The sequence below is a fragment of the Vibrio intestinalis genome (assembly GCF_025195085.2).
Classification (GTDB): domain Bacteria; phylum Pseudomonadota; class Gammaproteobacteria; order Enterobacterales; family Vibrionaceae; genus Vibrio; species Vibrio intestinalis.
In genome coordinates this window covers 807,402-865,072 of sequence record NZ_JANAVY020000001.1, presented here as the reverse complement: position 1 = coordinate 865,072, position 57,671 = coordinate 807,402, and the positions used below count along the sequence as shown (strand labels likewise).

Here is a 57,671-nt window from a genome sequence, read left to right as displayed (position 1 = left end):
AGGCAATTCATCTTCTTGAATAATACTCTTAAGTAACTGCTGAACTTGATCACCTTGCGGAGAACGGATTGGTAAAGCACTAATCAAACTCAGGTGGTCGAGCTTGTGTAGCACTTTATCGCAGTAATACTTTATTCTGAGGTGACCATTTGGCTGGTGGCTCTCTTGGATACAAATCCTCAGTTGGGTTAGCACTTCCATGCTGTCGAGCACCTGCTGCCAGTTCATGTGGTATTCATCACTGAGATCGTGACGGCCTGATTCAATCAGCCATTCGAGCGCTAGGTCATCAATCAAAAACATGCAGTGACGAATCGCAGTACCATGGATGCGCTGATTTCGGCCGATGCTGCGTTTGGTCCACTCAGTTTGAAGCCCATTAAGCTTAAGCTGGAGTACCCGATACATGGCTTTGTTATCAAACGCGGCGAGCGAAACAAGCTGGTTAGAAACTTGAGTGAGCTTAAGTTGTTGAGCTGCGACTTTAGCCTCACATGCTCTTGTATCATCTTGATTTAATGCATGGTGAGTCATTGCCCGGTGTTGGCGACACAGCAGCAATACTTCCCTTAAGGCGATGAGAGTATTAAATCTTCGCTCTATGGAAATGGTTCGCTGTGTGGAAAGGAAATAAACCAAGCCCAACACGGCAAATGAAATTATCAATGAAATTATAACGAACATGGCAGACTCCTTTCTCACCATCACGTTTATCCGTCGTGATAGTTTTACTCAGCAGAAAGAGTGCCAATATAAAAGATCTTATATTTCAGGGTATTGTGTTTTTGTTGTCAGGAAATTGCGCCAGTTTGGTGCAATCCATCACAATGGTGGGGAGAAAAGCGCGGCCTTGTACCGCGCTTGGTAACGTTACTGTCTTATCCCGGTAAACTTAATTTCAGCATGCTTGTGTAGCAAGGTTAAGAAGCGATTGAAGTGTTCTAACTCTTGGCTAGTGATCATTTGTGCCGGGATTTTTAGCTGAGTGATGACTTTCAGTTTCCCTGTATCGGTTTTGTCTATCTGACGATTCATGCTGCCGTAGCGATGCTTAAAATCAAACGTCGAAGGCAGGTAGTCGAGTTTCCACGGGCTATTGGAGAGGTCGAACTCATACTGGCTTGTTACTTTGATGCCAGAGAAGTACTCGCTGTGCCACTCATTACGTAAATGCATAGAGTCCAACTCATGCATCAACCAAGAATCGTATTCCGTGTACTCAAGTAATTTAGCGTCAGGTTCAAGAAACGGATCATACTCTGTGTGAGATTCGATAGTCAGTGAACGGTTCATATCATCCACATGCGCAAGAGTGAAGTTTGGTTCGGCTAGCCCGCTGACTTCGTCTTGATATTCGTAGAGCAAGTGATCTTGTCGCTCTTGATTGTTGAGCGAAGCAAGCTCTTGACGGTAGTAGGCCGAATATTCGCCAAAATAGCTGCGAGTTTGATGCTCTTTTTGACCACCTTGAGCATTGAAAGCTAACCGGATATCACTATTAAAACGCCAACGATAGTCATTTGATGCAATCTGTTGAGGTTGGTGATTCTCTTTGAGTACGAGGTTGGCTTTACCTTGTATCCATGTTGGAGTGGTTTTCCAGTCGGTTAAATTATCTGTTGGATCCAGACAGTAGCGCTGTGACGACAGATCAAAACAGACGACCACATGATTGAAATGCCCCATCGCAGGTAACAACATTGAGCTGTGATTGAATCGGTCGGTATCCACTAAAACTAAATCTGATTCGATACCAGCTTTGGCTAGCAGAGCTTTAAGTAAGGTTGATTTATCTTTGCAGTCACCGTAGCGGTTACGCAGCGTTTCTTCGATAGTGTGCGGCGTTTGTGCGTGTTCTGCTTCAGACATCGAAACATAGCGAATGTCACGGGCGACAAAGTGAAGTAAGTGACCAATCTTATCTTCGATGTGCATAGCGTCGTCTGTGAGTTTCTGATAGGCCTTGTCTAAGCCTTCGGTGTTGGTTTGTGCATGGTTCATCGCTTGGCTAGCTTTATCGACCACTTGCTGCCAATTGGTGAAATCTGAAATCTCTATGCGGCCAATATGATCCTGCCAGCGGGTCGCGTTGTCATGCTTATAAGCGGCAATGCTTTTACCTTGGCAGTGAAATCCTTGGGCGAGATCGTTACACACCACATCTTTAGTTTGTGCGCGCCACTGCATCACTTCTTCATCTGACCACTGCGCCGACAGCAGATACTCTTGAATAGGGAATGAACGTTGAGTGTAGCTTTGATGTGACCAATGACGATTGTCTTTCGGGCGCTCAGTGGTCGTTTTGTAAGTGACAATCGATAGGCTCCCCTCTGTGAGTGAAGGCAGCGGGATAAGCAGTTGCTGCTCATCAGTGAAGGTATTTTCACTGTGAGTATCAAGTCGTTTGGTTAGTTTAGGGTCGACAGTTGCGATATTGCCGTCTGGGTCTAGCGTCATTGCCGCCACAATTTCAACTTGTTGCTGATGTTGGTCGAAGTAAACAGATTTAGAGCCATAATCATCAATATCAATAAAGCTTGGGTAGTAATCGATCACTGTCGTGGTTCGCACCACCGAGTCAGGATTAATTTCAAACTGTTGCTGATAGGAAAGCCGAGTTAATCCAGCATCATCTGCCAACTCTGCCTTAAGTCGATTGGCATGATTAATAAGAGCTTGCGGTGCAGCCAAGTCTTGTTGCCAAGTCACGTTGTTTGCAAAGCTTAAAGGGCTGAAAGCTAACAGTACCGTCGTTGCGATGATCAGTGTTTTCATAGTGGCTTAAACTCCTCAATCATCTGGTAGAACTCATCATTGTGTAGTTTGAACTCATATTCCGGTGCGCTGTATATGCCGATCAATTCATACACTCGTTGTTCGGTTTCAAGCAAAATCGAGATGCCCACTTCTTCTTCATTGATTGAGCGGCCTTTACAGATAAGCTCAGATTTAACGGTCATGCTATTGGGTAACAGCTTCTTATCTTGGGTACACGATGTGACGGATATATTCTCTTCCAACCATGCGCGACGTTCATGTAAATGGGCGTCGATAGACTCTAGATTGTCGTAGCTAAATAGAATTAAGTGCGTTGATAAATTTGGCCCACCAAACTCTGCATCCGCAGTGCCATCTGAGTAAGTGCCAATTTCTGCTTGGTACCAACCTTCTTCTACAAAAGTCAGTTGAACGCGCTGGTCATTCGAGATGGTATAAGTTTGGTTTGCATCGAAGCGTGTTACGTCTTTAATCTGGTAGAACTCGACCAACTCATAACCGGTGGTAAAGATGTACAACGGCACGATGGTGAGACTAAATAGCCAACGAAAAACTTTCTTTATAATGTTCTCAGGATTCCAATCTACATTATCTACGGCATGTTTTAGCGCCGCTATACGTTGTGCGAATGAAGCGAAACTGGCTGACCAAATCAGCAGAACGATAAAGTCTGTCCACAGTGGGGTTGAAAGCTTGGCTGAAACTGTCAGGTAAATATTACTGAGTATCATCACCACAATGGTGGCAATGTGCCATTTCGAAGGATGTGGAGATTGGTGCTCAGCTTCAAGTCGGTTTAAAGCCGAGTGCAACTTCGGCAAGCTGAAAATGGAAATCAGCGGCGATAAAGAAAATATCCAAAGCCAAGGAGTAAAGCGCTTGCCACCGATTTTATTCAGTTCACTGGTGGTGCGAATAAGATAAAAAATCGAATAGAAACTAAACGTCGAAAAGGTGAGTAAAAACTCCCAAGTGAACGAGCGTGTTTGGTTCAGCGTGATACGAGGGCGCTCGCTTGGCGTTGGCGCAGATGACGGCAGATTTTCTGAATTGCTAATGGTCGTGTCAGACATGAGATTAAATCCTTGTATTTCGCAGACACGCTAAAGGTTTAATTTATATATATCAATACCTTCTATAGAAACAAGTGATGTGATGCATAGCAATTCGATGAATTTGTTAGCACAACTCCCGGCATTGCACGGGTTTAAGCCTAAAAAACAAAAATCCCCGCATTAGCGGGGATTTTCAATTAGAGCGTTAAACCCAAGGTTACATTACGCGCATACCTGGTTGAGCGCCTTCGTGCGGTTCAAGAATCCATAGCTCGCTACCACCAGGGCCTGCTGCTAGGATCATGCCTTCAGACATACCAAACTTCATCTTACGAGGTTTCAGGTTAGCTACCATTACGGTTAGCTTGCCTTCTAGATCTTCAGGTTTGTACGCTGATTTGATACCAGAGAATACCTGACGAGTCTCACCACCGATGTCTAGTTGGAACTTAAGCAGTTTGTTTGCTTTTGGCACTTCTTCACAAGAGATAATACGTGCAATACGCATATCAACTGCGGCAAATGCGTCGAACTCGATCTCATCAGCGATTGGATCTTTATCAAGCTCAGTTTGGCTTGCTTTGTTCTTTTCTGCTTCCGCTTTTTCTTTCGCTGCCATTTCAGCCGCGGCATCTTCTTTTGATGCTTCGAGCATCGCTTCAACTTTCTTAGGATCAATACGGTTGAATAGTGCTTTGAACTTAGTGATCTCGTGATCAACAAGCGGAGCAGCAACGCCTTCCCAAGTCAGTTCTTGGTTCAGGAATGCTTCTGTACGTGCCGCCAGTTCTGGCATGACTGGTTTTAGGTAAGTCATTAGAACGCGGAATAGGTTGATACCGACAGAACAGATGTCTTGCAGCTCTTGGTCTTTACCTTCTTCTTTCGCCACAACCCACGGTGCTTTTTCATCAACGTATTGGTTTGCTTTGTCCGCTAGTGCTGTGATTTCACGGATAGCACGGCCAAACTCGCGAGTTTCAAATAGCTCAGCAATGCGGTCAGCTGCTGCTGCAAACTCGTTGTATAGCTCAGGTTCTGCGAAGTTAGCAGAAAGCTTGCCTTCAAATCGCTTAGAGATGAAGCCAGCGTTACGAGAAGCTAGGTTTACAATCTTGTTTACTACGTCAGCGTTTACGCGCTGAGTGAAGTCTTCAAGGTTAAGATCTAGGTCGTCGATACGGCTGTTTAGCTTCGCTGCGTAGTAGTAACGTAGACATTCTGGATCTAGGTGGTCAAGGTAAGTTGCTGCCTTGATGAAAGTACCTTTCGATTTAGACATCTTCGCGCCGTTAACCGTTACGTAGCCGTGTACGAATACGTTGTTTGGCTTACGGAAACCACTGCCTTCTAGCATTGCAGGCCAGAATAGTGAGTGGAAGTAAACGATGTCTTTACCGATGAAGTGGTAAAGCTCAGCTGTGCTGTCTTTTTTCCAGTACTCATCGAAGTCTAGGTCGTCACGCTTGTCACACAGGTTTTTGAATGAACCCATGTAACCGATAGGCGCGTCTAGCCATACGTAGAAGAACTTGTCTTTCTCGCCTGGGATTTCAAAACCGAAGTATGGCGCATCGCGTGAGATATCCCACTGTTGCAGGCCAGACTCGAACCACTCTTGCATCTTGTTCGCTGTTTCAGATTGCAGCGAGCCAGAGCGAGTCCACTCTTGTAGCATGCTTTCAAACTGAGGCAAGTCGAAGAAGAAGTGCTCAGAATCTTTCATTACTGGAGTTGCGCCAGAAACAGCAGATTTAGGGTCAATCAGTTCTGTTGGGCTGTAAGTTTCGCCACAGTTATCACAGTTGTCACCGTATTGATCGTCTGACTTACACTTAGGGCAAGTACCTTTTACGAAACGATCCGGTAGGAACATCTCTTTCTCAGGGTCAAATAGTTGAGAAATCGTGCGGCTAGAAATAAAACCATTCTTCTTAAGTTGAAGATAGATGTGAGACGCTAGCTCGCGGTTCTCTTCTGAGTGAGTGCTGTGGTAGTTATCAAAGCTGATATCAAAGCCAGCGAAGTCTTTTTGGTGCTCTTCGCTAACAGCTGCGATCATCTCTTCTGGTGTAATACCCATCTGCTGCGCTTTAAGCATGATTGGTGTGCCGTGAGCATCGTCAGCACAGATGAAGTTTACAGTGTTGCCGCGTAGGCGTTGGTAGCGAACCCAGATGTCTGCTTGAATGTGCTCAAGCATGTGACCAAGGTGAATCGAACCATTAGCGTACGGAAGGGCACAAGTTACCAGTAATTTACGTGGATCGTTTGCCATACTTAATAATCGCTTTTTGATAGGTATAAAAAAATAGACAGTAATACTACCTTATCCCTAGTGGGACTCCAAGATGTCAGCAGGGGAATACCATAGTTTTTTTAGGGTTCTGTAGCGGTTTACACGGTGTTAGCATGGAGGGGTAAGGAGGACCTATGCGTCAATTCAATTCCAAGCAAGATTTTTGTGTTTGGCTTAGTCAGTTTGAGCACTCAAATTTGGTCGAGCAATGGGCCAGTGTCGCGAACATTGTTAGTGTCGATGCACAAGGCTATTTCGCCATTTGCTTGCCTTTTGCCAGCAATCAGCTGTTGTCTGAGCTGGATCTATGGATCAAAGCCCAGCAAGAGAGTGGTGAGGTCGCGGCGTTTAATTACCAACTTTCGCAAGCGCCAAAGCCATTAGAGACCACGGTGGACGCCTCGATTAAAGGAGTCAAGAACATCATTGCTGTTACATCAGCCAAAGGCGGGGTAGGGAAATCGACAACCTCAGTTAACTTGGCATTAGCCATTGCTAACAGCGGCGCTAAAGTGGGTCTGTTAGATGCCGACATTTATGGCCCTTCTGTTCCAATGATGATTGGCCAAGTCAATGCGAAACCACAAGTTAGAGACAACAAGTGGATGCAGCCAATTGAGGCGCACGGCATTTTCACCCATTCGATAGGTTATCTCGTTGCTAAAGATGAAGCGGCAATTTGGCGCGGGCCAATGGCTTCAAAGGCATTGGCGCAGCTGCTTAATGAGACAGAATGGCCAGAGCTGGATTATTTGATCATTGATATGCCACCGGGTACGGGGGATATTCAGTTGACCTTAGCGCAGCAAATTCCGGTGACAGCGGCTGTGATCGTCACGACACCGCAAGATTTAGCGCTAGCGGATGCGCGCAAAGGGGCTGCGATGTTCGATAAAGTGGATGTGCCGGTAGTGGGCCTAGTGGAAAACATGAGTTACCACATATGCAGCCACTGCGGAGAAAAAGAGCATATCTTCGGCCAAGGTGGCGCGCTGCAGATGTCGAGCGAGTATGGTTTAGATTTATTGGCGCAAGTTCCATTGCATATTTCTGTGCGTGAAGATATCGACAATGGCAAACCTACTGTCGCGGCGCGGCCTGATTCTGAGCACACCGAGCGCTACATCGAATTGGCGGATCGCGTATGTGCCAAAATGTACTGGCAAGGCAAAACCAAACCGGAAAACATCGCTATTAAGCTAGTGTAATCACTTTGCGAGATGAATTAAGGGAGCGGATTGCTCCCTTTCTTGTCTTGGTTTCATATTTGTTTATGCCATGTAAACGATTGCTTTTGGCGTGGTTATTCCTTTTCACGCTCAAGGTGAGATTAAACTGATTCCTTACTGGTATATCAGCAGTGATCTCCCTATAATCAGGCGGTTTAATTTGGCTCTGCTAACCTTTCCATGCCAAACTTTTAGCAGGCCACCGATCACCAATAATTCATCGAGTGCAAGAAGAATGTCTGATAATAATCAATGTGTCATCGTCGGTATTGCTGGCGCTTCAGCTTCAGGAAAGAGCTTAATCGCAAGTACCATTTACAACGAACTTCGTGAAAAAGTAGGCGATCATCAAATCGGTGTGATTACCGAAGATTGTTACTACAATGACCAAACTCACCTGAGTATGGAAGAGCGTGTAAAAACCAACTACGACCACCCAAACGCACTGGATCATGATTTACTGTGTGAGCACCTAGAGCAATTGATTAAAGGTCAACCTGTAGAAGTTCCTGAGTACAGCTACTCAGAACATACACGTATGACAGAAACCACCACAATGACACCGAAAAAAGTGATCATTTTGGAAGGTATTCTTCTACTCACTGATCCACGCCTACGTAAACTGATGCACGCGACTATCTTTATGGACACTCCGCTAGATATCTGCTTGCTACGTCGTGTTAAGCGTGATGTAGAAGAGCGTGGCCGTACCATGGAATCAGTACTAAAACAGTACCAAGCAACGGTACGCCCAATGTTCATGCAATTTATCGAACCTTCTAAGCAACACGCAGACATCATCGTACCTCGCGGTGGTAAAAACCGTATCGCGATTGATGTGTTAAAAGCGCATATTGCTAAATTGCTGAAATCATAATAATTATCTCGCTAGAGAGACTTTATTTTTTGTTAGATAAGTGGCACTTTAAGTGCCACTTTCTTTTTGTGCGCAAGAAATAGATTTCCTTGTCTCACAAGGGAACGGTTTATACTTATAACAACTTCTTTCGTTGAATTGATTTCTAAAGCAAGGAAACTGCTGATGAAAAAAATCGCTTTAATCATTGCCATTCCAGTTCTTGCCATCGTCGCAGCTGTCTTAGCGTTGGTATTACTGGTCAACCCAAACCAGTTTAAGCCTCTCATTGTTGAACAAGCAAAAAACCAGACCGGTTTAGAGCTTGTGATTGAAGGTGACATTCGCTGGACATTCTTCCCATCGATTGGTTTTGAGCTAGGAAAAACCGAGCTTAAGAACCCTCAAGGCTTCAATCAGCCCAACTTATTCAAAGTTGATAAGGTTGGGGTTGATGTGTCGGTTTCTCCACTATTTAGTAAGCAGTTAGAAATTGGTACTGTGAATCTTGATGGTGCAGAGTTCTATATTGAGACACGCAAAGATGGCGTGACCAATTTAGATGCGTTAAGCCAACAAGCAAATGCTCAAGGCGACGCAGCGGCTCAAGAGGCGCCGGTTGAGTCATCCTCAACTTCAGAACAGCAAACGACTCAATCTCCTGCTTCAGAGTGGACGATTAGCCTTGCTGGCATCAGTGTGTCGAACGCGCTACTTGATATTCAAGATGCAACAACAGGCAGCCACACTAAACTGTATGATGCTTCATTAAACGTCTCTGAATTTGCAATCGATGCTTGGAGCAAAGCTGATTTTGCCGCTAAAGGTGAGATGAATGAGCAATCTTTTGCCGCTCAAGGTAGCGCGGAGTTCAAGTTGGCTAAAGGCTTTGCAGAATACGCGCTGCGTAACATAAGCCTAGACGCAAATTATAAAGATGCGGCCAACACAATTGACAGCGCGAAGATCGAACTCGAAACGTTTGAGTTTGATGTTCCAAATAAGCTGACTTATGCAGTCAAAGGTAATGCCGCAGGCTTAGCCCTAGATACCAAAGGCAGCGCGTCGGTAAAAATCGACAAAGCGATGACCAAAGCAGAGCTAAGCCGCCTTGTGCTGGATGCGACCTTTGAAGGTGCAGCACTGCCGCAATCACCAATGAAAGTGGATATGACTTCAGATATCACTTTCGATTTGACCAAAAGCCACTTAACGCTATTACTTGAAAAGCTGACACTCAATGCGCTTCAGTTTGATGGCAATGCTAACGTGACGTTAGGTGAGATACCAAAAATTGCTTTTAATCTTCACAGTCCAAATATTGATTTGGATGAGTTCTTAGGTTTAGGTGCAACCAGCACAGAAGCTCCAGCAAGTTCGGGTAGTAATACAAGTGGTGCAGCGGCTAAATCTGACAGTAGTCAGAGTGCTCCTGCGGCTAAAGCTGAGCAAGAGCCGGATCTTTCAGCCTTGAAAACACTTGATGTGACTGGTGCAATTGCGATTGATAAATTCAAAGCCAATAACGCCAAAATGCAGAACGTGAAAGCTAAGTTCACCATTAATCGCGGCTTGGTTAAATTGAGCTCGTTTACATCGAATTTGTATGGCGGCTCAATCAATGCTTCAGCGACAGTTGATGCGCGTAAATCCCCTGCTACATACAGCGCGGTGAAGAAAATCCGTGGTGTGAAAGTGCAACCAATGCTGGTGGATGTGGCGCAAAACGACAAACTGGAAGGCACGGGTAACATTGATGTGAACGTAAAAGGCGCTAGCCTAACGCCTACCGGCATCAAGAAAAACCTTGTTGGCACCATAGCGATTAACTTCGAAGATGGTGCGGTAAATGGTATCAACGTTGCTCAGTTAATTCGTGAAAATTACGCTAAGTTCAAAGGCCAAAGCCTCGAAGATCAAGAGCCAGTTAAGAAAACCGACTTCAGTAAAATGACGGCAACCTTGAAGCTAAACAAAGGCGTTGTGACAACCGATAACCTGCATGCTCAATCTCCATTGCTTCGTGTTCGTGGTAAAGGCCAAGCAAACTACCTACAAGAGACGGTTGATTTCACTATTAGCACGTCAATTGTCGGTACGTTAGAAGGGCAAGGTGGTAAAGACATCGATGAGCTAAAAGATGTCACCATTCCTGTTAACGTATCGGGTAGTTGGGCTAAACCGAAGTTTAAGTTGGTCTTTGATGATGTACTCAAGCAAAAAGCCAAGAAAGAAATCGATCGCGGTTTGAAAAAACTCGACGAGAAGCTTGGTGAAAAAATCAAAGATGAGAAGACTAAAGATGCAGTTAATAGCTTGATTAAAGGTTTGTTTAACTAGTGCTAATCACTGAGTGAAAGAAAGCCCGCTGATTGAGCGGGCTTTTTGTTATGACTTAACTGAATGATTATTTAGACAGTTTGAAGTTAAAGAACTCACTGGTTCCGTCGTCGTTATCACTGGCTAGCACACCTTCAACTTTGCTGTCACTTTGGCTAGTGAAGGCCACAGATTCTACTTTGGTGATAAGGCGTTTATCACCATCTAGTAATGGAATGAGGTCTTGTTTTAGGTCGATTTTGCCATCGTCATTGAGCTTCTTAAGCGGCACAACCCCAACGTAGCTACCAAGGATTTCACCATCATTGTAGGCATCACCTGTTGCTTCAATAGATGCGGTCACCACTAGGCTGTTAGTATCTTCCCAGTATTCGGCGCCAGAAAGGCCGGCTTCAAAACCTTCAACAACCGGTAGCTCTACATGGTAAGCATGAACATCATCTACGTGTTCTTTTTCACCGTTCAGGTATTGCTGGAACTCTTCAAGGTCAATTTCAAAAATGACGTTAGAACCACCGTTACCACGGTTGATCACAAATGCACTGTCATCTGATGTCGCAAGGCCTTCGATGTTGATCTCTTGGTCTGCTGAGTAGCCAGCCGCGACGCGTAAATCTTTGTATAAGGCTTTTAGTGAGCGTTCAATCTTAAGTGTTCTGTCGTGGCTGATGACGAAAGCCCACTCACGCACATCTAGCTTACTGCCTGAACCAAGCATCACGAAAGATGGCTTGCCGCTCACTTCAATAGTATCGAGCGCTTCAAAATCAGGTTTTACCTTTTTGATGATACGACCGTTGTCACCCACTGGATACTCTTTGATCAGCTCTTTTTCTGCGATGGTAAAATCATCGTTTAACTGATACAGCCATGGAGAATCATCACCCACTGCGTAGAGCTTGCTGCCTACGACGTTAATCCCAGATGCCGATGGCAGATCTTGGATTAGCGTTTGGTTTGAGTATTCAAGGTTCATTGCTTGAGCCGCTGCTGTACCAGCAAATAGCGCGCTAATACAAACAGTCAATACGGTACGTTTCATATTACGATATCCCTATATGTTACAAGTTGCCAATGCACGCTAGCACATATAATCGTTTTAAAGTCGAGATATAACAGGAAGTTAGAGGTAGCTTCCAAGCGTAATGTAACTGACTGATGTATATAACTTACCAATCCACTCCTTTTAACGCTTTCACGCCAGACTCAAAAGCATGTTTGATATTTTTTACCTCTGAAACGGTATCGGCCATTTCAATCAGTGTGCGGTGCGCTGCTCGGCCGGTGATCACAACGGACTGCATGTGAGGGCGGTTATTAAGCGCTTCCACCACTTCATCAAGCTCTATGTAGCCATAGCTGACCATGTAAGTGAGTTCGTCAAACAAGATCACATCAATCGAGTCATCTTGCAGCATGCGTTTACACTCTTGCCATACTTGCTGCGCTGCGTCGGTGTCTGCTTGTTTGTTTTGCGTCTCCCAAGTAAAGCCTGTTGCCATAACTTGGAACTCAACCCCAAGCTTTTCGAGTAGATTACGCTCACCGTTATCCCACGTGCCTTTGATAAATTGAGCTACAGAACATTTCAAACCATGTCCAACGGCACGAGCGACAGTGCCAAATCCAGATGTGGATTTGCCTTTACCATTACCCGTGATGATCAATAGTAAGCCTTTTTCTTCTTTGGCTGCGGCGATCTTCGCGTCTACTTTTTCCTTCACTTTTTGTTGGCGCGCCTTGTGGCGTTGTTGATTGTTGTCTTGGGAAGACATAGCCATTCCTTTTTTTATTGAATTATCGTTATGATAGAGCAAGCATGGCGATAGAAAAACCATCATTAAGTGAGGGATTAGCATGAAAAAAGTTTTGGTTGTTTGCATGGGTAACATTTGCCGCTCTCCAACAGGAGAAGCCGTCTTGCGAGCTAAGGCTGAGCAAATGGGAATCGACGTGGAAGTGGACTCAGCTGGCACGATTGGTTATCACCAAGGTAATCCGCCAGATAGCCGCTCAAAAGCGGCGGGGGAGCGCAGAGGTTATTCATTTAAAGGCATTCGCTCACGCAAAGTAGAAGATAATGACTTTTCTTACTTTGACCTAATTTTAGCCGCAGACAACGCCAACTTAGCCGATCTTAAAGCGAGATGCCCCCAAGAGCATCAGCATAAATTGAAGTTATACCTAAGCTTTGGTGAGTCTGATTACGAAGAGATTCCCGATCCATACTACGGTGGCGATCAGGGTTTTGAACTGGTACTGGATTTACTGGAAGAGTCTGCCGAGCAAGTACTCAAGCAGCTTTAATACATACACTGTATGACAACTTAAGCGGCCACCACTCGGCCGCTAAAGTAATCATTCGATACAATATATTCGGTATTACGGATCACTTCGTCCTGAATCTCCGCCCAATGAAGGCCATTTTGTTCATGGCAAGGCACAACGCCACCCACGCGAATATTAAAGGGTGTTAATTCTTTTGCCCAACTTTGGGTAAAGCCTGCAACCATCGAAGAGGCATTATCGAACCCACCTTGGTGAAGTTGGGTGTTATGCCCAATCACATTGACGATCACGCCATTTTTCTTCTCTTTACGCATCCGCTCTGCTGTTGCTTGACCAAAGCCAAAAAGGGTATTTGCCATACAGGTGAGGTGTTGGGAAAACACATCCGTGGCACTGGAATCAAAAATGTTAGGCATGGCTTGAGCAGTAAAGGTGTTGATCAGCACATCTGGTGAGCAATCAAGTACGTTTTCAATAAAGTGAAACAGCTGATTGATAGAATCGAGTGAGTGATCAGGCAGTGCGAATTGATAGACGCTATCGGATTGGCTGTGACAGCGCTGATAGGTTTCGCTTAGTAGTCGTTTGTCGGTGTCGCACAACACGACAGATGCGCCGAGAGAAGCAAAATGCGTTGCGAGGGTGCTACCGGTTTGGGAACCTGCTGACGTAACAAGAACGACGGCACTTTCGATATTCATGAACTTAACCTCCTCGCATTGGCGATTGTTAAAAGACGCTCACTAAGCATGGTAGATTAGTTGTGTCTTGTGTGTGAATAACTTCAAATAAGCTGTGTATATGTAGTACGAACTTTTCGTTTTATGCGTTCATTCACATTATGTGTAGGTGTGAAATGGTGTGTTACAAATGCGCAGGAAGTTAGGCTTGAGCTTGAATTTGGAAGGTTCTTTGAGCTTCAATTAATTGATTATAAAGATCAAATGGCATCAGCTTCTTAGGTTCTTTACTACCTAGCTGGCGTTGTTGATGAAGTGAAAGGTTATGATAAACCTCTTCTGGTAAATCGTGAGTTTGTTCAGGTAGGTAAGTGAGTACCTCGGGGTTGAGGTAGTGGCTCAGTTTGGCGCTAGAAAGTCCGGCTGCATGGAACATCTCAGCCTGACGGGCAGAAATATCGTAAGAGCTTTGATCGGATCTTAATGCTTGAGGTGGTTGCAGCTCGAAACGTTGCCTTAACGTTTGGTCAGTAATTTCTACTGTGTCTATTTGTTCAACAGGCGTGTTATCACGAACGTCATCAGAAAACATCGAAAGGATTAACGCAAAGTCAGCACGACGCCCTTCGTGAACAGCATGGTTAATACCATTGCCGAACTGAAGTTCGTTTATTGTGTTGATGTTGTTAATTGTTTCGACTTGCATATCGCTCCTCACTTGCTTCCTTATTAACGGCTAAGCTCAAGGAAACTTTAAGAAAACTTATCGCAAGCATTAAAAAAGCCCGCAGTTGCGGGCTTTTTATTCAAATCGTATCAGGGGGAACTGATATCGGCGATTATTTCGCTAGGTTTTCAGCAACGAATTCCCAGTTTACAAGCGCCCAGAAAGCAGCCATGTAGTCAGGGCGAACGTTACGGAAATCGATGTAGTATGCGTGTTCCCATAGGTCAACAGTAAGAAGTGGAGTTACACCTTCTTCTGTTAGAGGAGTTGCAGCGTTAGAAGTGTTAACGATCTCTAGTGAGCCGTCTGCGTTCTTAACTAGCCAAGTCCAAGAAGAGCCGAAGTTGTTGATTGCTGAGTCAGTGAACTTTGCTTTGAACTCATCGAAAGAACCGAAAGAAGCGTTGATTGCATCAGCAACTGCACCTGTTGGTTCACCGCCTGCGTTTGGCGCTAGACAGTGCCAGTAGAAAGTGTGGTTCCAGATTTGCGCTGCATTGTTAAAAACGCCACCAGTAGAAGTCTTGATGATTTCTTCTAGTGTTTTACCTTCAAATTCAGTACCTGGGATTAGGCCGTTAAGCTTAACAACGTAAGTGTTGTGGTGCTTGCCGTGGTGGAAATCTAAAGTTTCTGCTGAGATATGTGGTTCTAGTGCGTCTTTCGCGTAAGGAAGAGCTGGTAATTCGAATGCCATTGCTCGGTTCTCCATTGTATGTTGAAAGAGTCACCTCTTTCGATTGCTTCCAAATGTTTATTATTTTTTGTGAATAGGTTAAAACCTAATCAATGTCATTTTGACTGACTTGGCGCCTAGTTTAGCAAGTTTTTACGTGATTTAAAGCACATAGATGAAATAACTCATGCCAAAAAATTGCATACGTTAATAAAAATGTACTTATTGATAACAAGGTTTTACCGCCCAGCCTAGGTTAAGACTAGGCGAGTTGATGCCATTCTGATATAGCTTGGAGTGAAAAGGTCTAATTCCCCATAGAATCTGTGCTTTTTATTCTCGGTTAATGGTTTAGAATGTGCGGATATCTTGCAGCAACTCCATCAAGAGGAAGCAATGGAAACTATTGAAAAAATCAAACAGCAAATCGCAGAGAACTCAATTCTTCTTTACATGAAGGGTTCACCAAAACTACCTAGCTGCGGTTTCTCTTCTCAAGCTGCTCAAGCAATTATGGCTTGTGGCGAAAAATTCGCATACGTGGATATTCTGCAAAACCCTGACATTCGTGCAGAGCTTCCTGCTTACGCACAGTGGCCAACATTCCCTCAGCTTTGGATTGAAGGTGAGCTGATTGGTGGTTGTGACATCATCATGGAAATGTTCCAAAAAGGTGAGCTTCAGCCATTAGTGAAAGAAGCGGCAGCACGTGCACAAGGCGACGCTGAGTAATCTATCGCCACAATACTTGTGTTCTACATAAGTATTTTGAGTAGAAGATTACAGATACTGTTTAAATTTACAGTTTTTCTTGAATTCTAAAGACCACGCTAGATAATAGCGTGGTCTTTTTTATTGCCTCGATTATCTATGACTCGTTTATTCATCGCAGAAAAACCCAGCCTTGGCCGCGCAATCGCGGCGGCGTTACCGGGCCCACAAAAGAAAGATCAAGGTTTTATTCAGTGTGGTAATGGTGATGTTGTTACTTGGTGTATTGGCCACTTGCTTGAGCAAGTAGAGCCTGATGTTTATGACGAGCGATATAAAAAATGGAACATGGCAGATTTGCCTATCGTGCCTCAGCAATGGCAATTACGGGCGAGGAAATCCGCCAGCAAGCAGCTGACAGTAGTCCGAAAGCTATTAAAGCAAGCCGATCAAATTGTCCATGCGGGTGACCCGGATAGAGAAGGGCAACTGCTTGTAGATGAGGTGATTGATCACTGCAAAGTAAGCAAAACTAAAAAAGAGGCAATGCAGCGCTTACTTATCAGCGACCTAAACTTACCGGCAGTAAAGCGTGCATTGAATTCCATGCGCAGTAATCGTGAGTTTATTCCACTGTCGGTCTCTGCGTTGGCGCGTTCGAGGGCGGATTGGCTGTATGGCATGAATATGTCTCGCGCGTATACCTTGCTTGGTCAAAAGGCGGGTTATCAAGGAGTGCTTTCGGTTGGCCGAGTGCAAACTCCTGTACTTGGTTTAGTGGTAAGGCGTGATGAAGAGATTGAAAATTTCGTGCCTAAAGATTACTTCACGTTGCATGCATTGATCCCGTATCAATCCGACACTGCAGCGTTTGATATTCGTGCTAAATGGCTACCGAGTGACGCTTGTAAACCTTATCAAGATGAAGAAGGTCGTGTATTAAGCCGTAAACTGGTGGAAAACGTTGCCAGCCGCATCGCTAATCAACCGGCTAAAGTGATTGAGTCAGAACAAAAGCAAACCAAACAATCCGCACCATTACCTTATTCTTTATCCTCTTTGCAAATTGATGCCGCTAAGCGATTTGGTATGAGTGCTCAGCAAGTGTTGGATACGTGTCAGTCACTGTATGAAAAGCATAAGCTGATTACTTACCCGCGTTCAGACAGTCGATATTTGCCGAAAGAGCATTTTGCCCAAGCGCCTTCCGTGACTCAGGCGATAAGTAACAATGCCAAAGAGTTAACTTCAGCCGTACAAGGCGCAGATTTGTCGCTGAAATCTAAAGCGTGGAATGACAGTAAAGTTGATGCGCACCATGCGATCATTCCTACCCCTAAAAATGCGTCTGTGAATGCGTTATCAGGTAATGAAATGAAAATTTACCAGCAGATCGCGCGCCAATATCTGATGCAGTTTTATCCGCCTGCGATTTATGCCGAAGCGAAATTAGTGTTTGATATTGCCGGAGGTAAGTTTGTTGCTAAGGGGCGTCAGTTGGTTAGTGCTGGTTGGAAGTCTCTGATGGGTAAAACCGATGAGGAAGACTCTGGCGTTGATGCGGTACCACCACTTAATGAAGGAACAACACTGACTTGTCGGGAAGGCGAGATCAATCAGCGCAAAACCGAACCACCAAAACATTTCACCGAGGCTACCTTGCTGCAAGCCATGACGGGAATTGCCCGTTTTGTAGCAGACAAAGAGCTGAAAAAGATCCTACGAGATACTGATGGCCTCGGCACTGAAGCGACGCGTGCGGGTATTTTAGATACTTTGTTTAAGCGTCAGTTACTCACTCGTCAAGGAAAGAGCATATTAAGCTCACCGGCGGGGCGTGGGCTAATCCACGCTCTACCACAAGATTCCACCTACCCAGATATGACAGCCCACTGGGAGCACCAGTTGCAAGGTATGGCGGAGCGTAATCAAGCCTACCAGCCATTTATGGCATCTTTAGAGCAGCGCATTGACGCGCTCATGGCGCAAGTAAAGCAAGGGCCAGTGCCAGAGTCGCTGCGACACTTGCCTAAAGTTGAGCGTCCGGCCTTTAAGCGTAAAAAGCGCACTTACAAGAAAACAGCAGGAAAACCAAAGTCTGAATAGAGGGATGTGTCGCCCTTACATTCATGCGAATATTTGGCTTTCCTAGCAGTGCTTGTCCACTTACTGAAAACTGATTTGTTGCCAGCGACAACAATTGTTGAGTGCGTTCTTTTTGATGCCAAATTGGCCTGATAGTTGACTTAATAACTGTTTTTGCTCATCGATGCTTAAACTAGCGTTGTTTGCGGAAATAAAATAGATCTGGTTTTTTTCCTTAAACGTCATCCCACCAATATTGATGTTTTTGAACTCCAGTTTACCGGTTTTAAGTTCTTTTTCCGTCAGGCTAAAGTTGCGGCGATAATAGTTGTCACGATAGGAAGGAACCCAATGCTCGAGCTCTTCTCGTGTTTTGACGTCGATGCTTTTCTCAACATACTTTTCTATTTCTTCGTCAGTGAGCTTGGTGACTACGGTTATTGAAATTAGTGGTGAGTTTGCGTCAGAAGCTTGTTCTGCTTGTTGGTTTGGGTAGTAATCGCTGTGTGAAAATGCGGTCAGATCCCCTTTAAAGTGTAATGACACGTTGTAGCCATATTTCGACTCATTGTCTAAAAAATCACGAGCGGGATTTCCTTGATAGATTGAATCTGCGGCTAATTCCGCCATCCCTAAACCAATTCCAGGATGATTAGGTGTTAACTGACCGTTGAATGGTTCTTTTGCGTTGGTCAAAACAAAAACATCTTGGACGCTTTGTTGAAGTTCGTTTTGGCGTTGTATGAGTTCATGAGCATCTTTTTGTCTTTGTAACTCTGCCTCTCGCTTTTGGTTTTGCTCTTCAATCATGGCGTTAGTGACCATCAATTTGTGTTCTTGCCACTGCTTTTCTCGATGGGATTTTATGACAGAGGGCGCGATTAAGCCGACGATGAGCATAGTGATTAACCCCCCTTTAATGATATTCATCTTACGGGATTGTTTCGCCTTAGCCTTATCCAATAGGTCTGCTGGAATGTGTTTTACTTCCAGTTGCTCCACTCCCTCACCAGGAATAGGGAAGTGGTTTTCGTTGATGGAAGGTGAGTAGTAGGTTGTCCCATCTTCCATGGTGATGACTGCATAAGTCCCTTCAAGTGTAACTAACTCGTCGTTTTCGTTGGTCAGTACAGCAATGTTCCAACCTTGATGGATTTGTGGGTCATACAGAATGGCCTCTTGAGGCATTGTTTCTTTGAGGATTTTAATGACAATGTCGTTCATGAGTATTTCCCTAGTATGAGCCGAAATGGGGATGATGAATGTAATGAGGGTAAAATGGGCAAATATGGATCACCAAGGCAGCGCTTGCCCATCGTAGTTTAGAAATTTGCCACTATCTTGTTGTTTCAATGTGGAAATGACAGAAGATAGACCTTCGACACTTTGCTCAACCGAAATTAGTGCATTCGGCCCGCCCATTTCTGTTTGAACCCAACCTGGATGCAGCGCAACACAGACAAACCCTTGCTCTGAGAGATCGTTACTTAAGCTTTTTACCACCGAATTAAGCGCCGCTTTAGAAGAGCGGTAAATATACCCACCACCTGACGTATTTTCTGTCATGCTGCCTACCTTAGAAGACAAGCAGGCGATATGTTTGAGTTTACCTTGGCTTAAATTAGGGTAGAGCGCTTCGACTAGCTTCAACGGTGCGATGGTGTTGATTTCAAATACTTTACGCCACTGGTCTACGTCAGTGTGACCAAAGCCATAACCTTTTGGCCCGTAGTATCCGGCATTGTTAATCAGTAGATCGATGGCTGGAAGTTGAGTGGCCAATTGAGAAATTGCGGAGTAATCGGTGACATCAAGTTGATGACAAGTGAGGTTTTTCTCGGTGGCTAAGCTGAGCAGTTGTTCTGCTTGGGCTGCGTCGCGGTAGGTCGCGTGTACCTGCCAGCCTTGAGCCAAATAGTGTTTAACCAGCCCTAAGCCGATCCCTCTGTTTGCGCCAGTAATAAAAACAGTTTTCATGCAAAATCCTTCCAGTTTTGCAGTATTGTGTTAGTGGCTTAAGAGAAAATCAACCATCCACCAAGCAGAAAACATTGCTAAGGCAAAGAACGTAGCAGCCCCTAAAGTACCGGCGAAGACGCCCAGTAGCAGTGAAAGTCGGTAATGCATGATACTCAAATTGTGTTAATGATAATTATTTGCATTAAATCGATTTTGCGCTGTGTTTTCAAGCTGATACCCTAATTACATCGAAATTACATTTGAGCGCTTTATGATCCCTTTGGTCTACCATGCTATTTACTCCGATTTGCCATTACCAAAAGGGCACCGTTATCCGATCAATAAATATCGCCATATATATCAAGCAGTCGTAGATCAACAGCAGCAACACTCAGATTGGCAAACCTCGTTGTGTTTCTTTGAACCGACGCCTTTAGAGACGGCTGAAGTGGCGCAGTGTCATGATGCTGATTATGTGCAAGCCTTGTTTGAGGGCCAATTGCCAGCCGCTAAGATGCGTCGGATTGGGTTTCCATGGAGTGAGCAATTAATAAAACGTACGTTAACTTCTGCGGGCGGTACATGTCTGACCGCTGAGTTAGCGATTGCACATGGCATTGCGATTCATTTGAGTGGTGGATATCATCATGCTCACGCCGATTTTGGCTCTGGATTTTGTTTGATCAATGACTTGGTGATTGCTGCGAAACGTGCGTTGCAGCATGACAGTATAGATAAAGTATTGATTATTGATGCGGATGTGCACCATGGTGACGGCACGGCAACCCTGTGTGCGAATGAGCTAGATATAGTGACGGTATCATTTCATTGTGAAAAGAACTTTCCTGCCCGCAAGCCTGATTCCGACATCGATATTGGTTTTGCTCGTGAAACCGAAGACCAAGAATATCTAGAGCATTTTGAAGCGGTTGTGCAAACGGCAATTCAACTGCATCGCCCAGATATGATCATTTACGATGCAGGGGTCGATATTCATCACCTTGATGAGCTAGGTTATTTCAATGTTTCTGAGCAGGGGATACTGCAGCGAGATTTAATCATGTGTCGGTTGGCTCATGCCGCTCAGAGGCCGATGGCGTGTGTTGTCGGTGGCGGGTATCGAGAAAATCATCAAGATTTAGCGCCGCTTCACCTGAACTTAATCAGTGCGGCGCTACAAATATATCAACCGGTTTAGTAGATTGGCGCGTTATTGAGTCCGCCCTTGAGGAAGACTCGATTTGGTGCTTGTTCGCCTTTAATTTCCGCCAGTAGCAAAGAGGCTAACTGGGTTCCCCATTGCTCACTGTCGTGCGCTACACAAGGAATTTTGACGCCAAAGTCATCAGCGTTTGGAACGGTATCAATCGACACAAATTTAAGATTACCGAGCTTTAGCTTATTGGCTGCGCGAATTGAAGCGAGCGTAATAATGCCATTTAGCCCAACAATACAATCATATTGGTCGCCATGATCGGCAAGGTAATTGATGATAGTGGGTTTAGCCTTTTCATAAACATAGTCCGCATAGAGGTAACTTAAGCTCGCCTCTTGTGGAGCGGAAGATTGAATCCCTTCGATTCTTTGTTGGGTAATCAATGAAGATTCCGCGCCACCAATCACCAACACGCGTTTACACTCTAAATCAGCCACCATTTGGCCAACTTTTTCCCCAGAATCAACGTTATCAATAAACACGCCCGGTAAAGGGGGATGATGAATATCTCTATCCATCAAGACTAATTTGGTGTCTGAGTTAAGCACTTTATTCAGATAGGTTGGTGAAGCTTGAGGGGAGTCATCAATAACTGATAGAAAAATACCAGAGGCTTTATAGCTAATAAGCGTATTGATCGCTTGTTCTTCGACTTGTTCTGAACCATGAGTAGAGAAAATCATCACTGAATAACCCTGGGCTTCAAGCTCAGAGCAGGCGGTGTCAATAATGGCGGAATAGACGGGGTTAAATACGTTGTCGGTCACAAAGCCCACGACGTTGCTGGTTTTGTTCTTTAAATTGCGCGCGTAGACATTGGGAATGTAATTCATCTCTTCGGCGATTTTCAGAATCAGCTCACGGGTTTCTTTTTTGACCTTTTCAGGAGTGGTAAAAGCGCGAGATACGGTAACATTGGTTACGTTCGCTCTTTTTGCTACATCCTTGATAGTGGCGTTTTTTTTGATCATTTGTGTCTACTATCAGATTACTATCGTTACGGTAAAAACCAAGCTCGTCTACGTCAGTCTCGACGCTTAACTTGTTGAAATAATACGCGCTAAAATTTTAACAGTCTAATTAAAGTGAAGGCGACAGCGCCGAGTTGCAAAGTGACGCTGTCGTAGTTGGGTTAGCTAGGGTGTCATGCGTTAGTTTTTAAGATGCATGGCGATATCGTTGAGAGCATGCATATTAGTTTTACAGCTCTGGTATAGGGCTCGATATTGCTCGAACAGTTTGTTGTAGATAGCGTGACTTTGAGCATCAGGAGTGGCTCTTGGAACTAAGGTTGACCACTGTTTAATTTGCTCACCATTTTCGATAAGTCCAACGGCTGCTGCGGCTAATGCACAGTCGCCCAGTGGTGCTTCTACTTCTTCTTTGATGGTTAATACCGGGTAACCTGTAATATCGGCAATGATCTGCATCCACATGTCTGAGTATGCAGCGCCACCAACCACAATCAATTTATCGTTGAGTTTCTCTGCACTGACTTTGCCGCACTCAATGTTATCACGCAGTGCAAAGGTTACGCCTTCAATGACTGCGCGATATAGATGGTGGCGGGTGTGGAATAAGCTCATGCCGAGCATTGTCCCAGAAGCTTTTGAATCCCAAACTGGTGAGCGTTCCCCCATCAAATAAGGTAAAAAGAGTAGTCCGTCTGCGCCGGGAGGCAGATGTTTGGCTTCTTTTTCCAATAATTGATGGACGTTGCTACCAGCCCCTTCTGCCGCGATTTTTTCTGCTTGGCAGAATTGATCAATAAACCATGAGATAGAGGCACCAGCGGTTATCGCTCCGCCAAAAATATAGATGTCTTCCTTAGGGTTGTTGACGTGAGGCATTGATATTAAGCCGTGCTCAGCATTAGCGGTGTGGTTAACAAATCCCCAGCACATTGAAGTGCCGATCATCGCAACATGATCGCCAGGTTCACAAACACCAGCCGCATAAGTGGCTACCGCGGCATCCACCCCACCGGCAACGACAGGCGTAGAAGGCGCTAAACCGAGTTTTTCTGCCACATCAGGAAGCAACCCGCCAACAATATCTCCTGAACCAACCAGCTTTTCTGGCATATAGTGATGGGGAATACCAAGCATTGTCATGGCCTCTTGTGACCAACTACGATTGGCTAAATCATACACGCCGCCAATGTTCCCTGCTGATGAATGGTCTACCGCTATTTCACCTGTGAGCATGTAGTTAATGTAGCTGTTAGGCGGTAAGAAATAGCGGGTATTTTGCCAAATCTCAGATTCGTTTTGCTTAAGCCATAAGATCTTGGTGTAGCCATAGTAGCTGTCTAGAGAGTTACCCGTAATGCTAAAGAGTTTTTGGGTATCAATGTTTTCTTTTACCCATTGGACTTGTTCATCTGCGCGTCTGTCCATCCAGATAAGACAAGGGTAAATAGGGGAGATACTCTCATCGACGGGAATGCCTGCTCCGCCGTAGAGTGAACTGACACAGAGGGCCTTTATTTCTGTTTTATCGATATTGGATTGTTGGACCAAATCAGCAATCACCGCGAAGGTGGCATTGAGCCATACTTCGGCATGTTGCTCTGCCCAAAGTGGTTTTTTGTTTATCACACCATAGCTCTGGGATGCTGAGGCTAAAATTTGGCCTTGCGCATCCATGATCAAACCTTTGGTGCTTTGTGTGCCGATATCGACACCAATAACGTAACTCATAGTAAACCTCTTCTATTTTAGGGTTGTCCGCGAGTGAATTAGAGATCGACACTGTTAGGTAAAATTACCAAATCGCGAATGGTGACCGCAGGATTGCGGGTGAGCATAAATAGCGCGGACTCAGCTACTTCAATTGGCTGCATCAAGCTGCCATTGGCCAGTGCATCTTCCATTTTTTCTTTCGGCCAATCATCAAGCAGTGCGGTAACCACTGGGCCAGGTAAGATGGCGCTAACACGTACTCCGTGTTCAGCAACTTGACGGCGAGTTGTGTGCACAAACGCTTGCACGGCAAACTTAGACGCGGTGTAGATAGGTTCCCAAATGACAGGAACAACACCCGCAATTGAACTGGTAAATAACAGGTCACCGGATTTTTGATTAATGAAATGAGGTAGCACTGCTTTAGCGCAGCGGAATGCAATATTAACGTTTAAATTTAATACTTTATCCCAATCATCAGGGTTGCCTTCGGCAATTGGTCCACCGATGTAAGCACCTGCATTAGCATGGAAAATATCTAATCCGCCTGCCATTTGAATGATCTTTTCCGCAAGATGATCTACTTCAGCGCTATCAAACAAATTCATTTGCAGCGCAAAAGCGCTGTCACCCATTTCAGTGATGACTTGATCTAATTTGGCGGCATCTTTGTCAATCAGTACGACTTTCGCACCAGCACGGTGATAGGTTCGAGCGCATTCCAAGCCGATGCCTGATGCTGCGCCAGTGATGGCTGCGACTTTTCCTTCTAAAGAGGTTTTGATCAGATTGTATTGGTCCATTTTATGACTCCTAAGCAAGCTAGATATCGAATAACAATTACGGTTACTTTTTTTACAGCAAAATAGCGGCAATTGGTTTGGGCTTGATCACAAACGAATGTAGACGTCTACATTTATTGAAAAATGCAGATTTAGCTCACAAAGATCATTCTACTCACAGCCAAATCGCTTAAATTACAACTTTTTGGCTCTCTTTTTATTCGATATTTCGCTTGCTTATCCGGGTGTTAGACGACAAACGCTGAAGGAAAATGAATATCTATCGGATTATTTGTTTTATTTATCAGTCTTTTGTTTTGTCAATGATGTTATTTGGATAAATTTGTTAAATTTGCGTGATAATAATCACGCTTCGGCGTTTATTTGTATCGTTTAAAAACTTTATGTGTTTCTGATCTCATAATTTGAGCCGAAATGCAGCTAATAATGACGACGTTGTCATTTGGTTTGCAAACGTTTGCCGTCAGGTGAGGTGAAAACACTCAAATACAAATAGGCAGGTTTCAAAGCTTTACCAAGGCAACGCAATAACGTGAAAAGCAAACAATAAAATAATAGTAAAAGGAAATTATATGTCTCTGATAACCCGTACATTACGCAACATTGCGCTTGCAGGCTGCGTTGCGGGTGCGGCATTGCTAACCACTGCCGTACACGCGAAAGATGACTCCCAACCATTAACTATTGGTATGTCTTTCCAAGATTTGAATAACTCATATTTCATTGTGATGAAAGAATCATTGGAAGAGATAGGAAAAGAGTTAGACGCAAAAATCATCATTACTGATGCTCGTCATGACATTTCAAAGCAGATCAATGACGTAGAAGATATGCTGCAAAAGAACGTAGACATTCTATTAATCAACCCAACAGACTCTGTTGGCATTCAATCAGCGGTGATGTCAGCTCAAGAAGCGGGTGTCGTTACAATTGCTATCGATGCTCAAGCTGAAGGTGGTGTGGATGGTTTCGTCGGCTCGAAAAACTTCGATGCTGGTTACAAAGCTGGTGAATATCTAGCTGAGTCGATTGGTAAGAAAGGTGAAGTTGCGATTCTTGATGGCATTCCTGTTGTGCCAATCTTAGAGCGTGTTCGCGGCTTTGAAGCAGCGATGAAAAACTACCCAGACATCAAAGTGGTTGATAAGCAAAATGGTAAGCAGCAGCGCTCGATGACGCTTACCGTTACAGAGAATATGCTGCAAGCACACCCTAACCTAAAAGGTATCTTCTCTGTGAACGATGACGGCACTATGGGCGCTTTGGCGGCAGTAGAAGCTTCAGGCAGAGACGTGAAATTTACCTCTGTTGATGGTCACCCAGAAGCGATTGAAGCGATCAAAAACGGCTCTAAATTGGTCGCGACTTCCGCTCAACACCCTCGCGATATGGTGCGTATCGGTGTCGGCCTAGGCCTAGCGAAGCTTTGGGGCGCTAACATTCCTTCTGAAACGCCAATCAATATCGATCTTATCGATGGTAAAAACGCAGAAGACTTTAGCTGGTAACTAAACCGTTTAGCCCGTGGTGTTCACGGGCTATTACCATGTCTTATCAAGGGTAGGTACAGGATGAATACATTGCTAGAGCTTGATGGCATCTGTAAGTCATTTCCCGGAGTAAAAGCGTTAGACAATATCTCTATCTCGCTGCATAAGAGCGAGGTTCACGCATTGCTGGGTGAAAATGGTGCGGGTAAATCGACGTTAATGAAAGTGCTTTGCGGCATCTATAAGCATGACCAAGGAGAGATTCGTATTGAAGGCGCAACGCAAACCTTCAACGGATACAAAGACGCGATTGAAAAGGGCGTCGGCATCATATTCCAAGAGTTTTCTTTAATCCCTTATCTCAATGCCGTGGAAAACATTTTCCTCAACCGCGAGTTAAAAAATCGATTTGGTTTACTCAATAAATCACTAATGCGAGAAAAGGCCAAGCAAATTCTCGCGCGTTTGATGGTTGATATAGACCTAGATGTTCCCGTGGAGCAGTTGAGCATTGCTCAGCAACAGTTTGTTGAAATTGGTAAAGCACTTTCACTGAATGCAAAAATATTGGTTTTCGATGAGCCAACCGCAACCTTAACGCCTAAAGAAGCAAGCCATTTGTTTGCCGTGATGCGTGATCTTAAAGCGCAAGGCGTAGGCATGTTTTTTATCTCTCACCATTTAGAAGAGATAAACGAAATTTGTGACACCATCTCAGTGCTGCGAGATGGCCAATATATCGGGACACGGGCGGTGCAAGGCACGACTGTGGATGAATTAGTCGAAATGATGGTAGGGCGAAAAGTGGAGTCGACTTTCCCAGTTAAACCTCCACTGGTTGAGCAGCATACTCCAGTGTTAGAAGTCAAAACCTTGCAGCTCGAGAAACATGGTCCATCAAACAGTTTCACTCTCTATCCCGGCGAGATCTATGGTTTTGCTGGGCTGGTGGGCTCTGGCCGTACTGAAACCGCGAGAGCCATTATTGGTGCCGATCGCGCTTACAAAAAAGTTATCAACTTTATGGGCCAAGAAGAAAAACTACCTAACCCGGCAGAATCGCTGCACAAAGGTATAGGTATATTGCCCGAAGATCGCAAGCATGAGGGGTTAATTTTATCTTTCTCTGTTGCCGATAACATTACGCTCAATAACCACAAGGATGAGATTTATCTAAAAGGGCTAATTAGTCGCAATGGTGAAATTGCCAAGGCAGACAAGCTAATACAAACCGTAGGGATCAAAACGCCTTCGTCGAGCGTTGAGGTGGGGAATCTGTCGGGGGGCAACCAACAAAAAGTGGTGATTGCTCGCTGGCTTAATAATGACTGTAAAGTGCTGATTTTTGATGAGCCGACCCGTGGCATCGATGTTGGCGCAAAATCAGAGATCTATGAGTTGATGAGAGAGTTAACCCGTCAAGGGGTTTCAATCATCGTTATTTCATCAGAGTTACCAGAAATTATAGGGATGTGTGATCGAGTCGCTGTGTTCCGAGAAGGTGAGATAGTCGCCCAATTAGAAGGAAATGATATAGAGCCGAATACCATCATGTTACACGCAACCGGGAATAAACATAATGAACACTAAAGTAGACACTCATTCAGTCGCTCAGAGCGCACCTACTGGGTTAGATACGATTAAAAGTTGGACTAAGCATCCGGTGTTTTATCCGTTAATCGGTTTTATTACCGTTTTTATCATCATGGTGTTTTCCAATGATAATTTCCTAACCACCAACAACTTAACCAACATTGCTCGCCAAGTATCGATCAATGCCATTATTGCGATAGGGATGACCTGTGCGATTCTATTAGGTGGTATTGATCTCTCGGTTGGCTCGGTAATGGCACTCTCTGGCACCGTCACCGCGGGGTTAATGGTTGCGGGAATTCCACCTGAATTTGCTATTTTCCTCGGTATTCTGCTTGGTGCGGGTTTCGGTGGCATTAACGGCTTTTTGATTGCCTATGCCAAGATGCCAGCCTTTATCGTGACTTTGGCTACCTTGGGTATCGCCAGAGGCTTAGCGCTGATTTATACCGGTGGTTACCCGATTGCAGGCTTGCCTAAATGGTTCTCTATTTTTGGCCGTGGTGAAATAATCGGTATTCAGACCCCGATCTTTATCATGATCTTTGTTTATATCATTGCCTACATAGCTTTGAACCACACCTCGTTTGGTCGCCATGTTTACGCCATCGGTGGTAATGAAGAAGCTTCAAGATTAAGTGGTATCAAAGTACCGAAAACCGTGATGTTGGTGTACATCATTAGTGGCACAACGGCGGCGTTGGCAGGGCTAATACTGACTTCTCGTTTGATGTCGGGTCAGCCAAATGCAGGGGTTGCTTTTGAACTTGATGCTATTGCAGCAGTAGTGCTTGGCGGTGCTTCTATGGCAGGCGGTAAAGGGGCAATCTTAGGTACTCTTGTTGGCGCGATGTTGCTTGGGGTGCTGAATAACGGTCTTAACCTCGCGGGTGTCTCTCCTTATGTGCAAAACGTGATTAAAGGCATCATCATTTTAGTCGCCATTTATGTCGGCTCAGAGAAAAAGAAACGCGCTTAAACTCAATCCTGAAAGGGGCAAAGCCCGCTTCACTTCTGTGTCGCGGGCTTTGTCTATTTGGTAGTGTTGAAACCTATTTAAGATACATGACTAAAGTGAGCAATCGGATTGGGTGAAAATTTCATAGTCATTTAACGAGCCGTACCGAAAACGAAAATCGACGATTTTACACACTTGGCTGGTCTCACTTCTGTAGGTAATTTTGCCATTGGCATAAACCATATCACCATCCTGAAAAGCGGATTCGATCTCTTTGTTTAATTGAATATTTGAGTTAGAGCTATCGCTTAACAGCTCTAGAGGATCAAACCATTGCTGTTTGATTGCCATCTGCGTGAGCATGTTTTGTGCAGCTGAGTTTAGCTGTTTAGGTTGCACGACATAACGATCGTAAATGAAGTATCCGAGTAAGCAGGCAATAACAATGATGAGCAGTGTTGGTTTGTTCATGCACAAGCTCCTTTGATGGGGGAAAGTAAATGGCGGTTACTGAAACTCATCACCGTGGTTTTCGAGTCTCTTCGTCCCACACTCTGAACAAACCACGTAGCGCTCAACCAAATCTAAAGATGCACCTAAAGGGCTAGCGACGCCTCCAAAAAAACCGGAGAGAAACGCTTTGAACTGTTCTTTTTTGCTTTTGCCAAACTTAGACGGTTTTTGTTTGATGATTTCGTTGTGTATCGTATCTCGCTGACATGTATGACAATACTTCATAGCCACCTTCGTCTTTGATTTATAAAACTTAAATTAGATGATAGCAGTCTGTATGCATATTAATGAGAGATAGAGCTAAAACTCGATAATTGAAAACTGAGGCAAAGAAGAGGGGATAGTTTGAAAGTTGTGAGAGACGCTGAATACGAAAAAGGCCGCTAATTTCTTAGCGGCCTTTTTCGTGAATGTAGCGAAGTGCTGGGCTTGCACTCAACGCTTTCAAACCTCTAAAACGACGAAAGCCCGCAACAAGTGCGAGCTTTCTAAATGTGGCGGAGAGATAGGGATTTGAACGCTATACCCGCTAGATTAAAACACTTATTTTACAATGACTTAATTTGAGCTCTCAAAAGCCGAGTTTGCCATTTGTGAAATACATGATAAACCAACTATCGAAAAGAAATCAATAGATTGAACACCTTAGGTTCCTGGTCTCCAAGAGCACCAAACTTAGAACCATACTCATGCTTCTCTAACTATGCCTTCCATGAAGTAACTAAATATGTACCTATCAAAAGAATCAAATGATGCATTTAGTCGTACTTGATGCTCTATAGGCATACTCGTAAATTCTTCTAAAACAACATGAATCTCAACCTCATCTCGCTCAAGGTCAATCACTCCTAGATCATGAATTTTCCTAGATAACATCCTTGGTAAACCGTACTCCTCCAACTGATAAACCAAAGGTGGTAAGAAAGCATTAGAGACTTTACCTATAAAAGGCGCAATATCTATATTCTCATTAAGAATATTTTTCTGGAGAACATTTACATCATTAAGTAGCGAGGCAAGCTTGAATGTAGCGTTCTTCTCTAGTTCGAAGAACTGATCAATGCCGATATCTAAGTCTTCCAGTCTATTGAGTAACTGAGGAATAGTTAGAGACCAGTTGTCTGCTAAGACCTTAACAAAACCCACAAATTTACTATATTTGTCACCCCAACCACTTGGAGATAGCCTTATTACTTTGTACAAGTAACCGTCCCAATCATCGGGATGGCTCGAATTTAAGTATCCTAAACCGCTCCACGTCGGTTTGTTGGTTACTAAGTCTTTTGCAATGCTATGAATTAAAAACGAATCACTGGATTCAAGTTGACCACCTTTTTGAAGTTGATTCAGTCTACCTTCACCCAATAGTTCTTCCATATCCTCTTTGTAGGCAATTATCCTAGCTATTTGCTCCTGAGTTAGCTCAGTCTTATATTCTTCCAAATCAATACTGCCCACGAGTTGATCTGGAAATTCCAAATCTAATTGCGTTTCAGTTTCTTCTGGAGGCTTTTCTAGAATATAGATTTTCCCAATGAAGTGGCGGAACATTCTACCACCACGTCCAATGATGTTCTTATAGCTAAAATCATTAATGCGTGCTTTCCCTTTGCCACTGAGATTGCTCCATAGAATGACGTTTTCTGCGGATGTATTTACTCCCTCAATAATAGAAGATGTGGATACCAAGGTTTTGAGTCCATGTTCTTCTTCAAATAGCCTCACTTGAATTTGACTTAGCGAGCGATGCAAGCGTCCATTATGGATACCTGCCCCTCTTTTTACCAAATTAGTCAACTTCCAGTTAACATCGTAATTTTTTCCCAACCAATGATGGAAATCTCTCAGCAGGCCACTTTCTGATGAAGGAAAGCGGTCTGTAAGCAAATTTGATACGCTATCAATATTTCTAAACGTGCCTGCATAGATCAAAGTCTTACTAGCAGTATTCGATAGGATATTAATTAATGTATCACTCTTAGCCCTTTCATCGCCGTTGATCTCCTCATACAGCTCATGCTTTTCGAGAAAGACAGTATTGAAGTTCACACTTACAAACTCCATATTTTTTGTAAATAAACTGTCATTCAGTGAAGAGATGTTCGGGGCAAGAAAGTACTTTTGCTTTGCTTTCGAGCCAAGTTTCAATATGGCATTTATTAATGAGGGAGACCTATCCTTATCAAAAGCTGAACTGGCTTTATAAAACTCATCGACTATCAAGATGTCTATGTTCTCTAACTGTTCTGCATAGTGGATAGCTCGTTCTTGAGGAAAAATAAAGATGTTTGAATCAGCAAGCCTTGCTTCGGAAGTTGTGATGATCTTATAGTCCGCGCCAAATTTCTTATGCAATCGCCTTCGAGTTTCATCTGTTAGCGCAATCGTAGGGACAATGATTACTACATTTTTAGGCTTTTTTAACGCTATAAACGCATCAATAACGAAACTCTTGCCAAAACTGGTGGGAGCACTGACGGCAAGGTTTTTTCCCTCGATTAACTTTTTGAGTATTGAGGATTGCTCCCTATGTAGGGCTAGAGTCTCTCTTTCACCAACATCCACCTTGAATGCTTCATGAGCATATCTATCTTGCCAATCGCTGGTTTCCAGTTGAATGTAAGGAAATAAACCGACCTGCCTGATCAGGTTGTTGACCAAAGGTGAATATTGGATTTGGTGAGACTTATGATAGTCCAGCAGTTTAATGAGTTCATTTCTTGCAGACATCTCATCTTGATCATTTATGTAGTCATTGATCTCATGGCACTTTTCAAATATATCCACTAGAACTCCTCCTTCAAGAACTCAACTTTTTGAACAAACTTGTCAACTATTTGAGCCTTATTTGGGACTGGAAACAGTATGATATGAAAGGTTATTTGGTCGTAAAGATGTAAGTCGCTTATCTCTGATATCTGCTTCTCAAAGTAAGCATTTGCTCTATCTAAGTGGTAATCCATAACTTGCGTTTGGTATTCCTCTGACCACATGGTCGTACCTAGAGTTACCTCGCACTCATGAAGTATAAAAATGGGAATATGGATTTTGGGTTTAATGGAGTCTAGTGACACTTTAGATGACAACGCATCTTTGATTCGCTGACGTAATTCAGAGTTTTCAACTAAGTGATCAATGTCACTAACATTTGTGACGATACTGTTCTCTTTCTTCAGTTTATCTGGCTTCAAGGAGTTCTTTACTGAAGTAACTATGGAACCAAGCCTAGCGTTTTCGATTGACTTGTAAAACTTAGCCTCGCCAAACCAAAGGGAAAAATCATCTCCATGTAAAACTAGGTGGACACTGTCTGCACCTTTCGCATTATCTTGAGCATTTTGTTTATAGAAAATTTTGGGAACCACGGGCAAAGCACCATAGTGGTGCTTCATAATCCCGTATAGGAAAATTTCGGCTAATTCACTACCTTTGCCAATGTCAGTTTCTTTATCTGTCAATCTCAGGTTAGCTGCGGAGGCGGTAAGTAAAGATGAGGATTTGTTAATTAGTGCTTCTCGCTCCTGAGACGACAGAGAGGTTTCTGCAATATTATCCCATATAAACATATGAAAATTTTTGTGGCGCCAACTTCCTTCCTCGAAATCATTGGCGATACTCAGGACATGCTTGTTGCATTGAGGGCTTATACTTTTCGTACAGACATCAGAAAATGAGCTGTCTAACAGTACATTGAATTCCATAACTCACTAACCTGTATAATAATTTTCTTAATAATATACAACTAGTGACATTGCATCAATGTCAAACTAAAGTGTTGATTGTTTGGCATTAACAATTAGCACGGTCTCTGTATTAACCAGTTGCCCGACTAGAAAATATGACTTTCTGCCAAGAAAAAGGTAGTGCTGACATTGCTAGGCTATCGCTCTTAATAATCTATACTGTAGTGGTCAACTAATATTGGCCACAGTTTTGTAAGTTTCCCAGTACTGCCGTTCCGACTCGTTGGGCGTTAGCCCACCATTGTATTGATGAGGCCTTATCTGGCTGTAGTACCTAATGATGTAATGAGTGATCGACTGTCTAGCAGCAACGACACTTTGATAGCCACATGGTGGCATCCATTCAGACTTTAAGCTTCTGAAAAAGCGCTCCATCGGAGCATTGTCCCAACAGTTTCCTCTCCGTGATAGGCTCTGCTTTATCTGATAGCGCCATAGTGTTTGTCGGTATTTTCTACTTGTATAGTGGCTACCCTGATCGCTATGGAACATGACTCCTCGTGGTTTGCCACGATGCTCATAAGCCATCTTAAGTGCTTTGCTCGTTAACTCACTATCTGGTGATAGTGACATCGCCCAACCTATTGGTTTACGAGCGAATAGGTCAATGACTACAGCTAAGTAAGCCCAACGGTTACCCGCCCATATGTAAGTCACATCACCAACCTATACCTGGTTTGGAGCCGTTACTGCAAACTGCCTATCCAAGTGGTTCGGGATTTCAATATGCTCTTGGCGCTTAAGGTTATATCGATGCTTCGGAAGCTGACAACTGACTAATCCTAGTTGCTTCATGAACTTAGTCGCCCTGTAGCGACTAAGGTTAATGCCTAAATTCGTGATAATAGTTGCAATCGTCCTTGCTCCTGCTGAACCATTGCTTACTGAATGTGCTTCGTGGATTAGCGCTCTAAGCTTTAATTCATCTGGGTTAGGTGATACAGGTGCTTTGCACCAGTATCGATAACTACTACGATGAACACCGAAGACGCGACATAGCTTTTGAACGCTGTAGCTCTGTTTCAGCTTCTCGATTATCGAGAACCGTTCAGCGAGTCCGACATCAACAGAGCTGTAGCCTTTTTTAATATTTCATTGTGCTCTTCTATGTCAGCGATACGCTTTCTAAGCTCACGCAGTTCAATCTGCTCAGGTGTTAGTGGGGATGCCTTTGGAGTAATGCCTCGCTGCTCTTGTTTTAGCTGTCTTACCCACTTGTCCATCGCTGATTTGCTTACACCCATGGCCTTAGCGGCCTCAGTAACAGAGTAGCCTTGTTCAGTTACTAGTTGAGCAGCTTCGAGTTTAAATTCTGGGCTATAAGTTCTTCTTGTACGTTTGGTCATAGTGTCACCTGTTGTGTATGAGATGCATCTTAGCACCTCTAATCAGGTGGCCAAATTAACTATGCCACTACATTCCAAGATAAGCGCGAAGCTATTTATGGCATCGCTAAGAAGTTCTGGTTCGAGTGCCGTACCATAATGCCCGAAAGTCATACTGTGATTTTTGTGTCCAACGATCTGTGACACTACATGCTCTGGAACACCTAACCTTTTAAGTTCGTCAATAAAGGTATGCCTAAAAGGTCGATTACCAGCCCTAAAGCCACAAGCTGTCAACACCTCACCCATCGTATCTCTATAATCGCTCGACCAGTCATAGTCTTCTCCGCGAGGCGTAAAATCAAATAGTTGAATGCAGCCTTGTTGTCTACGCTCGCGGACATAATTCAAAAAGCCGTCCTCTAACAGGCAATGATGAATTGGTACTTGTCTATTTGATGACGAATTTTTGAGGTGCTGTCTATCACCAGCCTCGTTGAAATGAATGATAGGTATCGACTGATCGAATTGAATATCTTTGACTCGAAGCTGACAGGATTCTGATGGACGACAACCATGCCTAAACATAACCATGGTAGCCCAACGGAAAGACTCGTCCTGTTGTTTAAATGCTTGACTATTAAATAGATGCTTTAACTCTGAAATACCCCAGCGAGTACGCTGGGAAGAAGCCGAACCTGACCTACTTGGGAGCTTCACCTGAGTGAAAGGGTTACTCTGTAAGAGCTCATGCACTACGCACCAGTTGAGAAATTGTTTATTAGCAGCCAAGTAATCTTTTAAAGTCTTATGGCTTAACCCACGGCGAAGCAATTCGTCACGATATGCCATGGCAACCGAGCTAGAAATTTTGGCCGCTTCTTGTTTTTTTAAAAAAGCTAAGAAATCGCCACAGCGCTGCCGAAGTTGTTTAAGAGTTAAGTTAGTTACTTTCTCTAACTGCTTAGACGCAATAAATCTATCTAGAGCCTGTTCATCTACCTGAGGCGCTGTGTTATTTGGCTTGGTTGCTTTATTGATAGGTAGAGACTTGAATAGTGCTATATCCGAATTACTTTCTTGTTGGAATTGTTGCCGAAGTTGATTTACCTGTTCATTCAACTGAGCTTTAAATGTGTTGTAAGGGAGCTGCTGGGAATCAGCATCGGTGAAAAGAGCAAAGATCAGCTTGGTGTGCTCGACATTGCGTAAGTACGCAACTCGTCTTTCGCGTGTAAACAGAGAGAAACGGATCTCTTTTGGGTAACCCATTGAGCGAAGAGAAAGGGGAGTTGCCACACGTGTGTAATACACGCTATTTGGAAGTCTCAACAAATACATCTGTATTATCCTTTTGTATTTGTCGACTTTTGAGGTATAAAAACGAAAAAACCGCTGTAAAAACAGCGGTTTAATCTTTGAAAGTGGCGGAGAGATAGGGATTTGAACCCTAGATACGCTATTAACGTATGCCGGTTTTCAAGACCGGTGCTTTCAACCACTCAGCCATCTCTCCGTTGTTGAGGCGAATATTAAAGGGCTTAGCCAACCTTGTAAACCCCTATTTTTACTGTTTGCTTTATTTGTGAGCGCTTAACTGCAATTTTTAGTTTGATGGGGTGTTTTTTAAACTATTAGCCTGATATTTATCAGGTTTATAGCCTTAGTTAGTTGCCTCTAGGCAACAAAAAAGAGAGCCGAAGCTCTCTTTAGTAAGGTGTATGGTCGGACTGACAAGATTTGAACTTGCGACCCCCGACACCCCATGACGGTGCGCTACCAAGCTGCGCTACAGTCCGACAGGGTAATTTTACTCGCTCGCCTTTATAGGTCAAACAGTAATATTTGTTAAGATGATGATTTAGTTACTTTTAGTGTAAAAGCGTTGTAACTCAGTTAAGCCTTGCATCAGTACTGGTAATGCCGGGTTTTCATCTCTCAGACGCTGATAATTACTGTCATACAGTTTGTAGTTACCAAACTTATCGATCACCGTGGTGTTCTTGCTGGTGATCAGTGCTAGCTCATGGTAATCACCGGCTAACACCCACTTGCGAGACTTTTCATCGAATAAGTTGCGGCCACTGCTGAAATCAGTCGGGTTGGATGAAACCCCAAGCAGATCTTGCATCAGTGTCACCGAGAAATCTAAGTGGCTAGTGCGATGGTTGTATTGCGCGGCTACTTTACCTGGCCAATGCATTACCATTGGTACTTGTAATTGGTAACGGCTGTAGTTGCTGTTTGCGCCCCAGCTATTGGTTTTAGTTTCGTTAAACTCGGTGCCGTGGTTTGAGGTAATCACGATCACCGTTGAATCACTAATACCCAATTGCTCTATCTTTTCAAATAGGTGGGCAAGCTCAGTATCGGCGTTAGAAACCGATTGTTGGTAGCTAGTAATTAATGATTCTGTGCTGTTACCTGAGCTATTAGCGTAATCTGAAAAGTTATCGAGTGTTGTCAGCTCAATGAAGCTAAACCAAGGTTGGCTTGCGTTTTCAGACACCCAATTAGACCAAGCATTGATGGCAGCATTGTCAGCGGTTTCAGTGTTAGTTAGCTCTACATTATTAATGCTTAGGCCACTAAATACGATGTCACTGAACAGCGAGTCACTGAAGTTATCACCACTGAACAAACCAAAGCTGTAGTTTTGGTTGCGCAGGGTTTCGATCATGATTGGTAGAGACTCTTGCTCTTTAATGCTGCTTGCATAGCTACTAGGCAGGCCATAAAACAGACCGAACACACCAGTGCTGTCATTGCTTGAGCTGAAGTGATTGTTAAAGCTCAAGTTATCAATTGAGAAATTAAAAGCGTTCGGCATTGAAGATGCGTTTAGCGCATCGGCACGTAAATTATTGACGCTCACTACCAGAACATTGAGTGGATTAGCTCGGCGGCTAAACTCGATGGTTTCTAGTGGGTAGCGAACAAGTTCCGCTTCGCCTAGGTTGGCGGCTTGACGTTTTAAATACTCTTCTCTGTCTAACAGACCATGCTTCTCCATGAAGGATTTTGCCGTCATAGGGTAAGAGAGCGGGAAGTTAGCGCGCTGAGAAGTAATCGGATTGTAGAAGTACGCATCAGCCCATACGTAGATCATATGGCTTGAGATAAAGCAGACGAAGAACACCGCAGCGATAGGGCGGCCGATGTGCTTGTGCGACAGTTTACGCTGTTTACGCCAAACCCACTCGGATAGAGCGAGTTCAATCAAAAAGATCAGTGGAAGAACAACAAACAGGTGCTGCAAGTCAGCACTGATGGCGCTGCTTTTCTCTGCAAAGAGGACTTCCCACACCACAGGTGTTAGGTGAAGGTTGATGCTTTGATACGCTTGGGTATCAATAAGAAGTAGGGTAAGGCCTATGGTAACCAAACAAACCGAAAGCAAACGGAATAACTTACGTGATGGCACCACAAAGGTTAACGGAAACAGAACCAGTAGATATAAGGCAAATACTAAAAAGCCAAAGTGACCTACCCATGAAGCGGCTAAATAAACCTGACCAAGTAGGGTTTCTGGCCACGGAGACTGGGTAATGTAGCGAGTACCAATAAGCATGGCTGCGATGATATTGAAAAAGGCAAACCAGTGGCCCCAACCCACTAGGCGTGAAACACGCTCTCCGTATGAATTTCCGTTATCTACCATGTACTGTTCTTGTTTCCGCTTTATGTATTAGTGAGCTTTGTCTTCGATAGAAGACATAAGCGCTTGTGCAAATTTCTCTGCAATTGCTTTTCTTTGGCCTGTACCAACATTCTTATTAATAACATTGGTCGCGATGTTGCCAGCAATCATTAGGCTTAGGTCTGGACCTGCGCCATGTTTTTCGAGCACAGCTGCGACTTCAGTTAGAATGTTTTCAAATTTTTCGTCGCTGTATTTAGATGTAATCGGCATAAAGACTCTAATGAACAATAGTAAAGCGGCTTATGATAACCTACAATGCGGTGCAACTGAAACAGAGAACGACGATAAATTTCATCATGAGTTTGCACCTTTCTAACGTTATCCTACACCAACTGCAAAAAAATGATTCTGAAGAGCTTACGGTTAATTTCCGTTCAGAGTCTTTGGCAAACGACAGTTCTAGTGAAAGCTTAGTCGCTGAACTGCATCGTGTGTTTAATTCTAAAGCCGGCAAAGGCTTTGGTTCATTTAAATCTGACAGCGATTTTCAAATCTGGTTGCAAGAACTTCGCCAGCAAAAGAGAGATTTTTACGATTTCTCTCAAATTAGCGCAAATCGTCTAAAAGACGAGCTAGCAAAATACCCATTTGCTGATGAAGGTATCTTAGTGTTTGCTGAGTACCAGTCACTGGCTACAGATTACCTGTTTGTTGCAATTATTCCATCAAATCAGAGCCTTAAAGTGACCGAAGGCCTAGATATTAGTGCAACGGACTATCTTGACCTATCTAAAATGGATATTGCCGCACGTATCGACCTTTCTAGTTATGAAAATGACAAAGAGTCAAACCGTTACCTCACTTACATTAAAGGCCGCGTAGGTCGTAAGGTGGCGGACTTCTTCTTAGATTTCTTACAAGCGGAAGTTGGCCTTGATACTAAGCAGCAAAACCAAGTGTTGATGCAAGCGGTAGAAGATTTTTGCTCTGACTCTAAATTAGAGAAAGAAGAAGCGCTGAGCTACAAAAAGCAAGTTGCGGATTACTGCAACGAGCAAATCAAATCGGGCGACGAAGTGTACGTGAAAGAGTTATCTGGTGAGCTACCAGCTTCTCAAGACGGTACGAGCTTTTTAGATTACACCCAAGATCACGGCTACGAACTGGAAGAAAGCTTCCCTGCGGATCGCGCAACAGTGCGTAAGCTGACTAAGTACGTAGGTGCTGGCGGTGGCTTGAATGTGAGCTTTGATAGCATGCTACTGGGTGAGCGTATTTTTTACGATCCAGAAACCGATACGCTAACCATTAAAGGCACGCCACCAAACTTGCGTGACCAACTTAGCCGTAATCGCTAAAGACGCCTTGTTATGAGTAAATAAGTGAAACCCCGCCAAGTGCGGGGTTTCGTTTATCTAGAGGTAAGCAAAGTTAGATTTGCAACAATTTGAGTATCATAAACTGTACAGTTTCGCTTTTGCATATATGCTTGTATTTAAGGGAATTTAAGCATTCGCGAGTACACAATGGATAAACTACAACTAAAAATTGGCTGGGTATTGGTGCTGGTATGGATGATCGGCATTACGGTTATCGTTACGAACTATCGCTCTACGTCAGTGATGATGGATAAGGTCGAGCAGTTAGATAGCAAGATAGACGCGCTACGCAGCCGGCTATTTTTTGATGCCCCATACAGGATTCACTTTGCTAACGAACAAAAGGCAGAGCTCGAAACCATCATTCAATTAAAAGGCGAATTAGAGCAGCAACAGGGCAATAGCTGGTTTGAGCCAGATGTTCAGCAATTGCTCTTTACGACCGATCGATTCATAGAGCATAGTCTTGCTTTTGTCGCAAATGAGTTGGCATTGATTGATTTAATCGACCAAATTCAAACCAGCCGCGAGCAATATACAGAGCAGCCACAAATGGCGTTGTTGTATTACCAACTAAGCGCTAACGTGTTCGAAGCCATGTTCTCCTCGCAAAGCTCTACTTCAACGGCTTATCGACAGCTGGATGCGCTTTATGCCGAGTCGGTCAATTTGCCGGAGGCCGATAAGCAGCGGTTGCAGTCTGTATTAGCCAAAACCTCGCTAGTGATGGGCGGCTACGCACAGGGTGCGTTTTTGGTCGGTAAGCTGATTGACCATACTGTGCACGACGAAGTAACCTCTGTAGAGGGGCAGTACCATCAACTACTAAAAACACACCTAATGATTGGCGCGCTATTCAGCGGAGGGTTGATGATTGCCGTGGTTTTACTTTGGCAGTCTTCTCAGCGTAGAGAAAATAGCAATGAGGCAAGTGAGCCACATGCCACTTCATCGACTGCAGTGGTTCCACCTGTAGCTGCTGTTTCCCCAGCGGCTGTCCAACTCTCAGAAAAGACTCATACTAATACCGTTCCTGTTATTGAAGAACCTGAGCCCGCAGCACCAGTAGAACAGCCGACATCTGCTGAACCACCAGTTAACGAAACGGAAGAAAACTCGGGCAGCGAAATAGACTTTGCCTCGATGCTTGACTCATTAGGTGATGATCGAGAATCAATGTGCATGTTACTTGAGGTGTTTATTGAAGATCATGGTAATGATGTCGAAGACATTGGTCGATTGCTAACAGATTCGCCAGATGAAGCGATGCGAAAAGCGCACAGTTTGAAAGGGGTCGGTGGCAATTTAGGCGCGATGAACTTGCGTGAAGCAGCAGGAAAAATAGAAACGGCCATCAATCAAGATGTCACTCAAGTGCCTATTTTACTGCAAGAGCTTGATTTATTGTTATCCAAAGCGTTACAAGAAGCGCAGCAGTTCTTGGATGAAGAGCAAGCGGCTTAGGTAACTGTATACCTGACAGACGTGTTTACCTCACAAACAAAAAGAGCGCCCAATAGGCGCTCTTTACGTATTCAGTTTTGGTAATTAAGTGGTTTGCTTTTCTAGCTCAACGCTTTCTTCCGCTGCGGTTGCCGTTGGTTCGCATTTATCGACAAACCAACCCATGTACGAGCTAATAATCGTCACGATGATACATACAAAGCTTAACCACATGAACGGTGCGTAAGATAGCGTTGCAACGCCAAGAATACTCGCCATGTAGATACCGTTATCACTCCAAGGCACCATACCTGATGTTAGTGTGCCACCAAACTCGGCGTTACGAGATAGGTTTTTACGTTGGTAACCTAAGCGGTCGTAGTTCTTCGCACAGATTTTTGGTGTAAGGATAAGTGACACGTACATTGCTGAGCCAAACACGTTACCCATGAATGCGGTACCAATAGTAGAGGTTGCTAGTGAACCTGCACTTTTCACGCGGCGCTCGAATAGTTTAGCGATAGTCTCAAGCACGCCAACTTTATCAAGTAGGCCACCAAAACCAAGACCGAACACGATAACCGCTACCGAACCAAGCATCGAAGACATGCCGCCGCGGTTAAGGATAGAGTCGATGAAATCTACGCCAGAAGAGATAGCAAATGGAGCCCACGCTGTATTGAACGCGGTTAGGAAGTCCACATCTTGAACCATTACTGCCCATACGATACCCAGTAGAGAGCCGAAGCTGATTACAGGGAAAGATGGCATACGCATCGCTAGTAGCGCCAGTACGATAACCACCGGAATAAAGGACATCGGTGTAATGTAGAACTGGTTGTCCATTGCTGCGATTACGCCTTGTACTTGAGACATGTCAACGTTGCCAGCGTAGTGGAAACCGAACAGTGTGAACAAAATACCTGTGATGATGTAGCTGATTAGCGCGATTGGTAGCATGCCTTTGATGTGCTCCATCACTTCTACGTTAGACATAGAAGAAGCAAGGATCACTGAGTCTGACAGTGGAGACATCTTATCGCCAAAGTAACAACCAGACAGAATCGCACCCGCGGTAATCGGAGCAGGAACGCCAAGGCCCTGACCAATACCCATCATTGCAATACCAGCAGTACCCGCCGCACCCCAAGATGTACCCGTCGCCAATGCGGTTAGAGAACAAATGATCATGGTAGCAAGAAGGAAAATAGAAGGGTGAATTGCTTTTAGACCATAGTAAATGATGGTTGGAACAATACCGCCAGAGATCCAAGTACCGACAAGCGCGCCGACAGCAAGAAGGATAAGTACCGCACCTAGGCCGTTAGAAATGCCATTTAGCGCTGCTTTTTCAAGTGCTTTGTATTGATGGCCTAAGCGTAAGCCAAGCACGATAATAATGAACCAGCCGATGTACAGGGCAAGTTGAATAGGTAAATCCAACTGGGCTGTAAACGAGAAAGCCAACAGTAGGAAGATACCAAGGGACACGATCACTTGAATCATGTTCGGTAAACGTGGGGTAAGTTGCGTCATAGCGAGCCTCTTATCTGCTTTAAACCGACCATCCACCTAACTCTGTTAGCGAGCTTTTACTAACTCTTTGACCCATATGGATATTGACGACGTTGGGGGCAAGGTCGACATGGGTAATAGTTTCAATAACTATGCGCAAAGAATTGCTTAGCAGCGAATGATACGAGAATTAACTCTTTTTGAGTATGCTGCGCACTTTACCTTAGCTAGTCTTTTATTTCGAGAAAATGTCATTTTGTTGTGATTTATTCGAGCTTATTGCTCATTTTGTGGTTAAAAATATCGCAATTGGTTAATGTGATGTGTTTTTTATGTTTTGTAACGTAGTTTTTATGTGTTACTGATGTTTTGTTCTCTTTTCGGATTATGGTTGTTTTGGTTTTTAAAATAACAACTGGCTTTTTTCTGTTCAAAATGGATTTTTTTCGCGGATTTTGGATAAAAGAGGTGAAAAGATGTAGCAAAGCATGATTTTTCGCTTGAGATTTTGCTGTGAAAATTGAAATATTGAGAAAACGAGTTTTAATTTTACACGGAGAGTACAACGATGAGAGTAGGTTTAGTTGGTTGGCGCGGTATGGTGGGTTCAGTCCTGATGCAGCGCATGGTTGAAGAGAAAGATTTCGACCTAATCGAACCAGTATTTTACAGCACGTCACAAATTGGTATCCCTGCACCAGTATTTGGTAATAAAGAGTCTGGTCTTCTTCAAGACGCATTTGATATTGAAAGCTTGAAGCAGTTGGATGCAGTTGTAACCTGTCAAGGTGGTGGCTACACAGAGAAGGTGTACCCAGCACTACGTCAAGCGGGTTGGAAAGGTTACTGGATTGATGCAGCTTCTACTCTACGTATGGAAAAAGACTCGATCATTACTCTTGACCCTGTGAACCTTAGCCAAATCCAACAAGGCATTCATGGCGGCACAAACACATTTGTGGGCGGTAACTGTACCGTAAGCCTAATGCTGATGGGTCTAGGTGGTCTGTTTGAAAAAGGCCTAGTTGAATGGACTAGCGCAATGACATACCAAGCCGCATCGGGTGCTGGTGCGCAAAACATGCGTGAGCTTATTTCACAGATGGGTGTCATTAACGATTCAGTAAGCTCTGAATTAGCTAACCCAGCAAGCTCTATTCTTGATATCGATAAAAAAGTCGCAGATACCATGCGCAGCGGCTCGTTCCCGACTGATAAGTTTGGTGTGCCGCTAGCAGGCTCACTGATCCCTTGGATTGATGTAAAACGTGAAAACGGCCAAAGCAAAGAAGAGTGGAAAGCGGGCGTTGAAGCAAACAAGATCCTTGGCTTCCAAGATGCACCAGTGCCAATTGATGGTACATGTGTACGTATCGGCGCAATGCGCAGCCACTCGCAAGCGCTTACTATCAAGTTGAAGCAAAACGTACCAATGGATGAGATTGAAGAGATCATCGCGACGCACAACGATTGGGTGAAAGTGATTCCAAACGATCGTGATATTACCGCGCAAGAACTGACTCCGGCAAAAGTGACTGGCACACTGTCAGTACCAGTAGGTCGTCTACGTAAGATGGCAATGGGTGATGACTTCCTAAATGCGTTTACTGTAGGTGACCAATTACTATGGGGTGCAGCGGAGCCACTACGCCGTACACTGCGTATTATTCTGGCTGAAAAACAGTCGTAATCGAAACGATTCATTGAATCAATATAAAGCGCCTTTTTGGCGCTTTTTTTATAAATCACTGACAGTCAGCTGACTTTTGGCCTTTACGGTGACCCCGTCTGTAATTTGGGGAAAAACAATGAAAGCAAAAAGTAGTGGCTTTACATTAATTGAGCTGATCGTCGTGATTGTTATTTTGGCTATTCTCGCGGTGGTCGCAATGCCAAAATTTATGAGTATCAGTAAAGAGGCGAATGTTGCCACACTAGAGGGGCTTGGCGGCGCGGTGCATGATGCTGTTGAACTGGCTCATGACAAAGCGATCATCGAAGGTAAACAGGATGAACCAAACTACTCAATGGATGGATATGGTACGTTGCAATTCGGTCATCCGGCGGTCAACAAACAAGGTCTTGTGCAGTTTATGAATTTTGACGGTGGCTACCATGACCTGACTAAAAAATGGGTATGGGCGGCGCACAACAACGGTGATGTGAATGACCCGGACTACTGGATTGCTACCCATTCAAATTATTTGAAAGATTTTAAAGGTACAGATTTTAATGCCGCCATCATGGCAACGGAATGTTACGTTCAGTACGTTGCGCCAATGCAAAAGGATGACGGCTACCAAGTGGTGACAATTACCGATGGTTGCCGATAGGTTTTACTGATAGCAAACAGGGTGTCCATCGACACCCTGTTTTTTTATTCCTCTTCGCGCACGATACGTTGATCGGGCTCGGCTAATTCACTCCCGCAATACTTACAATGCATCGCATCAGATTCATGCCCAGCTTTAGAACAGTTGGGGCATTTAACTAACTCGCGATGTGATTTCATCTCTTGGTTTAACTCAGCGGTGATAATGCCGGTGGGTACGGCCAAAATAGAATAACCAAGCAACATAGTTAATGAAGCCACCGCTTTGCCCAGTACCGTTTGTGGAACTAGGTCGCCATAACCGACAGTCGTGATGGTCACTATCGCCCAATAAATACTTTGTGGAATGCTGGTAAAGCCGTTCTCTGGCCCTTCTATCACATAGATGAGGGCGCCAAAAATCGTAACTAAGATAGCAACGGTATTAAAGAAGATGAAAATCTTTCGTTTTGCCATCAAAAGCGAGCGCAGCAAGATGTTGGAATCTTGCAAGTAACGTACTAGCTTCAAAACACGGAAAATACGCATTACACGCAGCAGGCGGATCACACCCATAAAGGCAACGGATGGGAAGAAGAAGGCCAAGTAGGTTGGCAATATTGCCAACAGGTCTATCACACCGTAAAAACTGGTGGCATAGGACTTAGGCTTAGGCGAGCAATAGAGCCGCAACAGATACTCGATGGTGAAAATTGCAGTGAAGCCATATTCAAAATAGCGAAGTTGCTGCGCCCATACCTGACTGACTGAAGGCAACGACTCCAAAACCAAGACCACCAAGGAAGCAAGGATCGCGACGATCAAACTAATATCAAACGCACGGCCGCCAGAGGTGTGAGTACCAAAAATTATGACGTAAAGGTGATGTTTTAAAGGTTGTCTAGACATGTTAGGGCTAAGTTAATCAACATTAGCCCTATATTATCAGAGATTACGCCAAACCTGGGAATAGGGCGCGTAAGCCGTTGGCAATAAATTCAATACCAAGCGCACCAAGAATCAAGCCCATGATACGCGTAATCACGTTGATACCTGTTTGCCCGAGGAAGCGAACAATCAACGGCGCAGAACGGAATAAAAGCCAAGTACACAAACAGAACACGATGATGGTGATCATAATACCCGCCGTGTCGAACATGGTTGGGTAGCGAGAACCATAAACAATGGTTGAACTGATTGCACCTGGGCCCGCCATTAGTGGCATTGCAAGTGGCACGACACCGATTTGTTCACGGCTTACGTATTCCGACTTCTCTTGTTTGTTCTGCTTATCTTCACCGAGCTTACCGCTCATCATCGAAAACGCGATGCTCAATAGCAATAGGCCGCCAGCCACTCGGAATGAATCGAGCGAGATGCTGAACATATCAAGCAGTAACTGACCCGCTAATAAAGAGACAACTAAAATGATGGCCACAGCAATATTGGCCGTTACAGCCGTCTTGTGCTTCTCTTCTAAGGTCATATGGCCAGTAAGAGAAACAAACACAGGCATGATACCGATAGGGTTCACTGCAGCCACTAAACCAAGGAAAAACTGCAGGAAAATAGCAAGCTCAAAAGTTTGCATAATGGCGACTCACATATTCACAGGGTGGAAAGTAATTGTAGGTATGAATTCGCGCCTAATGTAAGGCAAAACACCGAGCTGAACGAATGAAAAAAACTAACGTATAAAGGCCGTTATTGGTGAGAAAATCTTATTATTGATGAAATTGTAATCAGTCTGGAAGCAAATTGTTACCAAGCACTATGCGCTTACACTAAGTTGATTTTCACAAATGCTAACAATCGCACACTTTCAACAAATATTATGAGGGGTTATAGAGAGAAAATGCGATTCAGATATACTCTCAGTAGCACGTGAAACTGAGCAAACAAGAGCTGTTTTTGTTGAAAAATGAAACTTTTTTACAGTCTGTTGAAAGTTTTTTAGTTTTTGTAGTTTGTATGCTCTTTTTTTAAACACTGGTTTTTTCAGGGTTATGTTTTTAAAAATCAGCGAGTTAACTTTATATATCGCTACACTTTACCTCTAAGGTGGTAATTAATTTTTGAGAACTGATCTGAGTCAATTTTTTTCACACTCTGAAATATTATACTCAGCCCTGAAAGCAATTTACTAAGCGTGTTGTTAGTTAAATCACTAAAGAACGTGAATGTGAACAAGCAATGAACTTAATAAAAAGTTTTTAATATTGTTAATTTTAGGAGAATCCCTATGCCTGTAACTAATTTAGCTGAACTAGATGCTCTAGTAGCTCGCGTTAAAGCGGCTCAAGAAGAATTCGCTACGTTCTCTCAAGAGAAAGTAGATGCAATCTTCCGCGCAGCATCTCTAGCAGCTAACCACGCTCGTATCCCGCTAGCACAACAAGCGGTTGCTGAGTCTGGAATGGGTATTGTTGAAGATAAGGTAATCAAAAACCACTTCGCATCTGAGTTCATTTACAACAAATACAAAGATGAGAAAACTTGTGGTGTTCTTGAAGAAGACGAGAACCTAGGCACAATGACTATCGCAGAACCTGTAGGTATTATCTGTGGTATCGTTCCAACAACTAACCCAACGTCTACAGCGATCTTCAAATCTCTAATCTCTCTGAAGACTCGTAACGGCATCATCTTCTCGCCACACCCACGTGCGAAAAACTCTACTAACGATGCAGCTAAACTAGTTCTAGATGCAGCAGTAGCAGCTGGTGCTCCAAAAGACATCATCGGTTGGATTGACCAGCCATCTGTAGAGCTTTCTAACGCTCTTATGAAGCACGACGGTATCGCTCTTATCCTTGCAACTGGTGGTCCAGGCATGGTTAAAGCAGCTTACTCTTCTGGTAAGCCAGCAATCGGTGTAGGTGCAGGTAACGTTCCTGTAGTTATCGACGAAACTGCTGACATCAAACGTGCAGTAGCTTCTATCCTTATGTCTAAAACTTTCGATAACGGCGTAGTTTGTGCTTCTGAGCAAGCAGCAATCGTTGTTGACGAAGTATACGACGAAGTTAAAGAGCGTTTCGCTTCTCACAAAGCTCACGTTCTATCTAAAGCTGACGCAGATAAAGTACGTAAAGTACTTCTTATCGACGGCGCGCTAAACGCGAAAATCGTTGGTCAGCCAGCTCCAGCAATCGCTGAGCTAGCAGGCGTTAAAGTTCCAGCTGACACTAAAGTTCTTGTAGGTGAAGGTCTAGGTAAAGTTTCTTACGATGATGAGTTCGCTCACGAGAAACTATCTCCAACTCTAGGTCTATTCCGCGCTGACAACTTCGAAGACGCAGTTGCTCAAGCAGTAACAATGGTAGAGATCGGCGGTATCGGCCACACATCTGGTCTATACACAAACCAAGATACAAACGCAGACCGCATCCGTTACTTCGGTGACAAGCTAAAAACTGCACGTATCCTAATCAACATCCCTACTACTCACGGTGGTATCGGTGACCTGTACAACTTCAACGTTGCACCTTCTCTAACTCTAGGTTGTGGTTCATGGGGTGGTAACTCTATCTCTGAGAACGTAGGTCCTAAGCACCTAATCAACAAGAAAACTGTAGCGAAGCGAGCTGAAAACATGTTGTGGCACAAACTACCTAAGTCTATCTACTTCCGTCGTGGTAGCCTTCCAATTGCTCTTGGCGACCTAGAAGGTAAGAAACGCGCATTCCTAGTAACTGACCGTTTCCTATTCAACAACGGTTACGCAGATGACGTAGTACAACTTCTTAAAGCTCAAGGCATTGAAGTTCAAGTATTCTTCGACGTAGAAGCGGATCCAACTCTATCTGTAGTAGAGAAAGGCGCTGAAGCAATGAAGAGCTTCCAACCAGACGTAATCCTAGCGCTAGGTGGTGGTTCACCAATGGATGCAGCTAAGATCATGTGGGTTATGTACGAGCACCCAGAAACGCACTTCGCTGAACTAGCAATGCGCTTCATGGACATCCGTAAGCGTATCTACAAGTTCCCTAAAATGGGTAAGAAAGCTGAGCTTGTATGTATCACTACAACTTCAGGTACTGGTTCAGAAGTTACTCCATTCGCTGTTGTTACAGACGACAAGACTGGTGCTAAGTACCCACTAGCTGACTACGAAATCACGCCAAACATGGCTATCGTTGATGCTAACCTAGTAATGAACATGCCTAAGTCTCTAACAGCATTCGGTGGTTACGATGCAGTAACTCACGCTCTAGAAGCTTACGTATCAGTTCTTGCTAACGAATACTCAGATGGTCAAGCTCTACAAGCTCTTAAGATGCTTAAAGAGTACCTACCATCAAGCTACGCGAACGGTGCTAACGACCCAATCGCTCGTGAGAAAGTACACAACGCAGCAACTATCGCTGGTGTAGCATTTGCTAACGCATTCCTAGGTGTTTGTCACTCAATGGCTCACAAACTAGGTGCTGAGTTCCACCTACCACACGGTCTGGCGAACGCACTACTTATCTCTAACGTTGTACGTTACAACGCGAACGATAACCCAACTAAGCAAACTGCATTCTCTCAATACGACCGTCCACAAGCACGTCGTCGTTACGCTGAAGTTGCTGACCATCTAGGCCTAAGCCAAGCTGGTGACCGCACTGCACAGAAGATTGAGCGTCTACTAGCATGGTTGGAAGAGCTTAAGCAAGACCTAGACATCCCAGCTTCTATCCAAGCTGCAGGTGTTTCTGAAGCAGACTTCGTAGCTAAACTAGATGAGCTAGCAGTTGAAGCGTTCGATGACCAATGTACTGGTGCGAACCCACGCTACCCTCTAATCACTGAGCTAAAAGACGTTCTACTAGCTTCTTACCACGGTAAGCCATACGTTGAAGGTGAAACTTTCGAAGGCACTACTGTAATCAAGAAGAAAGCAGACCAGAAAGCTAAGAAAGCGAAAGCGAAAGCTTAATTAAGATTGAGTTATGAGATAGGTTTTCGCTAGCACGAAACCTAATCGGGAAAAAGCGAAGCCCCAGTCGAAAGACTGGGGCTTTTTTTATCTGTGTGTCTGCGGTTGTATGATCGACAGGCACAAAAAAGCCGATGTGATGACATCGGCTTTGCTTAAATAGTGTGGATTACTTTTCGTCTTCCGGTAGCTTAACGTTCAGCTCAAGTACTGAGATGTCGTCATCTTTGTGTTCAAACGACAAATCCACCATTGATGGGTCAATGGCCACATACTTACTGATCACTTTAAGAATGTCTTCTTTCAGTTGTGGTAAGTAAGAGGGCGCTGGGTCGCCTTGGCTGCGGCGTTCAGCGACGATAATTTGCAAACGTTCTTTGGCAAGGTTTGCGGATGTCTTCTTTTGCGGACGGAAAAACTCCAATAATGACATGCGGTATTAGCCTCCAAATAGTCGTTTGAAAATCCCTTTCTTCTGCTCGGTCAAGAAGCGGAAGTCAACTTGTTCACCCAATAGGCGTTGTACTGTGTCGTCGTAAGCCATACCTGCGTCAGTTTCGTTATCGAAAATCACCGGTACACCTTTGTTTGATGCATTAAGCACCGCTTGGCTTTCAGGAATCACACCCAGTAGAGAGATGTGTAGAATTTCTTCAACATCCTCAACGCTTAGCATTTCACCTTGTGTTACACGCGCTGGATTGTAGCGAGTAAGCAGTAGGTGCTGCTTCACTGGCTCTAGGCCTTCTTCTGCGCGGCGAGACTTAGAATCTAAAATACCAAGAATACGGTCAGAGTCACGCACTGAAGAGACTTCAGGGTTTGTGGTTACAATGGCTTCATCTGCAAAGTATAGCGCCATCAGTGCGCCTTGCTCGATACCCGCTGGCGAGTCACAGATAATGAAGTCGAAGCCCATTTCATCAAGCTCGTTCAAAATGCGGCTAACACCTTCTTTGGTTAGTGCGTCTTTGTCACGAGTTTGAGATGCAGGAAGGATGAACAGATTATCTGTACGCTTATCTTTGATCATCGCTTGGTTTAGTGTCGCTTCACCGTTAATTACGTTAACGAAATCGTACACAACGCGACGCTCGCAACCCATAATAAGGTCTAGGTTACGTAAGCCGATATCAAAATCGATCACAGCGGTTTTTTTGCCTTTTAGTGCTAAGCCAGACGCAATAGCAGCGCTAGAGGTAGTTTTACCTACGCCACCTTTACCTGACGTCACAACAATAATGCGTGCCATGGTGTTTTCCTTTTTATTTTAAATCGTTATCAGCTCGAACTGGAGAGAGTCTTCTTTCAAGCTAAATAGAACTTTTTGTTGCCAAAACTGCTCTGCGAACTGCTCAGTCAGCCAGTAGTGACCGGCAATAGACATCAGTTCGGCATTAAGCTTATTGCAAATGATGACGGCATCTTTATTACCGCTCGCACCTGCAATAGCACGGCCGCGCAGTGTGCCGTGAATGTGTATAGACCCATCGGCAATAACTTCAGCCCCTTCGCTCACGTGGCTAAGCACGACAAGATCGGCGTCTTTGGCGTAAACTTGTTGTCCAGAGCGCACCGGTGTGCGAATCACCTTAGTTGGCGCCATCTTAGCAGGCGCTTGTGCTGGTGATTTACTTGCCGACATAATGGCCAGTTCGGCTTCAGTGGCCATATTTTGGGTGCGTTTGTCCTTACATCCTGTCACACCAACAGGAACCATACCTGCCTCGCTAATCCCGTGTTTCAGCGCAGCAAAGTCGATATCGCCTTCTACCTTTGCAACGTTGACCACAACAGGTGCAGATGCAAAAAAAGTGGGAGCTTGGCCGACCTTTTCTTTAAGAAAATTGATTGTTTTTTCTACATTGTTGTCAGAAAGGTGTAAAACTGACAAAGTAAAGCTACTACCTTTCAAATCAGGGGTATGTGACATCTTTTACTTTGGACCTCGTTTTATTAACGCCGGAGTAGAAATGACGTTGCCTGAGAGTAGGGGTGTCATGTTATATTTCCCGCTTACTGTCAGCAAGTTATCTTGTTGTCAATTGAGTGTTTTGCTAGCAAATTTCGCAAAACAGATAAATTCTGAATATTAGATGGATTAAAGCATCCCATGTTGTGTGCAATTTACAAAAGTTCCAAAAAAGAAGGTGCATACCTATATCTGCCGAAAAAGGACGATTTTTCACAAGTTCCTGACCAATTAATGCAGATGTTTGGTAAACCTACTATGGTTATGGTGGTTAAATTAGACGGCCGTACCCTAGCGCAAGTGGACGTGGAAAAAGTGAAACAATCTTTGAATAGCGACGGATTTTTCTTGCAATTACCGCCGCCACCGAAGAACCTACTTGATGAATATAAAGAACAAAAATCACAGCGCGACTCATAAGCGTTGAACCGTTGCTCAAGGAGGGCAAATTGAAATCATTACTGTCAGTTGTTTTAGGCCTAACCATTACAAGTAGCGCGTGGGCGCAAGACAAAAGCTTTGAACAATACGTAGAAGGGCTGAAAACCCAAGCATTGAATCAGGGCATTTCACAAACTACCGTTGATAGCGCTTTTGCAGATGTGCAGCACAAGCCACGCGCGGTAAAAGCCGATCGTAACCAACCAGAGAAAAAGCTCACTTTGGATGAATACATCCCAAGAGCAGTACCTGATTGGAAAGTAAAACAGGCCAACGAACTTTACCAAAAGCATTACGATGAGCTTCAACGCATCGGTGAAGAGTTTGGTGTTCAACCGCGCTTTATCGTCGCCCTATGGGGTGTTGAGAGTAACTTTGGTAAGTTCATGGGTAATTACAGTGTCGTTGATGCACTTTCAACCATGGCTTATGACGGTCGTCGTGAAGACTTCTTCCGTAAAGAATTGATGTCAGCGTTGCAAATTCTAGAGCAAGGCCACATTGAAATGCCAAACTTTAAAGGCTCTTGGGCTGGCGCAATGGGTCAATGTCAGTTTATGCCTAGCTCGTTTATTAGCTACGCTGCTGATGGCAATGGCGATGGTCGCAAAGACATTTGGAACACCAAGGCTGATGTGTTTGCCTCTACAGCGAACTACCTAAGCCAAAAAGGTTGGGACGATACTTACACTTGGGGACGCCAAGTGACGCTGCCAAAAGGCTTTGATATGAGCTTAGAAGGGCGCGTAAAAGGTAAGCAGAAGATGTTAGCCGAGTGGAGTGAGCTTGGTATCACCCGCTACGATGGTCGCCCATTGCCTAAGTTAGATAACGATATTGAAGCTTGGTTAACCGCGCCTGATGAAGCGGGTGGCCGCGTGTACTTGGTATACAACAACTACAATGTATTGATGAAGTGGAATCGCTCTTACTACTTTGCATTGGCAGTCAGCCACTTAGCGGATAGAATTCGTTAAGCGAATCATTTCAGTATAAAGGGGCTCATTGAGCCCCTTTCACTTTTTGGAGAAACCGTGTTTTCAGAACGAGCTGCACAAATGGTGGTGTTTGCTGCCTTACTTAAACATAAAAACTTCACCTTAGCGGCGAAAAACCTCGGTGTTTCGGTTTCTCATGTCAGTAAACAACTCGCTCAGCTAGAGGCCGCATTAGGCGTTAAGCTTGTTCAGCGAACCACTCGTAGCTTTACCGCGACCGAAGCAGGGGAGCGTTTCTATTCACACTGCCAACAAATCGTACAAGTGATTGATGAAGCGCAAACGGAAATAGAAAGCCAACGAGATGAAGTCGAAGGCTTGGTCAAAATCGGTCTCTCGCAATCTTTTGGTACGTTGCACATCATCCCTGCCATTCAAGAGCTAAGGCAGCTATATCCTGATCTGCAAGTTGAGGTTCACCTATTTGATTACAAAGTGGATATGCTCAATGAAGGGCTGGATTTATGGATCACCAACAACGAACTGTTACCTGAGGGATATATTGCCCAGCGCTTGGCGGATTGTCAGTTTGTGGTTGCTGCATCACCTGAATATCTAATGCAAAACAGCGCGCCTTTACACCCTCACGACCTTTCTGAGCATAACTGCCTTATCTACCGCAGTTGGGAGCGTGATTACACTAATTGGGCATTTAGCAATAACGAGCAGCAATTGATGGTCAATGTATCAGGTAACTATTCGGTCGATTTGGCGGAAGCGGTGCGAGATGCTGCCGTCGCAGGGTGGGGTGTTGGTTACCTAGCGACTTATCTGATTGGCGATGAGTTTAAGAATGGCCAGCTAATTCAATTGCTTCCAGAGTGGAAAGCGAGCCAAAACATGCCGTTTTATGCGGTTTACCCAAGCCGTCATTACATGCCAAAGAAAACCTCAGCAGTGATTGAGTTCATCAAAGATAAAATCGGTTCACCATGCTATTGGGATAGCAGACTTACTCCTTATGTAAGTCGGCTAAAAAGTTAGAGTACTTTTTCCAAATTCAGAAACATATTTTCCATTTGGAAATAATAGCAAAAACCAAACGTTTAACTCTTTATAAAATAACCACTTAGGATTTTGCGTTTTCAGGCCACTCTATTTGCTACAACTTCGCAACAAGTGTGACTTGCATCTCATTTTTGCCGCTATATCATCCGACGCCTTTCCCGTTCCCCCTTTTTGTCGGATTCATTTTTATGAACTCAATCTTTGGTATTGTGGCGATCTTGCTTACTGCTTGGTTACTATCCACAAATAGAAAAAATATAAATTTTAAAACCGTTTCCCTCGCGTTTGCTCTGCAAATCATCTTTGCACTATTGGTGCTTTATGTTCCGGCAGGTAAAGAAGCACTTAACAATGTCACTGGTGCGGTATCAAACCTAATCAACTACGGCCAAGAAGGTATCGCCTTCCTATTTGGTGGCCTAGCGACAGGTGGGTTTACTTTCGCAATCAACGTACTGGGTATCATCGTTTTCTTCTCAGCGCTGATTTCAGGTCTTTACCACATCGGTTTGATGCCAAAGGTGATTAACCTAATTGGTGGTGGCCTTCAGAAGCTGCTAGGCATTGGTCGCGCTGAGTCACTATCAGCAACGGCAAACATTTTTGTTGGCATGATTGAAGCGCCTCTTGTGGTTAAGCCGTACCTTAAGCACATGACAGACTCTCAGTTTTTCGCGGTAATGACGGGTGGCCTTGCCTCTGTTGCTGGTGGTACGTTGGTGGGTTACGCATCACTTGGCGTTGATCTTAACTACCTAATTGCAGCGGCCTTTATGTCTGCGCCTGCTGGTCTGCTAATGGCAAAAATCATGGTGCCAGAAAGCGGTTCAACAACTGCACCAGAGATCGACATGAATGATGTTGAAATGCCAAAAGCAACCAACGTGGTTGAAGCGATGGCGGATGGTGCAATGTCTGGTCTACGTATCGCAGTAGCGGTAGGTGCAACGCTACTTGCGTTTGTCAGTGTGATCGCTCTTCTAAATGGCATGCTAGGCTGGATGGGCGGCTTGTTCGGTATTGAACTAAGCTTTGAGCTGATCCTTGGTTACCTATTTGCACCAGTAGCATGGTTACTTGGCGTGCCGTGGAGCGAAGCGACTGTTGCGGGCTCGCTGATTGGTAACAAGATTGTTGTAAACGAATTCGTTGCTTTCATTCAGCTAATGGAAGCAAAAGAGATGCTAAGTGAGCACTCACAAGCGATCGTGACATTTGCACTATGTGGCTTTGCTAACATCTCAACAATGGCGATGCTGATTGGTGGCCTAGGTAGTTTGGTACCAGAGAAGCGTCCGTTTATTTCTAAATTTGGCTTCCGCGCAATTGCGGCGGGTGTAATGGCCAACTTAATGAGTGCGTCGATTGCTGGCGTGATCATGTCACTATAATCAAAAATAAACTCAAGCTGGCGTAAGGCTCAATCACTTCTGGACAAAGTCGAGCTTTACGCATTGAGAACCATTAAGTAAAGGGGGGATGACGATGGTCATCCCCCCTTTGTTTATCTTGCGATAAAACCACTTACTGCGAGTTACTTTTTAGTATGGAACTGCTCACACGCTAGCATGGTGTTTTCAATTAGGCTGGCTACTGTCATTGGGCCAACACCACCAGGTACAGGGGTAATAAAGCTCGCGTTGTCTTTCGCTTTATCGTATTCCACATCACCAACGAGTTTACCTGACTCTAAACGGTTGATACCTACATCAACCACAACCGCGCCTTTTTTAATCCACTCACCTGGAATAAAGTTAGGTTTGCCTACTGCCACAACCACTAAATCTGCTTGGCGAACATGGCCTTCTAAATCTTTAGTGAAGCGGTGACATGTAGTGGTAGTACAACCGGCTAAAAGCAGCTCTAATGTCATTGGACGGCCAACAATGTTGGATGCTCCAACGACAACCGCGTGCATGCCACGTAGGTCAATGTTGTAACGATCAAGCAAAGTAATGATGCCTTTTGGCGTACAAGAACGTAGCTTAGGAATGCGCTGAGCAAGGCGTCCAACATTGTAAGGGTGGAAGCCATCGACGTCTTTTTCAGGGTGAATGCGCTCTAAAACTGAGGTCGCGTCAATGCCCGCAGGTAGCGGCAACTGCACTAAAATACCGTCAATTTCATCGTCGTTGTTTAGCTCATCGATGAGTGCTAATAATTCTGCTTCGTTTGTTGAGGCTGGCAAGTCGAAAGACTTAGATACGAAACCCACTTCTTCACATGCGCGGCGTTTACTGCCTACATACACTTGTGATGCTGGGTCTTCACCCACTAGAACTACTGCAAGGCCAGGAGCTCGTAGACCCGCTTCTACGCGTGCTTTTACGCGTGCAGCGACTTCAGATCGCACGGTTTGAGAGATGAGTTTTCCATCAATGTTTTGAGCAGTCATAGCTTTCCTTTTGAAAAAGAGCTGAGTATTTATTTGTTGCGCATTGTCGCAAAAAAATCGGATAAACTCCATACGCAAACGTTTGCTTTGGGGTAAATTTAAACACATTCACTCGTCATGCCCTTTTTTTAAGCATTCAGATCAGAATGTTAGTAAAAGCCCTTGTGTTGAGCGCTCTAACTCGTATAATCCTTTCCCTGTAGCGCGCCCTTAGCTCAGCTGGATAGAGCACGTCCCTTCTAAGGATGTGGTCATTGGTTCGAATCCAATAGGGCGTGCCATTATTTACGGGGCGTAGCAGGTTAGTATTTGCTACGCCCTTTTTCATTTCTGGCGTTTGTAGTCGGCTAAATAGTCGGGTAAGCGTGTAGCTCAATGTAATCACTTGTAATTAATACGCTCAAGCAAAAGTGATTTTCCTCCTATAGATATACTTCAGTATTCTGGTAGAACGTACTTTTCCCGCCCTCTATTTATATACCTACAAGCCCAATCGTAGATCTATCAAAGCAGATAGCTTTGATTTCTCTAGCAATGCCCATATCTGAAGCTTTCTGTAAACTCGGAATACATTTCACTGCGCCACACTATTTAAAAAAGGTCTAGAACCCATTTACCTGCGACACAACATGTCACATATCACGTTATATTAACTTGGTTTGATAACTAACTTGCAAAAACCTTGAAAATATCGGTATCGTTGATATTCAGTAAGAAGCATAAATCGTGATAGATGTCCCACCATATTTTTTCATTTGCTTGAGCTGTAAGCATGAGTTTGTGAAAAAGCATAAGTTGGTTTTCTTTTGCCCTAAGTGCCGTTCTACTCAAGTAGTGAGTAACTTCAAAATAGTTAAGTAACCATGGCGAAAAAATCCAGCACACAAGAATCGTTAGCTTTGGCGTTTGAAATCCTGAAGCGCATACCGAAGTCCCACCAAGTCACCGCGAAGGAGTTGCATCAGCAACTACAGCATATTGGTATTGAGCGAGACCTAAGAACAATTCAACGTAACCTTGAAATGCTATGTGATCATTTTGATATCCTCCGAGATGAACGCAGTAAGCCTTATGGTTATCGTTGGAACAAAAGCAGTGAAGGCATAGCGTTACCTAAATTGTCTGCACAAGAAGCGCTGTTGCTCAGTCTAGCTGAAGAGTATTTGGTGAAGCTTTTGCCTGTGAATATCACTGCTTCACTTGATGGTTTCTTTAAAGAGGCTAAACATAAGCTCAACCCCACTGGTGATTGCTCAAAAGAACGGGAGTGGCTAAAGAAAGTGAGAGTAGTCAGTGAAACGCAACCCCTTCTACCACCCACAATATCAACCGAAGTATTCAAGGTGATAAGTGAAGCCCTTTTTCATGATCGTTTATTAAACCTTGAATATTACAACGCTAAACAAGAGCAGAAATCTGCTTTGGTGATGCCTTTAGGCTTGGCACAGCAAGGTCAGCGAATGTACTTAATATGCAGGTTTGATGGCTATGACAATGAACGAACTATTGCAGTACATCGTGTACGTAAGGCGATAGTGTCTTCTTTTGGTTTTGAGCGCCCGAAAGAATTTAAGTTAAGTCAGTATGATGCTGAAGGTCGTTTTAGTATTGGTGAGGGTGAAAGAATCGACCT

Annotated in this window: 48 protein-coding genes, 3 tRNA genes and 1 pseudogene (2 of these 52 cut by a window edge); 21 read left to right on the top strand and 31 right to left on the bottom strand. The window is 44.2% G+C overall.

The window, feature by feature from the left end:
* From MU515_RS03780 to metG, 4 genes are all read right to left on the bottom strand, one after another.
* On the bottom strand, positions 1–684 hold the 5' portion of the coding sequence (locus tag MU515_RS03780) for a hypothetical protein (RefSeq protein ID WP_260259017.1). It extends 132 nt beyond the left edge of the window; 684 of the gene's 816 nt are visible here — the first part of the coding sequence; it begins with the start codon at positions 682–684; its stop codon lies beyond the left edge, outside the window.
* A gap of 186 nt (positions 685–870) precedes the next feature.
* A complete protein-coding gene (locus MU515_RS03775) occupies positions 871–2,775 on the bottom strand; it encodes a DUF3857 domain-containing protein (RefSeq protein ID WP_260259016.1) in 1,905 nt (634 codons plus the stop codon).
* Positions 2,772–3,851, bottom strand: a complete 1,080-nt coding sequence (locus MU515_RS03770) for a hypothetical protein (protein ID WP_260259015.1) — start codon at positions 3,849–3,851, stop codon at positions 2,772–2,774. The genes MU515_RS03775 and MU515_RS03770 overlap by 4 nt, the downstream gene beginning before the upstream one ends.
* A gap of 199 nt (positions 3,852–4,050) precedes the next feature.
* On the bottom strand, positions 4,051–6,111 hold the full coding sequence (metG, locus tag MU515_RS03765) for a methionine--tRNA ligase (protein WP_260259014.1): 2,061 nt from the start codon (positions 6,109–6,111) through the stop codon (positions 4,051–4,053).
* A gap of 155 nt (positions 6,112–6,266) precedes the next feature.
* Between metG and apbC the strand changes: the two genes are divergently transcribed.
* From apbC to MU515_RS03750, 3 genes are all read left to right on the top strand, one after another.
* Positions 6,267–7,340, top strand: a complete 1,074-nt coding sequence (gene apbC, locus MU515_RS03760; protein ID WP_260259013.1) for an iron-sulfur cluster carrier protein ApbC — start codon at positions 6,267–6,269, stop codon at positions 7,338–7,340.
* Between the two features lie 256 nt (positions 7,341–7,596).
* Entirely contained in the window at positions 7,597–8,238 is a 642-nt protein-coding gene (gene udk, locus MU515_RS03755; protein ID WP_260259011.1) for a uridine kinase, read from the top strand.
* Between the two features lie 165 nt (positions 8,239–8,403).
* Positions 8,404–10,557, top strand: coding sequence for an AsmA family protein (locus MU515_RS03750; protein WP_260259010.1), 2,154 nt, complete (start codon positions 8,404–8,406; stop codon positions 10,555–10,557).
* 67 nt (positions 10,558–10,624) lie between these two features.
* Here MU515_RS03750 and MU515_RS03745 read toward each other — a convergent pair whose 3' ends face one another.
* On the bottom strand, positions 10,625–11,599 hold the full coding sequence (locus tag MU515_RS03745; protein ID WP_260259009.1) for a DUF6929 family protein: 975 nt from the start codon (positions 11,597–11,599) through the stop codon (positions 10,625–10,627).
* Between the two features lie 127 nt (positions 11,600–11,726).
* A complete protein-coding gene (cobO, locus tag MU515_RS03740) occupies positions 11,727–12,338 on the bottom strand; it encodes a cob(I)yrinic acid a,c-diamide adenosyltransferase (RefSeq protein WP_432816127.1) in 612 nt (203 codons plus the stop codon).
* A 76-nt stretch (positions 12,339–12,414) separates the two neighbouring features.
* On the opposite strand from cobO, the gene MU515_RS03735 reads away from it, so the two are divergent.
* The gene (locus tag MU515_RS03735) at positions 12,415–12,864 is read left to right on the top strand and encodes a low molecular weight protein-tyrosine-phosphatase (protein WP_260259007.1); all 450 of its coding nucleotides are present in this window, start codon (positions 12,415–12,417) and stop codon (positions 12,862–12,864) included.
* Positions 12,865–12,884: 20 nt separating this feature from the next.
* Here the strand turns inward: MU515_RS03735 and MU515_RS03730 are convergent, their stop codons facing one another.
* From MU515_RS03730 to sodB, 3 genes are all read right to left on the bottom strand, one after another.
* Positions 12,885–13,547 (bottom strand): SDR family oxidoreductase, encoded by a 663-nt coding sequence (locus MU515_RS03730; protein ID WP_260259006.1) that lies wholly within the window; start codon positions 13,545–13,547, stop codon positions 12,885–12,887.
* 181 nt (positions 13,548–13,728) lie between these two features.
* On the bottom strand, positions 13,729–14,232 hold the full coding sequence (locus MU515_RS03725) for a VC2046/SO_2500 family protein (protein WP_260259005.1): 504 nt from the start codon (positions 14,230–14,232) through the stop codon (positions 13,729–13,731).
* 133 nt (positions 14,233–14,365) lie between these two features.
* On the bottom strand, positions 14,366–14,950 hold the full coding sequence (gene sodB, locus MU515_RS03720) for a superoxide dismutase [Fe] (RefSeq protein WP_260259004.1): 585 nt from the start codon (positions 14,948–14,950) through the stop codon (positions 14,366–14,368).
* 375 nt (positions 14,951–15,325) lie between these two features.
* Here sodB and MU515_RS03715 point away from each other — a divergent pair, with 375 nt between their 5' ends.
* Both MU515_RS03715 and MU515_RS03710 read left to right on the top strand, forming a co-directional pair.
* The gene (locus MU515_RS03715) at positions 15,326–15,661 is read left to right on the top strand and encodes a Grx4 family monothiol glutaredoxin (RefSeq protein ID WP_260259003.1); all 336 of its coding nucleotides are present in this window, start codon (positions 15,326–15,328) and stop codon (positions 15,659–15,661) included.
* A 138-nt stretch (positions 15,662–15,799) separates the two neighbouring features.
* Positions 15,800–17,746, top strand: a complete 1,947-nt coding sequence (locus MU515_RS03710) for a DNA topoisomerase III (protein ID WP_260259002.1) — start codon at positions 15,800–15,802, stop codon at positions 17,744–17,746.
* A gap of 60 nt (positions 17,747–17,806) precedes the next feature.
* Here the strand turns inward: MU515_RS03710 and MU515_RS03705 are convergent, their stop codons facing one another.
* Together MU515_RS03705 and MU515_RS03700 are read right to left on the bottom strand one after the other, a co-directional pair.
* Positions 17,807–18,949: a hypothetical protein gene (locus tag MU515_RS03705; protein WP_260259001.1), complete on the bottom strand. Its 1,143-nt coding sequence runs from the start codon at positions 18,947–18,949 to the stop codon at positions 17,807–17,809.
* A 69-nt stretch (positions 18,950–19,018) separates the two neighbouring features.
* Positions 19,019–19,702 (bottom strand): SDR family oxidoreductase, encoded by a 684-nt coding sequence (locus MU515_RS03700; protein ID WP_260259000.1) that lies wholly within the window; start codon positions 19,700–19,702, stop codon positions 19,019–19,021.
* A 253-nt stretch (positions 19,703–19,955) separates the two neighbouring features.
* On the opposite strand from MU515_RS03700, the gene MU515_RS03695 reads away from it, so the two are divergent.
* On the top strand, positions 19,956–20,882 hold the full coding sequence (locus MU515_RS03695; RefSeq protein ID WP_260258999.1) for a histone deacetylase family protein: 927 nt from the start codon (positions 19,956–19,958) through the stop codon (positions 20,880–20,882).
* Here the strand turns inward: MU515_RS03695 and MU515_RS03690 are convergent.
* The 3 genes from MU515_RS03690 to MU515_RS03680 form a co-directional block, all read right to left on the bottom strand.
* Complete coding sequence (locus tag MU515_RS03690) at positions 20,879–21,871, bottom strand: LacI family DNA-binding transcriptional regulator (protein ID WP_260258998.1); 993 nt, start codon at positions 21,869–21,871, stop codon at positions 20,879–20,881. The two genes, MU515_RS03695 and MU515_RS03690, sit on opposite strands and share 4 nt — an antisense overlap.
* A 180-nt stretch (positions 21,872–22,051) precedes the next feature.
* Entirely contained in the window at positions 22,052–23,602 is a 1,551-nt protein-coding gene (locus MU515_RS03685; RefSeq protein ID WP_260258997.1) for an FGGY-family carbohydrate kinase, read from the bottom strand.
* Between the two features lie 38 nt (positions 23,603–23,640).
* Positions 23,641–24,387 carry an SDR family oxidoreductase gene (locus tag MU515_RS03680; RefSeq protein WP_285892344.1) on the bottom strand — a complete coding sequence of 249 codons (747 nt, stop codon included), beginning with the start codon at positions 24,385–24,387 and terminating at the stop codon, positions 23,641–23,643.
* Positions 24,388–24,959: 572 nt separating this feature from the next.
* On the opposite strand from MU515_RS03680, the gene MU515_RS03675 reads away from it, so the two are divergent.
* The 3 genes from MU515_RS03675 (at position 24,960) to MU515_RS03665 (ending at position 28,449) form a co-directional block, all read left to right on the top strand.
* The gene (locus MU515_RS03675) at positions 24,960–25,895 is read left to right on the top strand and encodes an ABC transporter substrate-binding protein (RefSeq protein WP_260258996.1); all 936 of its coding nucleotides are present in this window, start codon (positions 24,960–24,962) and stop codon (positions 25,893–25,895) included.
* Positions 25,896–25,958: 63 nt separating this feature from the next.
* Entirely contained in the window at positions 25,959–27,467 is a 1,509-nt protein-coding gene (locus MU515_RS03670; protein WP_260258995.1) for a sugar ABC transporter ATP-binding protein, read from the top strand.
* On the top strand, positions 27,457–28,449 hold the full coding sequence (locus tag MU515_RS03665; RefSeq protein ID WP_260258994.1) for an ABC transporter permease: 993 nt from the start codon (positions 27,457–27,459) through the stop codon (positions 28,447–28,449). The genes MU515_RS03670 and MU515_RS03665 overlap by 11 nt, the downstream gene beginning before the upstream one ends.
* A 90-nt stretch (positions 28,450–28,539) precedes the next feature.
* Here MU515_RS03665 and MU515_RS03660 read toward each other — a convergent pair whose 3' ends face one another.
* The 10 genes and pseudogenes from MU515_RS03660 to MU515_RS03615 form a co-directional block, all read right to left on the bottom strand.
* Entirely contained in the window at positions 28,540–28,899 is a 360-nt protein-coding gene (locus MU515_RS03660; RefSeq protein ID WP_260258993.1) for a hypothetical protein, read from the bottom strand.
* Between the two features lie 36 nt (positions 28,900–28,935).
* Positions 28,936–29,166, bottom strand: a complete 231-nt coding sequence (locus MU515_RS03655; RefSeq protein ID WP_285892343.1) for a hypothetical protein — start codon at positions 29,164–29,166, stop codon at positions 28,936–28,938.
* Positions 29,167–29,628: 462 nt separating this feature from the next.
* On the bottom strand, positions 29,629–31,728 hold the full coding sequence (locus MU515_RS03650) for a DEAD/DEAH box helicase (RefSeq protein WP_260258991.1): 2,100 nt from the start codon (positions 31,726–31,728) through the stop codon (positions 29,629–29,631).
* A complete protein-coding gene (locus tag MU515_RS03645; RefSeq protein ID WP_260258989.1) occupies positions 31,728–32,642 on the bottom strand; it encodes a HamA C-terminal domain-containing protein in 915 nt (304 codons plus the stop codon). Before MU515_RS03645 ends, MU515_RS03650 begins: the two co-directional genes overlap by 1 nt.
* A 210-nt stretch (positions 32,643–32,852) precedes the next feature.
* Positions 32,853–34,030, bottom strand: a pseudogene (locus tag MU515_RS03640) (IS3 family transposase).
* 42 nt (positions 34,031–34,072) lie between these two features.
* Positions 34,073–35,350, bottom strand: a complete 1,278-nt coding sequence (locus MU515_RS03635; RefSeq protein WP_260258988.1) for a tyrosine-type recombinase/integrase — start codon at positions 35,348–35,350, stop codon at positions 34,073–34,075.
* Between the two features lie 84 nt (positions 35,351–35,434).
* Positions 35,435–35,525: transfer RNA gene (locus MU515_RS03630), tRNA-Ser, on the bottom strand.
* Positions 35,526–35,731: 206 nt separating this feature from the next.
* Positions 35,732–35,808, bottom strand: a tRNA-Pro gene (locus MU515_RS03625).
* Between the two features lie 62 nt (positions 35,809–35,870).
* The gene (locus MU515_RS03620; RefSeq protein ID WP_260258987.1) at positions 35,871–37,670 is read right to left on the bottom strand and encodes a DUF3413 domain-containing protein; all 1,800 of its coding nucleotides are present in this window, start codon (positions 37,668–37,670) and stop codon (positions 35,871–35,873) included.
* 27 nt (positions 37,671–37,697) lie between these two features.
* Positions 37,698–37,922, bottom strand: a complete 225-nt coding sequence (locus MU515_RS03615; RefSeq protein ID WP_260258986.1) for a YejL family protein — start codon at positions 37,920–37,922, stop codon at positions 37,698–37,700.
* Between the two features lie 86 nt (positions 37,923–38,008).
* Here MU515_RS03615 and yejK point away from each other — a divergent pair, with 86 nt between their 5' ends.
* Positions 38,009–39,010, top strand: coding sequence for a nucleoid-associated protein YejK (gene yejK, locus MU515_RS03610; protein ID WP_260258985.1), 1,002 nt, complete (start codon positions 38,009–38,011; stop codon positions 39,008–39,010).
* A 168-nt stretch (positions 39,011–39,178) separates the two neighbouring features.
* On the top strand, positions 39,179–40,495 hold the full coding sequence (locus tag MU515_RS03605; protein ID WP_260258984.1) for an Hpt domain-containing protein: 1,317 nt from the start codon (positions 39,179–39,181) through the stop codon (positions 40,493–40,495).
* 84 nt (positions 40,496–40,579) lie between these two features.
* On the opposite strand, the gene nhaC is transcribed toward MU515_RS03605, so the two are convergent.
* Positions 40,580–42,010, bottom strand: coding sequence for a Na+/H+ antiporter NhaC (nhaC, locus tag MU515_RS03600; RefSeq protein ID WP_260258983.1), 1,431 nt, complete (start codon positions 42,008–42,010; stop codon positions 40,580–40,582).
* A gap of 547 nt (positions 42,011–42,557) precedes the next feature.
* Between nhaC and asd the strand changes: the two genes are divergently transcribed.
* Together asd and MU515_RS03590 are read left to right on the top strand one after the other, a co-directional pair.
* Positions 42,558–43,679: an aspartate-semialdehyde dehydrogenase gene (gene asd, locus MU515_RS03595; protein ID WP_260258982.1), complete on the top strand. Its 1,122-nt coding sequence runs from the start codon at positions 42,558–42,560 to the stop codon at positions 43,677–43,679.
* A 118-nt stretch (positions 43,680–43,797) separates the two neighbouring features.
* On the top strand, positions 43,798–44,322 hold the full coding sequence (locus MU515_RS03590; protein WP_260258981.1) for a type II secretion system protein: 525 nt from the start codon (positions 43,798–43,800) through the stop codon (positions 44,320–44,322).
* 44 nt (positions 44,323–44,366) lie between these two features.
* On the opposite strand, the gene MU515_RS03585 is transcribed toward MU515_RS03590, so the two are convergent.
* Positions 44,367–45,209 carry an ion transporter gene (locus MU515_RS03585; protein ID WP_260258980.1) on the bottom strand — a complete coding sequence of 281 codons (843 nt, stop codon included), beginning with the start codon at positions 45,207–45,209 and terminating at the stop codon, positions 44,367–44,369.
* Between the two features lie 43 nt (positions 45,210–45,252).
* Complete coding sequence (locus tag MU515_RS03580) at positions 45,253–45,891, bottom strand: YchE family NAAT transporter (protein WP_260258979.1); 639 nt, start codon at positions 45,889–45,891, stop codon at positions 45,253–45,255.
* 651 nt (positions 45,892–46,542) lie between these two features.
* On the opposite strand from MU515_RS03580, the gene adhE reads away from it, so the two are divergent.
* Positions 46,543–49,224: a bifunctional acetaldehyde-CoA/alcohol dehydrogenase gene (adhE, locus tag MU515_RS03575; RefSeq protein ID WP_260258978.1), complete on the top strand. Its 2,682-nt coding sequence runs from the start codon at positions 46,543–46,545 to the stop codon at positions 49,222–49,224.
* A gap of 169 nt (positions 49,225–49,393) precedes the next feature.
* Here adhE and minE read toward each other — a convergent pair whose 3' ends face one another.
* From minE to minC, 3 genes are read right to left on the bottom strand one after another with little or no spacing between them, the layout of a single operon-like run.
* Positions 49,394–49,657: a cell division topological specificity factor MinE gene (minE, locus tag MU515_RS03570; protein ID WP_260258977.1), complete on the bottom strand. Its 264-nt coding sequence runs from the start codon at positions 49,655–49,657 to the stop codon at positions 49,394–49,396.
* 6 nt (positions 49,658–49,663) lie between these two features.
* The gene (gene minD, locus MU515_RS03565; RefSeq protein WP_260258976.1) at positions 49,664–50,476 is read right to left on the bottom strand and encodes a septum site-determining protein MinD; all 813 of its coding nucleotides are present in this window, start codon (positions 50,474–50,476) and stop codon (positions 49,664–49,666) included.
* Positions 50,477–50,494: 18 nt separating this feature from the next.
* Positions 50,495–51,157, bottom strand: a complete 663-nt coding sequence (gene minC, locus MU515_RS03560) for a septum site-determining protein MinC (protein ID WP_260258975.1) — start codon at positions 51,155–51,157, stop codon at positions 50,495–50,497.
* A 180-nt stretch (positions 51,158–51,337) separates the two neighbouring features.
* On the opposite strand from minC, the gene MU515_RS03555 reads away from it, so the two are divergent.
* The 4 genes from MU515_RS03555 to MU515_RS03540 all read left to right on the top strand — a co-directional run bounded on the left by MU515_RS03555 (position 51,338) and on the right by MU515_RS03540 (position 55,034).
* On the top strand, positions 51,338–51,616 hold the full coding sequence (locus MU515_RS03555) for a YcgL domain-containing protein (protein WP_260258974.1): 279 nt from the start codon (positions 51,338–51,340) through the stop codon (positions 51,614–51,616).
* A 29-nt stretch (positions 51,617–51,645) separates the two neighbouring features.
* Positions 51,646–52,614, top strand: coding sequence for a lytic murein transglycosylase (locus tag MU515_RS03550; protein ID WP_260258973.1), 969 nt, complete (start codon positions 51,646–51,648; stop codon positions 52,612–52,614).
* A 57-nt stretch (positions 52,615–52,671) separates the two neighbouring features.
* Positions 52,672–53,619, top strand: a complete 948-nt coding sequence (locus MU515_RS03545; protein WP_260258972.1) for a LysR family transcriptional regulator — start codon at positions 52,672–52,674, stop codon at positions 53,617–53,619.
* 212 nt (positions 53,620–53,831) lie between these two features.
* Positions 53,832–55,034 carry a NupC/NupG family nucleoside CNT transporter gene (locus MU515_RS03540; protein WP_260258971.1) on the top strand — a complete coding sequence of 401 codons (1,203 nt, stop codon included), beginning with the start codon at positions 53,832–53,834 and terminating at the stop codon, positions 55,032–55,034.
* Between the two features lie 143 nt (positions 55,035–55,177).
* On the opposite strand, the gene folD is transcribed toward MU515_RS03540, so the two are convergent.
* Positions 55,178–56,038 (bottom strand): bifunctional methylenetetrahydrofolate dehydrogenase/methenyltetrahydrofolate cyclohydrolase FolD, encoded by an 861-nt coding sequence (gene folD / locus MU515_RS03535; protein ID WP_260258970.1) that lies wholly within the window; start codon positions 56,036–56,038, stop codon positions 55,178–55,180.
* A 204-nt stretch (positions 56,039–56,242) separates the two neighbouring features.
* Between folD and MU515_RS03530 the strand changes: the two genes are divergently transcribed.
* Both MU515_RS03530 and MU515_RS03525 read left to right on the top strand, forming a co-directional pair.
* Positions 56,243–56,319 (top strand) — tRNA-Arg (locus MU515_RS03530).
* Between the two features lie 582 nt (positions 56,320–56,901).
* Positions 56,902–57,671, top strand: the 5' portion of a protein-coding gene (locus tag MU515_RS03525) for a helix-turn-helix transcriptional regulator (RefSeq protein ID WP_151514592.1). The gene runs 211 nt beyond the window's last position; the window shows 770 of its 981 coding nt (coding positions 1–770); its start codon is at positions 56,902–56,904; its stop codon lies off the right edge, out of view.

Excerpts from the sequence above, each read along its gene's own strand:
- MU515_RS03775 (WP_260259016.1), bottom strand. The coding sequence starts at position 2,775 with ATGAAAACACTGATCATCGCAACGACGGTACTGTTAGCTTTCAGCCCT.
- MU515_RS03770 (WP_260259015.1), bottom strand. The coding sequence starts at position 3,851 with ATGTCTGACACGACCATTAGCAATTCAGAAAATCTGCCGTCATCTGCG.
- metG (WP_260259014.1), bottom strand. The coding sequence starts at position 6,111 with ATGGCAAACGATCCACGTAAATTACTGGTAACTTGTGCCCTTCCGTAC.
- apbC (WP_260259013.1), top strand. The coding sequence starts at position 6,267 with ATGCGTCAATTCAATTCCAAGCAAGATTTTTGTGTTTGGCTTAGTCAG.
- udk (WP_260259011.1), top strand. The coding sequence starts at position 7,597 with ATGTCTGATAATAATCAATGTGTCATCGTCGGTATTGCTGGCGCTTCA.
- MU515_RS03750 (WP_260259010.1), top strand. The coding sequence starts at position 8,404 with ATGAAAAAAATCGCTTTAATCATTGCCATTCCAGTTCTTGCCATCGTC.
- MU515_RS03745 (WP_260259009.1), bottom strand. The coding sequence starts at position 11,599 with ATGAAACGTACCGTATTGACTGTTTGTATTAGCGCGCTATTTGCTGGT.
- cobO (WP_432816127.1), bottom strand. The coding sequence starts at position 12,338 with ATGGCTATGTCTTCCCAAGACAACAATCAACAACGCCACAAGGCGCGC.
- MU515_RS03735 (WP_260259007.1), top strand. The coding sequence starts at position 12,415 with ATGAAAAAAGTTTTGGTTGTTTGCATGGGTAACATTTGCCGCTCTCCA.
- MU515_RS03730 (WP_260259006.1), bottom strand. The coding sequence starts at position 13,547 with ATGAATATCGAAAGTGCCGTCGTTCTTGTTACGTCAGCAGGTTCCCAA.
- MU515_RS03725 (WP_260259005.1), bottom strand. The coding sequence starts at position 14,232 with ATGCAAGTCGAAACAATTAACAACATCAACACAATAAACGAACTTCAG.
- sodB (WP_260259004.1), bottom strand. The coding sequence starts at position 14,950 with ATGGCATTCGAATTACCAGCTCTTCCTTACGCGAAAGACGCACTAGAA.
- MU515_RS03715 (WP_260259003.1), top strand. The coding sequence starts at position 15,326 with ATGGAAACTATTGAAAAAATCAAACAGCAAATCGCAGAGAACTCAATT.
- MU515_RS03710 (WP_260259002.1), top strand. The coding sequence starts at position 15,800 with ATGACTCGTTTATTCATCGCAGAAAAACCCAGCCTTGGCCGCGCAATC.
- MU515_RS03705 (WP_260259001.1), bottom strand. The coding sequence starts at position 18,949 with ATGAACGACATTGTCATTAAAATCCTCAAAGAAACAATGCCTCAAGAG.
- MU515_RS03700 (WP_260259000.1), bottom strand. The coding sequence starts at position 19,702 with ATGAAAACTGTTTTTATTACTGGCGCAAACAGAGGGATCGGCTTAGGG.
- MU515_RS03695 (WP_260258999.1), top strand. The coding sequence starts at position 19,956 with ATGATCCCTTTGGTCTACCATGCTATTTACTCCGATTTGCCATTACCA.
- MU515_RS03690 (WP_260258998.1), bottom strand. The coding sequence starts at position 21,871 with ATGATCAAAAAAAACGCCACTATCAAGGATGTAGCAAAAAGAGCGAAC.
- MU515_RS03685 (WP_260258997.1), bottom strand. The coding sequence starts at position 23,602 with ATGAGTTACGTTATTGGTGTCGATATCGGCACACAAAGCACCAAAGGT.
- MU515_RS03680 (WP_285892344.1), bottom strand. The coding sequence starts at position 24,387 with ATGGACCAATACAATCTGATCAAAACCTCTTTAGAAGGAAAAGTCGCA.
- MU515_RS03675 (WP_260258996.1), top strand. The coding sequence starts at position 24,960 with ATGTCTCTGATAACCCGTACATTACGCAACATTGCGCTTGCAGGCTGC.
- MU515_RS03670 (WP_260258995.1), top strand. The coding sequence starts at position 25,959 with ATGAATACATTGCTAGAGCTTGATGGCATCTGTAAGTCATTTCCCGGA.
- MU515_RS03665 (WP_260258994.1), top strand. The coding sequence starts at position 27,457 with ATGAACACTAAAGTAGACACTCATTCAGTCGCTCAGAGCGCACCTACT.
- MU515_RS03660 (WP_260258993.1), bottom strand. The coding sequence starts at position 28,899 with ATGAACAAACCAACACTGCTCATCATTGTTATTGCCTGCTTACTCGGA.
- MU515_RS03655 (WP_285892343.1), bottom strand. The coding sequence starts at position 29,166 with ATGAAGTATTGTCATACATGTCAGCGAGATACGATACACAACGAAATC.
- MU515_RS03645 (WP_260258989.1), bottom strand. The coding sequence starts at position 32,642 with ATGGAATTCAATGTACTGTTAGACAGCTCATTTTCTGATGTCTGTACG.
- MU515_RS03635 (WP_260258988.1), bottom strand. The coding sequence starts at position 35,350 with ATGTATTTGTTGAGACTTCCAAATAGCGTGTATTACACACGTGTGGCA.
- MU515_RS03620 (WP_260258987.1), bottom strand. The coding sequence starts at position 37,670 with ATGGTAGATAACGGAAATTCATACGGAGAGCGTGTTTCACGCCTAGTG.
- MU515_RS03615 (WP_260258986.1), bottom strand. The coding sequence starts at position 37,922 with ATGCCGATTACATCTAAATACAGCGACGAAAAATTTGAAAACATTCTA.
- yejK (WP_260258985.1), top strand. The coding sequence starts at position 38,009 with ATGAGTTTGCACCTTTCTAACGTTATCCTACACCAACTGCAAAAAAAT.
- MU515_RS03605 (WP_260258984.1), top strand. The coding sequence starts at position 39,179 with ATGGATAAACTACAACTAAAAATTGGCTGGGTATTGGTGCTGGTATGG.
- nhaC (WP_260258983.1), bottom strand. The coding sequence starts at position 42,010 with ATGACGCAACTTACCCCACGTTTACCGAACATGATTCAAGTGATCGTG.
- asd (WP_260258982.1), top strand. The coding sequence starts at position 42,558 with ATGAGAGTAGGTTTAGTTGGTTGGCGCGGTATGGTGGGTTCAGTCCTG.
- MU515_RS03590 (WP_260258981.1), top strand. The coding sequence starts at position 43,798 with ATGAAAGCAAAAAGTAGTGGCTTTACATTAATTGAGCTGATCGTCGTG.
- MU515_RS03585 (WP_260258980.1), bottom strand. The coding sequence starts at position 45,209 with ATGTCTAGACAACCTTTAAAACATCACCTTTACGTCATAATTTTTGGT.
- MU515_RS03580 (WP_260258979.1), bottom strand. The coding sequence starts at position 45,891 with ATGCAAACTTTTGAGCTTGCTATTTTCCTGCAGTTTTTCCTTGGTTTA.
- adhE (WP_260258978.1), top strand. The coding sequence starts at position 46,543 with ATGCCTGTAACTAATTTAGCTGAACTAGATGCTCTAGTAGCTCGCGTT.
- minE (WP_260258977.1), bottom strand. The coding sequence starts at position 49,657 with ATGTCATTATTGGAGTTTTTCCGTCCGCAAAAGAAGACATCCGCAAAC.
- minD (WP_260258976.1), bottom strand. The coding sequence starts at position 50,476 with ATGGCACGCATTATTGTTGTGACGTCAGGTAAAGGTGGCGTAGGTAAA.
- minC (WP_260258975.1), bottom strand. The coding sequence starts at position 51,157 with ATGTCACATACCCCTGATTTGAAAGGTAGTAGCTTTACTTTGTCAGTT.
- MU515_RS03555 (WP_260258974.1), top strand. The coding sequence starts at position 51,338 with ATGTTGTGTGCAATTTACAAAAGTTCCAAAAAAGAAGGTGCATACCTA.
- MU515_RS03540 (WP_260258971.1), top strand. The coding sequence starts at position 53,832 with ATGAACTCAATCTTTGGTATTGTGGCGATCTTGCTTACTGCTTGGTTA.
- folD (WP_260258970.1), bottom strand. The coding sequence starts at position 56,038 with ATGACTGCTCAAAACATTGATGGAAAACTCATCTCTCAAACCGTGCGA.